Source organism: Streptomyces sp. GbtcB6 (assembly GCF_019091475.1).
In the GTDB taxonomy this organism is placed as follows: Bacteria; Actinomycetota; Actinomycetes; order Streptomycetales; family Streptomycetaceae; genus Streptomyces; species Streptomyces hyaluromycini.
This window is the reverse complement of sequence record NZ_JAGXJL010000024.1, coordinates 57,672-115,342: the sequence shown is the minus strand read 5'-3', so window position 1 is coordinate 115,342 and position 57,671 is coordinate 57,672. Positions and strand designations below refer to the sequence as shown.

Below are 57,671 nucleotides of genomic sequence, written 5' to 3'. Positions count from 1 at the left end.
TGCACATCGCCGAGTACGTGGGCCTCGCCGCCGTGCTGGTCACCGGGTTCCTGCTGGTCCGGTCCGGCTCCGCGTCGGTCGGTACGGCGACGGCCGCCGCGCTCTACTTCCACAGCCTCTTCGGGCCGGTCAACACCGCTCTGGTGCTCCTTGACGACGCCCAGTCGGCGACGGCGGGACTGGCCCGGCTGGTCGGGGTCGTCGACGAGCCGGCGCCCGCGGCCGACGAGCGCACGGACGGTCGTACGGCCGGTGTGGCGGGCGATCCGGCCGTGACGCTGACCGGGGTCTCGCACGCGTACCTGCCCGGCCGTCCGGTGCTGCACGGCGTCGACCTGGAGGTGCGGCCCAAGGAGCGGGTCGCGCTGGTCGGCACCACGGGCGCGGGCAAGACGACCCTGGCGCGGCTGGTGGCGGGACTGCACCGCCCGGAGGCCGGGCGGGTGGACGTCGGCGGCGCCGAACCGGACGGCTCCGGCCGCCTGGTGGGGCTCGTCACCCAGGAGGTGCACGTCTTCGCCGGGCCACTCGCCGACGACCTGCGCCTGGCCCGCCCGGACGCGGGCGACGAGGAGCTGCGGGACGCGCTGGCCACGGTGGGCGCCCTCGGCTGGGCCGAGGCGCTGCCGGAGGCGCTGGACACGGTCGTCGGCGACGGCGGGCACCGGCTCACCGCCGACCAGGCCCAGCAACTCGCCCTGGCCCGCCTGCTGCTGGCCGATCCGCCGGTCGTCGTGCTCGACGAGGCGACCGCCGAGGCGGGCAGCTCCGGTGCCCGGCTGCTCGACGAGGCCGCCGAGCAGGCGCTGCGGGGCCGTACCGCGCTGGTCGTGGCGCACCGCCTCAGCCAGGCCGCCGCGGCCGACCGGGTGGTGGTGCTGAGCGACGGCCGGGTGGTGGAGGAGGGCACCCACGGCGAACTCCTCGCCGCCCGGGGCCGGTACGCCGCCCTGTGGCAGGCCTGGTCGGACCATCGCTCCCCCGACGAACCCGCCACCGCCGACGCCCCCCGCTGAACCACCCCCCGATCCAAGCCGCCCCCCGCCGGCCCCAGCGCCGAGAACAGCCGAGAACGGCCAAGAACAGAAGGATCAGCCGATGCCCCGCGCCTCCAGAGTGTCCAGGCTCACCGGCCTGCTCGCCTCCGTACTCCTGCTCACGGCGACGGCGGTCGCCTGCGGCACCACCGACTCCGACGACGTCTCCGGCTCGTCCGCGGCCGCGAAGGAGGGCTCGTCCGCGTCCGCCGACGCGTTCCCCGTGACGATCGCCCACAAGTTCGGCAGTACGACCATCAAGTCCGAACCCAAGCGGATCGTGACCGTCGGCCTCACCGACCAGGACGCCGTCCTGGCCCTCGGCAAGGTCCCGGTCGGCACGACCGAGTGGCTGGGCGGCTACAAGGGCGCGATCGGCCCGTGGGCCCAGGACAAGCTGGGCAGCGCCGCCGCGCCGACCGTCCTCAAGGACACCGGCACCGGCCCGCAGGTGGAGAAGATCGCCGCGCTCAGGCCGGATCTGATCCTCGCCGTGTACGGGGGGCTGACCAAGGCGCAGTACGAGAGCCTGTCGAAGTTCGCGCCGGTGGTGGCCCAGCCGAAGGAGTACAACGACTACGGCGTGCCGTGGCAGCAGCAGACCGAGGAGATCGGGCAGGCGCTCGGCAAGGCGGACGAGGCCAAGACGCTGGTCTCGGGCGTCGAGGCCAAGTTCGCGGCGGCCAAGAAGGCCGACCCCGCGTTCGCCAAGGCAACGGCGGTCATGGCGACCCCGTACCAGGGCGTGTTCGTCTACGGCAGCCAGGACCCGCGCTCCCGGCTCCTGTCCGACCTCGGCTTCGCGCTGCCCAAGGACCTCGACAAGGTGATCGGGGACCAGTTCGGCGCCCAGATCAGCAAGGAGCGCTACGACCTGCTCGACCAGGACGTGGCCGTGTGGATCGCGCCGGACACCACCACGTCGGTCACCAAGCTGCACAGTGACCCGGTCTACGGCGATCTGAACGTGGTGAAGCAGGGCCGTGAGGTCTACATCAAGGAGACCAGCGACTACGGCAACGCGGTGTCCCTGTCGACTGTGCTGAGCATCCCCTACGTCCTGGACCGCCTGGTGCCGCAGCTGGCGGCGGCGGTGGACGGCAAGACGTCGACGAAGGTGGCACAGCCGGCGTCGTGAGTGTAAGAGGAAAAAAAGGGGGGTGGTCCGGTTCCAGACCGGACCACCCCCCTTTCGTGTGTCGTCAGGAGCCGTCGACCAGGCTCTTGGGCCGCATGTCCGTCCAGTGCGCCTCGATGTGGTCCAGGCACTCCTGCCGGGCCGCCGGGCCGTGCACGACCGTCCAGCCGGCCGGTACGTCCACGAAGTCGGGCCACAGGCTGTACTGGCCCTCGTCGTTGACGAGGACGGAGTAGACGCCGTCGGGGTTCTCGAACGGGTTGCTCATGTCAGCGGGTCCTTGCCTTTCGGTCTGTTCGGTGGGGCGGTCGGTCAGTTCAGTTCAGTTCGTCCGCGCGTGCTACCAGCGCCTCCAGCGCCCGGAACCAGGTCACGGCCAGCTCCCGGACCGCGTCCTCGGTGAGGAGCCCGGCCGCGTACGCCCAGTGGGCGCTGAGTTCCGGTCCCTCGGGGCGGTCCTCGGTGAGGGCGTTGAGGGTGAGCGCGTGGGACATCGGCATGCCGGCGTCGGCGTCGAGGTCGGCGGCGTCCTCCTCCGCGGCGTAGGACCAGTCGGCGGCCGCGGGGCGGTCGAAGCGGCCCATGTAGTTGAACTCGATCTGCGGTTCGGCGAGTTCGGCGAGGAGCGGGCCGGTCGCGGGGTTGAGCCGGCGCAGCAGGCCGTGGCCGATGCCGGCCGCCGGCAGAGCGGTGAGGTGGTCGCGGACCCGGGCCACGGCCGCATCCAGGGCGGGTCCGCAGGTCAGGGCGTCCGCGCCGGACGCACCGGGGTCGAGCCGTACCGGGACGACGCTGGTGAACCAGCCGACCGTGCGGGACAGGTCGGCGTCGCCCGCGAGTTCCTCCTCGCGGCCGTGGCCCTCCAGGTCGACCAGGACCGGGCCGCCGGCGTGCTCCGCGCCCAGGGTCCGGGCCCGCCAGTCGCCGACGGCCAGGGCGAACGCGGTGAGCAGGACGTCGTTGACGCTCGCCCCGAACGCGGCCGGGACCCGGCTCAGCAGGGGGCCGGTGACGGCGGCGGGCAGGGAGAGGGACAGGTAGCGGGTGGTGGCGACGGTGTCCCGGGCCGGGTCTAGCGGGCGGGCCAGGGGCAGGCCGGCACCGGCGGCGAGGGCGGAGGTCCACCAGGGCAGCTCGTCCTCGGCGGCCGGTTCGCAGGACCGGGCGCCGAGCAGCCGTGACCAGCGGGCGAACGACAGCTCCACCGGCGCCAGTTCGGGGGTACGGCCGCCGCGGACGGCCGCCCAGGCGGTGGCCAGGTCGGGCAGCAGCACGCGCCAGGAGACGCCGTCGACCACCAGGTGGTGGACGAGGAGCAGCAGCCGTCCGGGCCGGTCCGGTCCGGCGTCGAACCAGACCGCCCGCACCATCGCCCCGGCCTCCGGGTCGAGCCCCGCCAGGGCCGTCGGCGCGTGGCGGGCGGCGGCGTCCCGCAGCGCGGTCTCGTCCGGGGCGGCTTCGCGTACGTCGACCCTGGCGAGCCAGGTCCGTACGTCGATGTCGGCCGCCGCCGGCACCGACAGCGCGGCCTCCGGGGTGCGGACGAGCCGGGCCCGGAGCATGTCGTGCCGTGCGGCGAGCGCCCCGAGCACGGCCAGCAGGCCGGGTTCGGTGAGGTCCGCCGGGGTGCGCAGCAGGGCCGCCTGGTGGTAGGCGGCGACCGGGCCGCCGCGGTCGAGCAGGGCGCGCATGATCGGGGTGAGCGGGACGGTGCCGGTGCCGTCGTCGTGCGTGGCCTGCCGTTCGCCCGCGCCCAGCGGGACGGCGACGGCGGCGAGGGCGGCGACCGTGCGGTGCTGGAGGACCTGGCGGGGGGTGACCCGCAGGCCGCCGGAGCGGGCGCGGGCGACGAGCTGCATGGCGACGATGCTGTCCCCGCCGAAGGCGAAGAAGTCGTCGTCCGTGCCGATCGCCTCGGCGGGCAGGCCGAGGGCGTCCGCGAACAGGTCGCGCAGGGCGCGCTCGGTGTCGTTCTCCGGTGCCCGGCCACCGCCCGACGCGGTGAAGTCGGGGGCGGGCAGGGCGGCCCGGTCGAGCTTGCCGTTGGAGAGCAGCGGCAGCCGCTCCAGGACGAGCACGGCGGCCGGGACCATGTAGTCGGGCAGGCGCGCGGCGGCGTGGGCCCGCAACTCCGCGCCGTCGGCGTCCCCAGAGACCGCATAGGCGATCAACTGCCGTACTCCCGGCCGGTGTTCGCGGGTCACGACGACGCTCCGCGCGACCGCCGGATGGGTGTCCAACGCGGCCTCGATCTCGGCGAGTTCGACCCGGTAGCCGCGGATCTTCACCTGGTCGTCGGTGCGTCCGGCGAACTCCAGGAGCCCGTCCTCGGTCCAGCGGGCCAGGTCGCCGGTGCGGTACATGCGGGCCCCCGGCAGCCCGAAGGGGTCGGCGACGAAGCGTTCGGCGGTGAGGTCGGGCCGGCCGAGGTAGCCGCGGGCCAGGCCCGGTCCGGACAGGTACAGCTCGCCGGTGACGCCGGGCGGGACCGGGCGCAGCGCGGTGTCCAGGACGTAGGCGCGGGAGTGGTGGACGGGGCGGCCGACGACCGGGCGGGCGCTGTCGCCCACCCGGCCGACGAGGGCGTCGACGGTGGCCTCGGTGGGGCCGTACAGGTTGACCGCCTCGGTGTCCGGGAGCGCGGCGAGCCGGTTCCACAGGGACTCGGGTACCGCCTCGCCGCCGAAGCCGACCACCGCGAGCGGGCAGTCGCCGTCGGGCCCGATCAGGCCGCTGTCGGCCATCCGGGCGAGCAGGGACGGGGTGACCTCGATGAAGTCGATGCCCCGGTCGCGGATGAACGCGGCGAGGAGTTCGGGGTCGCGGCGGGTGTCGTCGTCGGCGATGTGCAGGGCGTGGCCGTCGAGGAGCCACAGCTGCGGCTGCCAGGAGGCGTCGAAGGAGAACGACCAGGCGTGCCCGACCCGCAGATGGCGCCGCCCGGTGCGCTCCTTGGCCAGGTCGTGCAGGTCGTGACGGTGGCTGTGGAAGAGGTTGGCGACTCCGCGCTGGGTGACGACGACCCCCTTGGGGCGGCCGGTGGAGCCGGAGGTGTAGATGACGTAGGCGGGGTGGTCGGGGCCGGGGGCGGTGGGTTCGGCCTGAGGAAGGCCGTCCGCGGGGGCGTCGAGCCGCAGGACGGGGACGTCCGTCGAGGGCAGCGTGGCGGCGGTCCCGGCGGTGGCGAGGACGAGCACCGGGCGGGCGTCGGCGAGCATGCCGGTGACGCGGGTCGCGGGCAGGTCGGGGTCGAGGGGCAGATAGGCGGCGCCCGCCTTCAGCACGGCGAGGATCGCGGCGATGTGGTCGGCGGTGCGGGGCAGGGCGAGGGCCACGATCCGCTCGGGTCCGGCGCCGTGCCCGGCCAGGACGCGCGCCAACTCAGAGCTGCGGGCGTCGAGTTCGGCGAAGGTCCAGGTGGTGCGGCCGTCGGTGACGGCGACCGCGTCCGGGGTGGCGGCGGCCTGGGCGGCGAACAGCGCCGGTACCGTGCCGAGGCGTTCGGCGGCCGGCAGGGCGGTGTCGTTCCAGCTCTCCAGGACGGTGTACCGGTCGGCGGAGCCGAGCAGGTCCAGTCGGCCGACAGGACGCTCCGGGTCGGCGGCCATGCCGGTCAGCAGGCCGGTCAGGGCGTCCGTGAGCCGCCGTACGGTGGCCGCCTCGAACAGGTCGGGGCGGAACTCCGCGGTCACCCGCAGCCGTTCGGCGGGCTCGACCGTCCAGGCCAGCGGGTAGTGGGTGGAGTCCGCGTGGTCCCGGACCGTGACGCGCGGTGCGTCTCCGGTCTCCTCCTCCGGCTCCGCCACGGGGTACGACTCGAACACCACGAGCGTGTCGAAGAGTTCGCCGAGCCCGGCGGTGCGCTGGATGTCGGCGAGGCCGAGGTGCTGGTGGGCGATGAGCCGGGACTGCTCGTCCTGGACCCGCTCCAGGAGGGCGGCCGTGCTCTCCTCGGGGCGGATCCGCACCCGGACCGGGACCGTGTTGATGAACAGGCCGATCATCGCCTCGGATCCGGCGAGTTCGGGAGAGCGGCCCGCGACGGTGGCGCCGAACACCACGTCGTCGCGTCCGGTGAGCCGGCCGAGCAGCACGCCCCAGGCCGCCTGCACCAGGGTGTTGACGGTGACGCCCGAACGCCGGGCGAACGCCCCCAGCTCCGCCGTGCGGACGGCGTCCAGCTCCACGGTGTGGGTGTGCGGGACGGCGGCGGCCCGGTCGGGGTCGGCGGGCGCGAGCCGGGTGGGTTCGGCGAGGCCGGTGAGCGCCTCGCTCCAGGCGTCGGCTGAGGCGGCCGGGTCCTGGGCGGCCAGCAGCCGCAGGTGCTCCCGGTAGGGGGCGGGCCGGGCCGGGGTGCGGCCCTCGTAGCGCGTCCAGAGTTCGGCGGTGAGCAGCGGCAGCGACCAGCCGTCGAGAAGCAGGTGCTGGTGCGAGAGCACGAGGCGGTGCCGGTCCGGGCCGGTGCGGGCCAGCAGCAGGCGCAGCAGCGGCGGGTGTTCGGGGTCGAAGCGGCGCCGCTCCTGCCCGAGCAGCCGCGTCCAGGCCTCCTCCCCACCCGCGCCGCCGGTGAGGTCGAGCTGCCGCCAGGGCAGCACGGCGGTGCGCGGTACGACGGCCACCGGACGTCCGGAGGACAGGTACCGGAAGCCGCTGCGCAGGTTCTCGTGGGCGTCGAGCAGGTCCTGCGCGGCGGCGCGCAGCCGGTCGGCGTCGACGGGGCCTTCGAGGACGTAGGAGATCTGGACGGTGTAGACGTCCGGTCCCTCGTCGCCGGAGTCCAGGGCCGCGTGGAAGAGCAGTCCGGCCTGGAGCGGGGAGAGGGGCAGCACCTCGGTGCCGGCGGGCAGGGCGGCGACCTCGGCGCGTTCGGCGTCGGTGAGGTCGAGCAGGGCGGCGGCGGTGTCGTCCCGCTCGTCCAGGGCCCTCGTCGCCACGGCGGCAAGCCCCGCCACCGACTTGTGCCGGAACACGTCGCGCGGGCTGAACGCCAGCCCGGCGGCGCGGGCCCGGGCGACCAGTTGCATGGCGACGATGCTGTCGCCGCCGAGGGCGAAGAAGTCGTCCTCGACACCGACCCGTTCGAGGCCGAGCACCTCGGCGACGAGGGCGCCCAGGGTCTCCTCCAGCGGGGTCCGCGGCCGGGTGTCGGTCACGTCGGCGGCGAAGTCCGGGGCGGGCAGGGCACGGCGGTCGAGCTTGCCGTTCGGGGTGAGCGGGAGGGCGTCGAGGGTGACCACGGCGGCCGGGACCATGTACTCGGGCAGCGCGACCGCGGCGTGGGCGCGCAGGGCGGCAGGGTCGGCCGCCGTGCGCCCTGGCACACCGGGGACCGGGGCGCCGGCGGCCAGGGCGTCGGGGGCCGGGACGGTGTACGCCACGAGCCGGTCGTCGCGGACGACGACGGTGGCGTGCGCGACGGCCGGGTGGGCGGCGAGCACGGCCTCGATCTCGCCGAGCTCGATGCGGAAGCCGCGCAGCTTGACCTGGTCGTCGGTGCGGCCGCGGTACTCCAGCTCGCCGTCGGCCGTCCAGCGGGCCAGGTCGCCGGTGCGGTACATACGGCCGCCCGCCGGGCCGTACGGGTCGGCGACGAAACGCTCGGCGGTCAGTCCGGGGCGGCCGAGATAGCCGCGGGCCAGCTGCACGCCCGCCAGATACAGCTCCCCCGCGACACCGGGCGGGACCGGACGCAGGCCGGCGTCGAGGACGTAGGTGCGGGTGTTCCACACCGGGCGGCCGATGGGAACGCCCGTCGCGCCCGGGACGATCTCGGTCGCGGTGACGTCGACGGACGCCTCGGTCGGGCCGTAGAGGTTGTGCAGGCGGGTGTCCGGCAGGACCTGGTGGAACCGGGCGGCCAGCGCCGCGGGCAGGGCCTCGCCGCTGCACATCACCTGGCGGAGGCCGGTGCGGCCGGCGGCCGCGGGCTCGTCGAGGAAGGCGCGCAGCATGGAGGGCACGAAGTGGACCGTGGTGATGCGCTCGCGACGGATCAGGGCGGCCAGGTAGGCCGGGTCCTGGTGCCCCTCGGGCCGGGCGACGACCAGCGTGGCGCCGGTGACCAGCGGCCAGAAGAACTCCCACACCGACACGTCGAAGCCCGCCGGGGTCTTCTGCAGGACGCGGTCGGCCGCGTCGAGGCGGTAGGTGTCCTGCATCCACAGCAGGCGGTTGGCGATGCCCCGGTGCGGGACGGTGACGCCCTTGGGACGGCCGGTGGAGCCGGAGGTGTAGATGACGTAGGCGGGGTGGCTGGGGTCGTAGGCGGTGGGCAGGGGGGCGTCGGCCGGGTGGTCGGGGGTGCCGTCGGCGGCCACCGTGAGGCGGGGGGTGCCGGTGTCCGGGAGCGCGACGCCCTCCGCCGTGACCAGGCAGGCCGGGCCGGCGTCGGTGAGCGTGTACGCCAGCCGCTCGGCCGGGTAGCCGGTGTCGAGGGGCAGGTAGGCGGCGCCCGCGCGGTGCACGGCGAGCAGGGTCACCACGAGGGCGACGGAGCGCGGCAGGGCGACGGCGACGGCCGTCTCGGCGCGGGCGCCGTGCGCGGCGAGGGTGTGGGCGAGCCGTTCGACGCGCTGGTCGAGTTCGGCGTAGGTGAGCGAGGTGTCCTCGAAGACCAGGGCGGTGGCGGCGGGTGTGCGGGCCGCCTGGGCGCGGAACAGCTCGGAGAGCGTGAGGTCGGGGACGGTCCTGGCGGTGTCGTTCCAGCCGGTGAGGACACGGGCCCGCTCGTCCTCGTGCAGGACGTCGAGGGTGCCGACGCGGCGGCCGGGGTCGGCGGCGACCTGGGCCAGCAGGGACTCCAGGCGGTGGGCGAGGAGTTCGGCGGTCCGCTCGTCGAAGAGGTCGGCGCTGTACTCGATCCAGCCGTCGATGCGCTCGCCCTGCTCGACGAAGTCGAAGCTGAGGTCGAACTTGGCGCTGTCCTGCCCGACGGTCTCGCGGCGGGCGGTGAGGCCGGGCAGCGCGGGTCCCTCACCCTGTCCGGCGAGGTGGACGACCATCACCTGGAACAACGGGTGCCGGGCCAGGGAGCGTTCGGGGTTGAGGGTCTCCACCAGCCGTTCGAAGGGCAGGTCCTGGTGCTCGTAGGCGGCCAGGTCGGTGTCCCGGACCCGGGCGAGCAGCTCGGCGAAGGTGGGGTCGCCGGACAGGTCGGTGCGCAGGACCAGGGAGTTGACGAAGAACCCGACCAGGTCTTCGAGGGCCTCGTCGGCCCGCCCGGACACGGGGGCGCCGAGCGGGATGTCGTCGCCCGCGCCGAGCCGGTGCAGCAGCGCGGCCACCGCGGCCTGGGCCACCATGAACATGCTGACGCCGTGTGTGCGGGCAAGGGAGCGCAGGGCGCCGGCCAGGGCGGGCGGGAGGGTGAAGCCGGTGGTGCCGCCGCGCCCGGTGGGCTCGGCGGGCCACGGCCGGTCGGCGGGCAGGTCCAGCTCGGCGGGCAGCCCCCGCAGGGTGTCGGTCCAGTGGGCGAGGAGCTCCGTCTCGGTCGCGGCCAGCAGGTCGCGCTGCCAGAGCGTGTAGTCGGCGTAACTCGCCTGCAGTGGCGCCCAGTCGGGGGCACGCCCGGCGGTCCGGGCCGCGTAGGCGATGGCCAGGTCGGCGAGCAGCGGGCGGTCGGACCACTCGTCGGTGGCGATGTGGTGCAGCAGGAGCAGCAGCACGTGCTCGCCGGGGCCGGTCTCGAACAGGGTGGCGCGGACCGGGAGTTCGCGTTCCAGGTCGAAGACGTGCGCGGCCCGGTCGGCCAGCTCCTCGAACGGCGCGGTCTCCAGGGGGACATGGACGTCCGCCAGGGTCTGCTGGTGCGGGACCCCGTCCACCGCCGGGAAGACGGTGCGCAGGGGGGTGTGGCGGGCGGCCAGGTCGTCGAGGGCGGCCTGGAGGGCGTCGCGGTCGAGGAGGCCGGTCAGCCGCCAGGCCGAGGGGAGGTTGTACGCCGTGCTCGCGCCGTCGACCTGCGCGAGCAGCCACAGGCGGCGCTGCGCGGAGGACAGCGGCAGCAGTTCGGGACGTGGGCGCGGGGTGGTGAGCGCGGGACGCGGCCCGGCGGCGGATGCGTCGGTGCGGGCGGCAAGCAGGGCCACCGTCGGTGCCTCGAAGACGGCACGGACCGTCAGTTCGGTGCCGAGTGCGGTACGGACGCGGCTGACCAGGCGCATGGCGAGCAACGAGTGGCCGCCCAGCGCGAAGAAGTCGTCGTCCACGCCGACCCGTTCGCGGCCCAGGACGTCGGCGAACAGCGCGGCGAGGATCTCCTCGCGTGGGGTGCGCGGCGGAGTCCCCTCGCCCGTGCCGGCGGTGAACTCGGGGGCGGGCAGGGCCTTGCGGTCGAGCTTGCCGTTCGGGGTGAGCGGCAGCGCGTCGAGAGTGACGTAGGCGGCCGGGACCATGTGGGCGGGGAGTACGGCGGCGGCGTGGGCGCGCAGGGCGGTCGCGTCCACCACCGGGCCCGCCGCGGGGACGACGTGGGCCACGAGCGTCTGGCCGTGCACGGTGACCGTGGCGTGCGCGACCGCCGGATGGGCGGCGAGCACGGCCTCGATCTCGCCGGGCTCGACGCGGAAGCCGCGCACCTTCACCTGGTCGTCGGTGCGGCCGAGGTACTCGACCGCACCGTCCGGCGTCCAGCGCGCCAGGTCGCCGGTGCGGTACATGCGCTCGCCCGGCGCCCCGTGGGGGTTCGCCACGAACCGCTCGGCGGTCAGGCCGGGCCGGTCGAGATAGCCGCGGGCCAGCTGCACGCCCGCCAGGTACAGCTCGCCCGGGACGCCGGGCGGTACCGGGCGCAGGCCGGCGTCGAGGACGTACAGGCGGGTGTTCCAGACCGGGCGGCCGATGGGGACGCTTGTGGCGCCGGGGTCGATCTCGATGGCCGTGACGTCGACGGACGCCTCGGTGGGGCCGTAGAGGTTGTGGAGTCCGGCGTCGAGCACCTCGTGGAAGCGGCGGGTGAGGGCGGCCGGGAGCGCCTCGCCACTGCACAGCACGCGGCGCAGACCGGTGGATTCGGCGGCCGTCGGCTCCTCCAGGAAGAGCTGGAGCATGGACGGCACGAAGTGGACGGTGGTGACGTCCTGTGCGCGGATCAGCGCGGCCAGGTAGGCGGGGTCGCGGTGGCCCTCGGGCCGGGCGACGACCAGCGTGGCGCCGGTGACCAGCGGCCAGAAGAACTCCCACACCGACACGTCGAAGCTGGACGGCGTCTTCTGCAGCACCCGGTCGTCGGCGCCGAGGCGGTAGGTCTCCTGCATCCACAACAGGCGGTTGACGATGCCCTCGTGCGGGACGACCACGCCCTTGGGGCGGCCGGTGGAGCCCGAGGTGTAGATGACGTACGCCGGGTGCCGGGGGTCGTACGACGCCGGGAGCGCCGCCTCCGGGCCGGTGGGCAGGGCGTCGCGGACCACGCACACCGGACGGGCGTCCTCGACCATGAGGGCGAGCCGGTCCGCCGGGTAGTCCGGGTCCAGCGGCAGATAGGCGGCACCGGCGCGGTGCGTGGCGAGGATGGCTATGACGAGGTCCGCCGAGCGCGGCAGGGCGACGGCGACGGTCCGCTCCGGGCCCGCGCCGAGACCGGCCAGGACCCGGGCGGTGTCCTCGACCCGGGCGTCCAGCTCGGCATAGGTGAGCCGCTGCTCCTCGAAGACTAGGGCGGTGGCGTCTGGGGTGCGGGCCGCCTGGGCGCGGAACAGCTCGGGGAGCGTGAGGTCCGGGACGGCCCTGGCGGTGTCGTTCCAGCCGGTGAGGACACGGGCCCGCTCGTCCTCGTGCAGGATGTCCAGGTCCCCGAGCAGGGCGTCCGGTTCGACGGCGGCGTGCGCGAGGAGCCGGACGGCGCGGTCGGCGAGGGCTTCGGCCGTGCTGTGGTCGAAGAGGTCGGTGGCGTACTCCAGGAGCAGGACCACGCGGTCGGACTCGTCGACGTAGGTGAAGTGCAGGTCGAACTTGGCCATGCCGGTGTCCATGTCGGACCACTCGGTGGCCAGGCCCAGCACGTCGGGGTCGCCGTCGGGCCGGTGGTGGTAGCCGAGCATGACCTGGAAGAGCGGGTTGCGGCCGGCCACCCGGGGCGGGTTGAGGGCCTCCACCACCCGGTCGAAGGGCAGGTCCTGGTACTCGAAGGCGGACAGCGACGACTCCCGGACCCTGCCGAGGAGTTCACGGAACGTCAGCCCGTCGCCGGACAGGTCGGTGCGCAGCACCAGGGTGTTGACGAAGAAGCCCACCAGGTCGCCGAGCGCCTCGTCGGTACGGCCCGCGATGGGCGCGCCGAGGGGGATGTCGTCGCCCGCGCCGAGCCGCTGCAGCAGCGCGGCGGTGGCGGCCTGGAACAGCATGAACATGCTGGTGCCGGTGGCTGCCGTGAGGTCACGCAGGGCGAGGCCGGTGGCGGCGGGCAGCTCCAGCCGGACCTTGCCACCGCGGCCGGTCGGCCCGGCGGGGCGCGGCCGGTCGGAGGGCAGGGCCAGCTCGTCGGGCAGCCCGCGCAAGGCGTCCCGCCAGTAGCCGAGTTGGGTCTCACCACTGGTCGCGAGCAGCTCCCGCTGCCAGAGGGTGTAGTCGGCGTACTGCACGGGCAACGGCGCCCACTCCGGGGCCCGGCCAGCGCGGCGGGCCGCGTAGGCGGTGTCCAGATCGGCGAGGAACGGCCGGTCGGACCACTCGTCGGTGGTGATGTGGTGCAGGACGACCGCCACCACGTGATCGTCGTCGGCCAGCCGGAACACCTCGCAGCGCAGCGGGAGTTCGGCCGTGAGGTCGAAGGGGCGGCGCTGGGCCGCTTCGATCAGCGCGGGCAACGCCTCCTCGGTGGCCTCGGCGACGGTGAGGGCCGGGTGCGCCTCCTCGGCGGGGACGATCCGCTGGTACGGCTCGCCGTCGAGGGCCGGGAACACGGTGCGCAGCGCCTCGTGGCGGGCGGCCACCTCCCGCAGGGCGGCGCGCAGGGCCCCGGTGTCGAGGTCGCCGCGCAGCCGGAAGACCAGCGGGAAGTTGTAGGCGACACCGCTGCCGGTGATCTGCTCCACGAGCAGCAGCCGGCGCTGGGCCGGGGACAGCGGGATCCGGGCGGGCCGGTCGGTCACCGGGGTGACGGGGGGCCGGGCGGGGTTCGCGGCGCCGACGCGGGCGGCGAGCCGGGCCGGGGTGGGGGCCTCGAAGAGGTCGCGGATGGCGAGTTCGGCGCCGAGTTCGGTGCGGGCGCGGCTGACCAGCCGGGTGGCGAGCAGCGAGTGGCCGCCCAGGTCGAAGAAGTTGTCCTCCGCACCGGCCTCGGGCAGCCCGAGGACCTCCGCGAACAGGCGGCAGAGCACCTCCTCCTGCGGGGTGCGGGGGCCGCGGCCGCCGCCGAGGGCGACGACGGGTTCGGCCTCGGGCAGGGCGCGCACGTCCAGCTTGCCGTTGGCGTTCATGGGCAGGCCGTCGACGGTGACGAAGGCGGCCGGGACCATGTACTCGGGCAGCTCCCGGCCGAGGTCCTCGCGCAGCCGCCGGACCAGGGCGCTGGTCTCGCGGGCGGCGGTGGGGTCGTTGGCGTAGGGGGCGGTACCGCCGCCGGGGCGGAACAGGCCGCTGGTGAGGGGGTGTTCGGTCGGCTCGGCCGGTTCGGCTGGTTCAGCTGGTTCGGCCGGTTCGATCGTGAGGAAGACGGCGTCGTAGGTGCCGGTCCGCGCCGACCAGGTCGTCAGTACGCGGTGTCCGGCGTCCGCGCCGAGCGCGTGCAGGGTCTCCGGGTCGACGCCGTCCTCGCGGGTGCGGCCGTCGGGGATGCCGGTCACGCGCAGGGCGGCGGGCCGCTCGGCGCCCGGGCGTTCACCGACCCTCGCGGTCAACTGCCGGATGCCGTCCAGGAGGCCGCCGACGGCCTCGGACGTCAAGCCGCCCCGCGCCAGTTCGCCCACGGTGTGAGCCGTGCTCCACTCGACGGTCGGCGCGTCGTCCAGGCGGACGTCGGGCTCACCCGCGTACAGGACGACGTCGTAGCGGTGCCGGGTCAGCTCGTTGTGGTGCCGGCCGCGCTTGGTGCGCAGGTCGATGCCGTAGCCGAGGGTGGTGAAGTAGTCGGGGTCGACCAGGAGTTCCTTCTCCAGGCGCAGCCCGCGCTCCACCGCCCGCTCCAGGTCGGCCTCCGCCGTTCCGCGGGCGCGCTGGATCTCGGTGTGGAAGGTGCGGGCGAGCCGCAGGTTGCGGACGTCGCCGACGAACAGGGCACCGCCGGGCGCGAGCAGCTCCATGGCGCCGTCGATGACCGCGGTGAGGTACTCGATGCTCGGGAAGTACTGGATGACGGAGTTGATGACGATGGTGTCGAAGTGGCCGGCGGGCAGCCCGCTGAGATCGTCGGCGGGCCGGCAGCGCAGTTCCACTCGGGAAGCCAGCTCGGGGTCCCGGGCCCGCAGCTCGGCGCCGATCTTGCGGATCACCGGGGCGGCGAAGTCGGTCGCCCAGTACTCCTCCGCCGCGGGGGCGAGCCGGGAGAGCAACAGGCCGGAGCCGACGCCGATTTCGAGGATGCGGCGTGGGTTCAGGGCGCGGATGCGGGCGACGGTCGCCTCGCGCCACTCGTGCATCTGCTCGAAGGGGATGGGCCGGCCGTCGTAGGAGCTGTCCCAGCCGTCGTACTGCTCGGTGAAGACGGCGGTGCCGATCTCCTCGTACTCGTCGGAGTAGATCTCCTGCCACTCCCCCACCTGCGCGGCCTCGGCGGCGGTGCGGTCGGCGGGGTCGGCACCGGAGGGCACGACGTAGCCGACGAGGCGTTCGTCGCGGACCACGACGGCGGCCTGGGAGACCAGCGGGTGGCGGCTGAGGGCGGTCTCGATCTCGCCCGGCTCGATGCGGTAGCCGCGGATCTTGACCTGGTCGTCGGTGCGGCCGAGGAAGTCGAGGTTGCCGTCGGGAGCACGGCGCACCAGGTCGCCGGTGCGGTACATGCGCTCGCCGGGTTCGCCGAACGGGTCGGCGACGAACCGCTCGGCGGTGAGGCCGGGCCGGTCGAGGTAGCCGCGGGCCAGGCCGATGCCGGCGATGTACAGCTCGCCGGGGACGCCGTCGGGGACCGGGCGCAGCCAGGCGTCCAGGAGGTGGGCGCGGGTGCCGCGGATGGGCCTGCCGACGGTGGGGGTGGCGCTGTCGAGGGTGCCGCCGCCGAGGGTGTTGATGGTGTACTCGGTCGGCCCGTACAGGTTGTAGCCGTAGGTGCCCTCGGTGTCGCGCAGGGCCGCCCACACCGTCTCCGGGACCGCCTCGCCGCCGAGCAGGACCAGCGGCGGGACATGGCCCTCCAGCAGGCCCTGCTCGATCAGCAGCCGGGCGTAGGTGGGCGTGACGTTGACGACGTCGATGCGGTGCTGCTCGCAGTAGGCGACCAGCGCCTCCGCGTCGCGCCGCAACTCCTCGTCGCAGACGTGCACTTCGTGGCCCTCGACCAGCCAGAGCAGCTCCTCCCACGACATGTCGAAGGCGAAGGACACGGTGTGCGCGATGCGCAGCCGTCGGCCGCCCGCCGCGGCGATCGCCGGCTCGAAGATCTCCTTCTGGTGGTTGAGCTGCATGTTCGTCAGGCCCCGGTAGGGGGTGACGACGCCCTTGGGGCGGCCGGTGGAGCCGGAGGTGTAGATGACGTAGGCGGGGTGTTCGAGGCTGAAGCGGCGGCGGACGGGGGTGTCAGGGAGACCGGCCAGTTCATCCTGAACCGCCGGGTCGTCGAGCAGGAGGCGCGGCAGGTCGTCGCCGTCGAGGGTCGCGGAGACGGCGGCGTTGGAGAGCAGAAGCAGCGGGCGGGCGTCGGCCAGCATCAGGGAGAGCCGGTCGGCCGGGTGGTCCAGTTCCAGGGGCAGGTAGGCGGCGCCGGTGCGCAGGACGGCGAAGAGCGCGACCACCATGTCCAGGGAGCGGCCCAGGCCGAGCGCGACCACCCGCTCGGGACCGGCGCCCCGCTCGACGAGCAGCCGGGCCATCCGGTTGACGGCCGCGTCGAATTCGGCGTAGGTCAGCGCGCGCTCGCCGAGGACGAGGGCGCGGGCGTCCGGGGTGCGCGCGGCCTGGGCGGCGAGCAGGTCGGCGACGGTCTCCTCGGGAACCTCGACCCGGCCGGCCGCCCGCTCCTCGCGCAGCGCCGCGTGTTCGGCGGGCAGCAGCGGGTCGAGGGAGCCCACGGGTGCCGTGAGGTCGGCGGTGAGGCGCTCGACGAGGAGGGTGAAGCGGTCGAGCAGGGCGCGGGCCCGGTCGGCCGGGACCAGGTCGGGCCGGTGGGTGAGGGTGACCGTGATCCGCTGCCCGGGGGTGATGACGAGGTTGGCCGGGTAGTGGGTGGCGTCGACGTTGGCGACGGCGGTGGCGCCGTGCCGGGTGCGCAGCTCCGCCAGCCGGTCCTCGGTGTCGTTGTTGCGCAGCACGAACAGCGTGTCGAACAGCTTGCGGTGCCCGGTCTCGGCCTGGAGCACGCCGAGACTGAGGTGCTCGTACGGCATCAGGTCGAGGCGCTCGCCCTGGATGCGGCGGAGCAGGTCGAGGACCGGTTCGGCGGGGTCGAAGGCGATCCGGGTGGGGACGGTGTTGAGGAACAGGCCGATGATGTTCTCGACGTCGTGCACCTCGCTGGGCCGGCCGGCGACGGTGGTGCCGAACACGATGTCGGTGCGGCCGGTCGCGGCGGCCAGGGTGAGGCCCCAGGCCGCGTTGAGCAGGGTGTTCAGGGTGAGGCCGTGGACGCGGCCGGTCTCCCGCAGCCGGTCGCCGAGTGCGGCGGTGAGGCGTACGTCGAGCTGGTCGGGGATGACCGGTTCGAGGCCGTCGGCGGCCGTCGGGGCCAGCAGGGTGGGCTCCTCCAGACCGGCCAGCGCGGTGCGCCAGGCGGCGGTGGCGGACGGGTCGTCCTGCTGGTCCAGCCAGGTCAGGTAGTCCCGGTAGCTGCCGGGGGCGGGCAGCGCGGAGGCGTCGCCGCCGGTCTCGTACAGGGCGAACAGCTCGTCGAGGAAGAGCCAGGCCGACCAGCCGTCCCAGAGGATCAGGTGGCGGCCGATGACGAGCCGGTCGCCGCGCCCGGCGCCGAGGCGCAGCAGGAGCAGCCGGAACAGCGGGGGTGCGGACAGGTCGAACCGCCGGTTGCGCTCGGCGTCGGTCAACTCCCGTACCCGTTCGTCCTGTTCGGCGGTCAGGAGGTGGGAGAGGTCGACCTCGTCGAGCGGGATCTCCGGGGTCTCGACGATGAACTGCACCGGCTGGTCGAGGCCTTCGCTGGTGAAGCCCGCGCGGAGACCCGGGTTGCGGTCCAGGAGCGTGTGCGCGGCGGCGCGCAGCCGGGCCGCGTCCAGGCGGGTGGCGAAGTCGAAGGTCTCGTGGACGGTGTAGACGTCCAACGCGCCCTGGTCGTAGGCCGAGTGGAAGAACAGGCCCTCCTGGAGGGGGGCCAGCGGCCAGACGTCGGCGACGGCGGCCGGGGCGGCGAGGGTGCGGATCCGGGCGTGTTCGGCGTCGGTGAGGGTGAAGGCGGCAGCGGCGGCGGGCGCGGTGGCTGTGGCGGTACCGGCGGTGGCCGCGAGGGCGGCGGGCGTGCGGTGGGTGAAGACGTCACGCGGGCTGAGGTCGAGGCCGGCAGCGCGGGCCCGGCTGGCGACGCCGATGGAGCTGATGCTGTCGCCGCCGAGCCGGAAGAAGTCGTCGTCCGGGCCGACGTCGGCGATGCCGAGCACGGCCGCGAAGATCTCGGTGAGCCGCACCTCCAGGGGTCCCGCGGGCTCGCGGCGGGCAGCGCGCTCGGCCTCGGGGGCGGGCAGCGCGGCCTGGTCGAGCTTGCCGCTGGGGGCGAGCGGCAGGTCGGCGAGGACGACGTACGCCTCCGGGACCAGCGGTGCGGGCAGCGCCTCGGCGAGGGCGGCGCGCAGCTCGGCGGGGTCGGCGACGACATCGGCCGCCGGGACCGCGTAGGCGACCAGGCGCTGGTCGCGGACGACCACGGCACCGCGCGCCACCGCCGGGTGACGGGTCAACGCGGCCTCGATCTCGCCGAGTTCGATGCGGTTGCCGCGCAGCTTGACCTGCCGGTCGGTGCGGCCCAGGTAGTCGAGAGTGCCGTCCGGGCGGCGGCGCACCAGGTCGCCGGTGCGGTACATGCGCGCGCCGGGCGCAGCCGCGTACGGGTCCGCCACGAAACGGTCGGCGGTGAGCGCGGGGCGCCGGTGGTAGCCGCGGGCCAGCTGGACGCCGGTCAGGTAGAGCTCGCCGGGCACCCCGTCGGGCACCGGGCGGAGGCAGGCGTCCAGTATCCGCAGGCCGGTGTTCCACACGGGCCGCCCGATGGGCACGGTGGTGCCGGGCGCCCCGTCGTAGGCGTGGTAGGTGACGTCGACGGCGGCCTCGGTGGGGCCGTACAGGTTGTGCAGGGGTACGCCGGTCAGGTCGCGCCAGCGCCGGGCCGCCGCGCCGGACAGGGCCTCGCCGCTGCTGAAGACGCGGCGCAGACCGGCCGCCCAGGTCGGGTCGGCGGTGACCTCCTCGGCGGCGAGGAACGCGTCCAGCATCGACGGCACGAAGTGCATCGTCGTCACGCCCTCGGCCCGGATCAGCCGGGCCAGGTAGGCGGGGTCGCGGTGCCCGTCGGCCGCGGCGAGCACGACCGCGGCGCCCTCGTGCAGCGCCCAGAAGAACTCCCAGACGCTGACGTCGAAACTGGACGGGGTCTTCTGCAACACCCGGTCGTCGGCCGTGAGTCCGTACGCGCCCTGCATCCAGGCGAGCCGGTTGCCGATCGCGCGGTGGGTGACGACGACGCCCTTGGGGCGGCCGGTGGAGCCGGAGGTGTAGATGAGGTATGCGGGGTGGTCGGGGGTGAGGGGCGTGGCCTGCGGTACGTCCTCGGGGCCGGGCTCCCGAGGGTCGTCCTCCTCCTCGACGTACACGGTCTCCAGGCCGTGCACCGCCGGCAGGCGTACGGCGTCCCGTGCCGTGGTGACGACGGTCCGGGCGCCGGAGTCGGTGAGCATGTACGCGATGCGGTCGGCCGGGTAGTCGAGGTCGACCGGCAGATAGCCGGCGCCCGACTTCAGCACCCCGAGCAGGGCGACCATCAGCTCGGCCGAGCGCGGCACGGCGACGGCGACGAACCGGTCGGGCCCGGCGCCGCGGGCGCGCAGGCGGCGGGCCAACCGCTCGGCACGGGCGTCGAGTTCGGCGTAGGTGAGGGCGGTGCCCTCGAAGACGACCGCGGTGGCGTCGGGGGTACGGGCGGTCTGCGCGGCGATGGCGGCGGGCAGGGTGGTCGGCGGTACGGGGCGGAGCTCGCCCTCGACGTGCACCACTGCCCGCTCGGCCTCGGTGAGCAGGTCCAGCGAGGCCACCGGGCGTGCGGTGTCCTCGGCGAGGGCGTCCAGGACCCGGGTGAGCCGGTCGGCGAGCAACTGCACGGCCTCGCCGGAGACCCGGTTCGCGTGGTGCTTGAGGCGCAGGTCGAGTCGGCGGCCGGGCTTGACGATGAGGGCCAGCGGATAGTGCACGGCGTCGTGGAAGGCGTGCCCGGCCAGCCGGACCGTGCCGGTGGGGTCGGCCAGGTCCGGTTCGGCGGGATAGTTCTCGAACACCACCAGGGTGTCGAAGAGTTCGCCGCCGCCCGCGTGCCCGGCGGCCCGCTGGATCTCGGCGAGGCCGAGGTGCTGGTGGTCCAGCAGGGCGCTCTGCTCCTGCTGGAGGCGTTCCAGGACGGCGCCGAGGGGGTCGGCGGGGGCCCAGCTCAGCCGGGTGGGCAGGGTGTTGATGAAGAGGCCGACCATGGACTCGATGCCGGGCACGGCGGCGTCGCGGCCGGAGACGGTGGTGCCGAAGACCACGTCCTGGCGGCCGGTCAGCCCGGCGAGGAGCAGGCCCCAGGCGGCCTGGACGACCGTGCCGAGGGTGACGCCGTGCTCGCGGGCGCGGGCGGTGAGCCGGGCGGTGGTGCGCTCGGGCAGCTCGACGCGGAGCTGGGCGGGCTCGATCGGCCCGGCGGCCGGGGTCTCGACCAGGCGGGTGGGCTCGTCGATCCCGGCGAGGGCGGTGCGCCAGGCGTCGCGGGCGGCCTGGCGGTCGGCGCGCGCGAGGCGGGCCAGGTAGCCGCGGTACGGGGCGACTTCGGGAAGCGGGGCGGGCTGCTCGCCGTAGAGGGCGAGGAGTTCGCGGTGCAGGACGGGCAGTGACCAGCCGTCGGCCACGATGTGATGGAAGGTCAGGACCAGGCGGCTGCGGTCGGCGCCGAGGCGGACCAGGGCGCAGCGAAGCAGCGGCGGCCTGGCGAGGTCGAAGCGGCGGGCGCGTTCGTCGGCGGCGACGGCCTCGGCGAGGCCCGCGCGGACGGCGGTGTCCTGGGCGGACAGGTCGACCTCGCGCCACGGCACGTCGAGGCCGGTGGCGACGAGCTGGGCCGGGCGGCCGTCCGGGAGCTGGCGGAAGCAGGCCCGCAGCGGGGCGTGCCGGTCGAGGAGCCGCTGGGCGGCCTGCCGCAGGAGGCCGCCGTCGACGGGTCCGGCGAGTTCGATCACCTGCTGGACGACGTAGGCGTCGTGCTCGGCGCCGTCCACGAGGGCGTGGAAGAAGAAGCCCTCCTGGAGCGGGCCGAGTGGCAGGACCTCGGCGACGGTGAGCGGGTCGTCGCCCTGGAGTGCGGCGAGTTCGTCGGCGGTCGGTGGGTCCCAGGGGGCGGCGGCCTGGTCCTCGCCGGCGTCGGCGGTGCGGGCGACGCCGGCGAGCTGGGCGACCGTGCGGTGCCGGAAGACGTCCCGCGGGGTCAGCTCCAGACCGGCCCGGCGGGCCAGGACGAGCAGCTGGATGGCGACGATGCTGTCCCCGCCCAGCGCGAAGAAGTCGTCGTCGACGGTGACCGAGGGCACTCGCAGGGCGCGTGCGTACAGGTCGCACAGCAGGCGCTCGCGTTCGGTGCGCGGGGCCCGGCCGGAGCTGAGCAGGCCGTAGTCCGGGACCGGCAGGGCGGCGGAGTCGAGCTTGCCGCTGGGGGTGACGGGGAGCCGGTCCAGCGGGACGAGGGCGGCCGGGACCATGTACTCGGGCAGGAACTCGGCGGCGTGCGCGCGCAGCCCGGCCATCAACGAGGTGACGTTGCGGAACGGCGCCGGGCGGTTGGCGTGCGGGTGGGCCTGGCCGGCGACGTACAGCGGGCCGAGCGGGGTGTCGTCGCCGCGTGCGAACACCGCGTCGAGGCTGCCGTCCTCGGCGTCCGCGGTCCAGGTGAGGGCGGCCCGGCAGCCGTGCCGGGCGGCGGTCTCGTACAGGGCCTCCGGGTCGACGCCGGCGCTGCCGGTGCGGCTGCTGTCGTCGAGGGCGCCGAGCGCTGCCAGGTCGGGGGCGAGGCGGGCGTTGGGGATGCCGGTGACGCGGAGGCGGGCGGGACGGTCGGCGGAGGCAAGGTAGGTGTCGAGGGCCTCGGGGGTACCGAGCGCGGACCACCGGAGGTTCTGTGCGGCGACGGCCGGCAGGTCGGTGCCGGGCCGCAGCACGACGTCGTACCGGTACCGGGTCAGCTCGTTGTGGTGGACGCCCCGCTTGATGCGTACGTCTGCCGTGAAGCCGTCCAGGGTCGCGAAGTAGTCGGGGTCGACGAGGAGTTCGCCCTCCCAGGCCACGGCCCGGTCGACGGCGGCGCGCAGGGCTTCCTTGTCGTCGGTGGACTCCGTGTGGGCACGGCCCGACTCGATGGCGGCGGCCAGCGTCCGCAGCAGCCGCAGATTGCGCACGTCGCCGATGAACAACGACCCGCCGGGCGCCAGCAGTCGGGCCGCCGACCGCAGGACGTCGGTGAGGTAGTCGGCGCCCGGGAAGTACTGGACGACGGAGTTGACGACGATCGTGTCGAAGTGGCCGGCGGGCAGTCCGGTCAGCTCGTGTGCGGGGCGGGCGTGCAGGGTGACCCTGCCTGCCAGTTCCGGAACGGCGTCGACCTGGGCGCGCAGCGCGCGTACCGCCTCCTCGGAGAGGTCGGTGCCGACGTACTCGGCGCAGTCGGGGGCGATCCGGGAGAGCAGCAGGCCGCTGCCGACGCCGATCTCCAGGACGCGGCGGGGCCGCAGTTCGCGGATCCGGGCGACGGTCGCGTCCCGCCACTCGCGCAGGTCGGCCAGCGGGAGGGGCAGGCCGTCGTACATGCTGTTCCAGCCCGCGAAGTTCTCCTCGAAGCCGTCGGATCCGGCGGCGGAGTAGAGGAGTTCGTGCAGGTCCTTCCAGTCGGCCACGGCCTCGTCGGCCGCCGCGGCGGCGTCCAGAGAGGGCACGACGTAGGCGGCGAGCCGGCGGTCGCCGGGGCGGTCCTCGCGGACCAGGACGGCGGCCTGGTCGACGGCCGGGTGGGCGCGCAGCACCGACTCGATCTCGCCGGGCTCGATACGGAAGCCGCGGATCTTGATCTGGCTGTCGGCGCGGCCGTGGAACTCCAGCCGTCCGTCGGACTTCCAGCGGACCAGGTCGCCGGCGCGGTAGAGCCGTTCGCCGGGCGCGCCGAACGGGTCGGCGACGAACCGCTCGGCGGTCAGCGCGGGCCGGCCGAGGTAGCCGCGGGCGAGTCCGGCGCCGCCGAGGTACAACTCGCCCACCACACCGGCGGGTACGGGCCGCAGCCGCTCGTCGAGGACGTAGGCGCGGGTGCCCGGGTCGGGGACGCCGATGGGCACGATGGTGCCGGCCGGGGTGTCCGGATCGCAGCGGCCGAGCGTGGAGTTGGTGGTGGCCTCGGTGGGTCCGTAGGCGTTGAACATCATCCGGCCGCGCGCGTAGCGGCCGACCAGTTCGGGCGAGACGCGCTCGGTGCCGGCCAGCAGGGTTGCGGTGGGCGGGAGTTGCACGTCGTCGGGCATGGCCGCGAGCAGGGCGGGCGGCAGGATCATGAAGGTGATGCCGTGCTCGTTGGCGTAGTCGGCGAGGGGCGCGCCGGGCACCCGGCGGTCGGCGGGTACGACGACCAGCCGGCCGCCGGAGAGCAGGCCGAGGCACAGGTCCCAGAAGGCCACGTCGAAGCTGGGCGAGGCGAACTGCAGGACCCGGCTGTGCGGGCCGATCCCGAACCGCTCGCGCTGGGTGGCGACCAGCTTGGCGACGCCCGCGTGGGAGAGCACCACGCCCTTGGGGCGGCCGGTGGAGCCGGAGGTGTAGATGACGTACGCCGCGTGCGCGACCGTCAGCCCGTCGGCGGTGGCGGGGTCGTGGGCCGGGTGGGCGGCCAGCTCGGCGACGGTCTCCGGGGCGTCCAGGACCAGCGGGTCCGTGCCCGGCGGCAGGTCGGGGACCATGTCGGCGGTGGTGACGAGGCAGACCGGGCGGGCGTCGTCGAGCATGTAGGCGATGCGGTCGGCCGGGTAGTCGGTGTCGACCGGGAGGTAGGCCGCGCCCGTCATCAGTACGGCGACCTCCGCGACGATCATGTCGGCGGAGCGGGGTACGGCGAGCGCCACGACCTGCTCGGGTCCGGCGCCCCGGGCGACCAGGGCGTGCGCCAACCGGGCTGCGCGGGCGTCGAGTTCGGCGTAGGTGAGGCGGACGTCCGCGTGGATGAGGGCCACTTCGTCGGGGCGGGCGGCGACCTGGTCGGCGAACATGCGCGGCCAGGTGAGCGCGGGCACGTCGTGCGCGGTGTCGTTCCAGTCGGCAAGGATCCGCTGCCGCTCGCCGGCGCCGAGGAGTCCGAGGTCGGCGACCGGGGTGCCGGGCCGGTCCAGGGCGTCGGCGAGGAGTGTGGCGTAGTGGCCGAGGATGCTGTCCACGGTGGCGGGCTCGAAGAGGTCGGCGGCGTAGTCCGCGTGCACCTGCCCGTCGGCCACGGAGAGCGCCAGGTCCAGCGGGCCGCCTTCGCCCCAGGGCGCGGTGCCGAAGCCGACGGCGCACAACAGGGCGCCGCCGCGGCCGGGTTCGGGGGCGAGCAGTCGTAGCAGCTCGGCGGTCGGCAGCCGGTGGGCGGCGGACTGGGCGCGGACGGTCGTGACGTGGTCGCGCAACTCGGCGAACGGCGTGGCGCCGTTCACCACCAGCCGCAGCGGGAGCCCTTCGTGAGCGACCGTCAGGTCCTGGGCCGCGCCGCCGCCGTACCGGTGCAGCAGGGCGGCGAAGGCGGCAAGCAAGGTGGGCTCGTCGGCCGTCCCCGCCGTCCCGGCCGTCCCCGCGAACGCGGCCGTGCGGACGGCACGCGGCCGCGGCTCCTGCGGGTGCGCCGGATGCGGGTGGTCGAACGGCAGTGAGGTCTCCGGTGCCGGTGCGGCGAACCGTTCCCGCCAGTAGTCCTCCGTGGGTGCCGTCCGCGCCGTCGAAGCAGAAGTCGAAGCCGCAGAAGAAGGTGCGGAAGAACGCGTGTTGCCCGACACAGCTGCCCGTGCCTCCCCATAGGTGTGGAACGGCTCAGCGGAGCCGCGACCGCTCGCATAGTAAGGTAAGGATTGCCTAACTCAACAGGGTCAATCCGACTTCAGCGGTCCAAGTCACAGCGACTGAGGTTATGCTCACCTAACCTGCTATCAGGACTGTTCACGGACCACCGGACGACGGCATGGAGACCGGCAAGTGGCTTCAGGCAGAAGGCTTCGCACCTCGGTGCTGGTGACACTGATCATCGCCCTCCTGGTCCTTTTGTCCCTTCTCTCCGTGGCCCTGGGCGCGTTGAGCATCCCGCTCGACCAGGTGGTGCGCTCGGTGCTCGGGCATCCGCCGAGCCGGCTGGTCGACAACGTGATCTGGTCGGTACGCGTCCCCCGCACCCTGCTCGGCCTGACCACGGGTGCCGCGCTCGGCATGTCCGGCGCCCTGATGCAGGCCCTGACCCGCAACCCCCTCGCGGACCCCGGCATCCTCGGGGTGAGCGCGGGCGCGTCCTTCGCGATCGTCGTGTCGGTCGCGGTGTTCGGGGTCGGATCGCTCTACGGCTACGTGTGGTTCGCGTTCGCCGGGGCGCTCGCCGCGAGCGTCCTGGTCTTCCTCCTCGGACGGCTGGGCCGCTCCGGGGCGACCCCGGTGAAGCTGGCGCTCGCCGGCGTGGCCGTCACCTCGCTGCTGTCGTCGCTGACCAGTGCCGTGGTGCTCACCGACCAGGACGCGCTGGACCGTTACCGCTACTGGTCCGCCGGCACCCTGGCCGACCAGGACTCCGGCGACCTGGTGCGCATCCTGCCGTTCCTCGCGGTCGGCGCCGTCCTCGCCCTGGCTTGCGCCCCCGCCCTCAACAGCCTCGCGCTCGGCGACGACGTGGCCGCCTCCCTGGGGCGGCGGCTGGGCCTGGTACGGCTCCAGGGCGTGACCGCGATCGTGCTGCTGACCGGCGCGTCGGTCGCCGTCATCGGTCCGGTGGTCTTCCTCGGCCTGGTCGTCCCGCACATCGCCCGGCTGCTCGCCCAGTTCGCCGGCATCGGCCCCGACCACCGCTGGCTGCTGCCGCTGTCCGCCGCGCTGGCGCCCGTGCTGCTGCTGTCCGCCGACATCACGGGCCGGATGGTGGCCCGGCCCACCGAGATCCAGGCCGGCGTCCTCGTCGCCTTCCTCGGCGGCCCGTTCTTCATCGCCCTGGTCCGCCGCCGGAAACTCGCGGAGGTGTGAGCGTGCCCGCACAACCCTCTCCCGCTCCTGCTCCCGCCGCTTCCGCCCGGCCCGCGCTGCGCGACCGGCCGTTCCGGCTGGCCGTGCCCCCGGTCTCCGGCATGCTGCGGCCGCGCCTGGTGCTGACCGGAGTGCTCGTCGGCGTGGGCGCGTTCGCGCTGTTCTGCTGGGGCCTGGCCCTCGGCGACTACCCGGTGAGCCTGCCCGACGTCGTCAAGGCCCTGTTCGGCGTGGGCGACCCCGGCACGCTCGTCGTCGTAAGGGACCTGCGGCTGCCCCGCGCCCTGACCGGCCTCCTGGTCGGCCTCGCCTTCGGGGTCTCCGGGGCGGTGTTCCAGACGATGACCCGCAATCCGCTGGCCAGCCCCGACATGATCGGGCTGACCGAGGGCGCCGGCACGGCGGTGGTCGCCGCGGTGGTGCTCGGCTGGGGCGGCGGGCTCGGGCTGTCCACCGTCGGACTGCTCGGCGCCCTGGCGACCGCGCTGCTCGTGTACGCGCTGGCCTGGAAGGGCGGGGCCACCGGCTACCGCATCATCCTCATAGGCATCGGCGTCTCCTGGATCTGCACCAGCGCCACCGACTTCCTGGTGGCGCGCGGCAACCGGTTCCAGGCCGAGGAGGCGCTCGGCTGGCTGGTCGGCAACCTCAACGGCCGCACCTGGGGCCAGGTGGACTCCCTGGCGATCGCCCTCGCCGTACTGCTGCCGGTCACCCTGGGCCTGGGCCGCTGGATGCGCACGCTCCAGCTCGGCGACGACGTGGCCGCCGGGCTCGGCACCCCCGTCCAGCCGGTCCGGCTGGCCCTGCTGCTGACCGGGGTGGGCCTGGTCGCCTTCGGCACGGCGGCGGCCGGACCGGTCGCCTTCGTGGCCCTGGCCTGCCCGCAGATCGCGCTGCGGCTGGCCGGCACCTCGGCACCGCCCCCGCTCGTCTCCGGTCTCACCGGCGCGTTCGTCGTCCTCGGCGCCGACCTCCTCGCCCGCGAGGCGGTCCCCGGGACGGAACTGCCGGTCGGGATCGTCACCGGCGCCCTCGGCGCGCCGGTCCTGCTGTGGCTGCTCGTCCGCGCCAACCGCGCGGGATCTGGAGGCTGATCCCATGTCGACCACCGACCCGCGCCCGCCGGGCTCCCCCGAACAGCCCGCCGAGGGACCCGAGTTGCGGGCCCGCGGCCTCCATCTCGCCTACGACGGGCGGCCGGTGGTGACGGACCTCGACCTCACCGTGCCCACCGGCCGGATCACGGCCATCGTCGGGGCGAACGCGTGCGGCAAGTCGACCCTGTTGCGCGCCCTCGCCCGGCTGCTGGCCCCGCGCCAGGGCGTCGTCGAACTGGACGGCACGGCGCTGCGCTCCATACCGACCCGCGAACTCGCCCGCGCACTCGGCATCCTGCCGCAGACGCCGGTGGCGCCGGAGGGGCTGACCGTCGCCGACCTGGTCAACCGCGGGCGCTCCCCGCACCAGACCTGGTGGCGGCAGTGGTCGGCGGCGGACGAGGAGGCCGTGCGGGCCGCGCTGGCGGCGACCGGCCTGACCGAGCTCGCGGACCGGCCGGTGGACGAGCTCTCCGGCGGCCAGCGGCAGCGCGCCTGGATCGCCATGGCCGTCGCGCAGGGCACCCCCGTGCTGCTCCTGGACGAGCCGACGACCTATCTCGACCTCGCCCACCAGATCGACGTCCTGGACCTGGTCACGGACCTCAACCGGCGCGAGGGCCGCACGGTGGTGATGGTGCTGCACGACCTCAACCAGGCCTGCCGGTACGCCGATCACGTCATCGCCATGAAGGCCGGCCGCATCGTCGCCCAGGGCCCACCGGCCGAGGTGGTCACGGAGTCGACCGTCGAGGACGTCTTCGACCTGCGCTGCCGGATCACCCCCGACCCGGTCAGCGGCACCCCGATGGTCATCCCGCTGGGCCGCCACCACCACGACGGCGACGCCCGCGACGCCGAGGGCGCGGTACCGGCCGCCGTCGACTGAGCCGGCGGCCGGGGTCGGGACCGCGCTCAGGGACGGGACGTCAGGTAGCCCCCCATGGTGCGGAAGTAGTCCGCCGCCGCGTGCTCCGTGCCGTCGGCCGTGCGCACCCGCCGGACCAGCAGCCCCGGGCAGCGCCCGGTGTGGGCGTCGGCCCCCGCCACGACGACCACGCCGTCGCCCTCGCGGATGAAGATCCGGCCCGGGGTGCCGCCGTAACGGCCCTCGGAGACGGCGGCGGAGACGATCCTGAGCCGCTCGCCGCGGTGGAAGGCGTAGGCGTTCGGGTACGGGTCCGACTGGGCCCGCACCAGGCGCTCCAGGCGCTCCGCGGGCCAGGTCCAGTCGATGCGGCTGTCCTCCAGGGACCGCTTGTGGAAGAAGCTGGCGCGGGTGCGGTCCTGCGGCACCCACTGGCCGGCGTCCCGGCCGGCGGCGATCAGGTCGAGCGACTCGCGCACGATGGGCGCGATCAGGTCGACGGTCCGGCGGAACAGATCGGTGGCCGTGTCGGCGGGCCCGACCGGCACCGAGCGCTGCACCAGGACGTCCCCGGCGTCGAGTTCGGCGTTCATGCGGTGCGCGGTCACCCCGACCCGCTCCTCGCCGTTGATCAGCGCCCAGATGATCGGGGAGAACCCGGCGTAGGCCGGCAGCAGGGAGTCGTGGATGTTGAGGGTGCCGTGCGGGGGCAGGTCGAACAGCTCCGGCGGCAGCCAGGTCCGCCAGTTGTTGGCGACGATGATGTCCGGCCTCGACTCCCGTACGGCGGCGAGGAGTTCGGCGTCGTCGGGGCGGTTGCGGAGCAGCACCGGGACGTCGTGCTTCTCGGCCAGCTCGGCGACGTTGTCGTCCCAGATCTTCTCGTAGGCGTGCTCGCTCCTCGGATGGGTGACGACGAGGACCACCTCGTGATCGGAGTCCAGCAGCGCCTGCAGCGTGCGGTGACCCCAGGTCTGGTAGCCGAGCATGACGACCCGCATGACGGTCCTTCCCTTCACTGACTCCATTGCTAGGTAAGCCTTACCTTATCTAGCATGGGTCTGCCTGAGGGAGGCGATGCCAAGGTGAAATCACCGGTCATGGGTTCCGACGTCGTCCACGACATCATCGGAATCGGTTTCGGCCCGTCAAATCTCGCTCTTTCCATAGCAGTCGAGGAGCACAACGCGGGTCTCGCGGCGGACAGCCGTCTCAACGCCCTGTTCCTGGAACGGCAGCCGCGGTTCGGCTGGCACCGGGGCATGCTGATCGACGACGCCACGATGCAGGTCTCCTTCCTCAAGGACCTCGTCACCCTGCGCAACCCGACCAGCGACTACAGCTTCCTCTGCTTCCTGCGCGAACAGGGCAGACTGATCGACTTCCTGAACCAGAAGACCCTCTTCCCGCTGCGGATGGAGTTCCACGAGTACTTCGAGTGGGCGGCCGCGCGGGTCGCGCACCAGGTGTTCTACGGCAGCGAGGTGATCGCGGTGGACCCGGTGCGCGACGACGCCGGGCGGGTCACGTTCTTCGACGTCACCTGCCGTGACACGGCCCGCCCGGGGACGGGCGTGACGCACCGCACGCGCAACATCAGCGTGGCGATGGGGCTTGAGCCGCATGTGCCGCCGGGGCTCGAACTCGCCGAACGGGTGTGGCACAACAGCGAGTTGATTCCGCGGGCCGAGCAACTGGCCGGGACGGGTGCGCCGGTGCGGCGGGCGGTCGTGCTCGGCGCCGGGCAGAGCGCCGCCGAGACGGTGGACTACCTGCACCGCACGTTCCCGGACGCCGAGGTCTGCTCGGTCTTCGCCAAGTACGGCTACACGCCCGCGGACGACAGCCCGTTCGCCAACCGGATCTTCGATCCGGAGGCGGTCGACGTCTACTTCTCCGCGCCGTCGGCGGTCAAGCAGTCCCTGCTGGACTACCACCGCTCCACCAACTACTCGGTCGTCGACATGGATCTGATCGAGTCGCTGTACGCCACCACGTACCGGGAGAAGGTCGCCGGGCGGGAGCGGCTGCGCTTCCTCAACGTCTCCCGCGTCCGCGGCGTCGTGCCCGGAGCGCCCGGAGCAGACGGCGCCGACGGCGGTCTCGACATCACCGTCGAGTTCCTGCCCACCGGCGAACAGCAGACGCTGCCCGCCGACATCCTGGTGCTCGCCACCGGCTACCGGCCCCGGGACCTGACCGCGCTCATGGGCGACGCGGCCAAGCTGTGCCTCAAGGACGACGGCGACGCGATCCGGGTCGGCCGGGACCATCGCGTCGAGACGGTGCCGGAGGTCGCGGCCGGCATCTACCTCCAGGGCGGGACCGAGCACACCCACGGGCTCACCAGCACCCTGCTGTCGACCGTGGCGGTCCGGGCCCAGGAGATCCACCGGTCCGTGCTCGGCGACCGGGCGACGGCTGCCTGACCCGCCGCAGCCCCCGCACTCCCGTGGCCCGGACGGTACGGTCCCGTCCGGGCCACGGGGTTTCCCGATTCTGACGGGCGGCAGCATGGCAACTTCCGGTATGACGTGCAGGACCACCGTGTCGTGGGACGGCATGTGCGGCTGCCTCTCGGAGGTGGGCGGGGTCAGTACGGTCCGTGGGTCCAGCGGCCGGCCGTCATCGTGGCGTGCACCGGCATCGCGCGCAGGGTGTCCGGGTCCGCCGTCAGCGGATCCACGTCCACGACCACCAGGTCCGCGGGGTCCCCGACCCTGATGAGCCGGCGCCCGCGAGCCGCCGCGGCCAGTGCGTCCCCTACCGGCAGGCGCTGTTCCGGGTGCCAGGCGGGGCGGCCGTCGTCGGTGCGGGCGACGGCCGACGCGATCGCGAGCCAGGGGTCGAGCGGTGAGACGGGGGCGTCCGAGCCGAACTCCAGCCGCGCCCCGGCGGCCAGCAGGTCGGCGTACGCGAAGGCGCGTCCGGTGCGTCCGGCCCAGTACCGGTCCGCGACGTCACGGTCGTCCGTCGCGTGCCGCGGCTGCACCCCTGCCGTGACGCCCAACTCCGCGAAACGCGGCAGGTCTTCGGGGCTCAGCAGTTGCGCGTGCTCGATCCGGCCGCGGCAGCGCACGGCCTCGAAGGCATCCAGGGCGACGGTGTTGGCCCGGTCGCCGATGGCGTGCACCGCGGGCTCGATGCCGTGGGCGGCGGCCCGGCGCATGAGCCGCACCAGCTCCTGCGGGGCCGTCTGCTCGATGCCGTGCGAGCCGTCCGTGCCCTCAAGACCCGGGTAGGGGTCACGGCACAGCGCGGTACGGGTGTTGAGCGAGCCGTCGGTGAAGAGCTTGAGCGGGCCGACCCGCACCAGGCTCCCCGGTGCCCCGATCCCGGATCCGGTGCGCAGCCCGCGGGCCACGGCCGCGTCCAGGTGGCTCGGGTAGACGGCTGCGGACACCCGTACCGCCGGCGGGAACCGTGCCGAGCGCCGCTCCCAGGCGCCCACGGTGTCGCCGTACTGGAAGTCGACGACTCCGCTGACCCCGCGTGCGGCGGCGGCCCGGCAGGCGTCGGCGACCCAGCCGTCCAGCGTGTCGGCCGGCACCTCGGGCAGGGCCGAGAGGACCTCGTGCCCCTCGTGCTCCCGGACCAGTCCGGTCGGGTGGTCGCCCCGGCCGACGAGTGCCAGGCAGGCGGAGTTCAACCACACGGCGTGCAGATCGGCGCTGACCAGGACGACCGGCCGGTCCGGCAGGGCCGCGTCGAGGAGTCGCCTGTCCGGGGCGTCGGGCCAGAGCCCGTCCCGGAAGCCGTATCCGAACAGCACCGTCCCCGCGCCGGGCGCCGTACGGCCGTGGGCGCGTACCCGGTCGGCCACCTCCCGTGCGGAGGCGGTTCCGGAGAGGTCGAGCCGGCGGCGTGCGCTCGCCCACTCGGCGAGGTGGACATGGGCGTCCCAGAGTCCCGGCAGGAGGACACGGCCGTCCAGATCGAGGACCTGCTCCCCCGCGACCGGTCCGGCGGGCTCCACGCCCCCCTGCTCCGGAAGGACATGAGTGACCGTGCCGTCCGCCACCCGCACGGCGACCGGCGGTCCGCCCGCTCCCAGCCGCACCCGGGCGAGTGTCACCGCCGCCGGCCGGCGCGGGGTGGTGGCGAAGTCCGTCATCGAGCCTCCCTCTGTGGCGGCACACCCGCCCGGAGCCGTGCCGCCGCGGACATGGCCGCCGGCCGGGGCCGCCCGGGCCACGAAGCCGCGATCGCCCGGCAGGGCACACGGCGCCGCCCTCAACAGCGACAAGAAAATAAACTTAGGCTTACCTTACCTAATCCCGGCCGTCACGTTCGCCGGTCCGCCCGCGGAGCCGGGGCGCGGTCCGCTGATCGGAACGGCACATGACGGACCACGTCCGCCCTTTCACTCTGGTCATCCAGGCATGAACGAAAGGCCTGGGCGCCGCCGGCCGCGCGACCGGCGGCCGCAACACGGGGAACGGGGAACGCCCCATGGCCTGGAGCGGCCGGCGGGCGCGCACGAGCCGCTCCGCGAGAGCGCGCACCGCGCCTTGATCGCCGTGCACTTGACCGACACCACGAAAGGAGGCGGCGCCAGGTGTCCACATGCCGCGGAATCGACCTCTCCGTCTACCAGGGAGCCCAGGACTGGAAAGCCCGCGAGGCGGAGGGCGTGGTCTTCGCCTTCGCCAAGGCCAGCGAGGGCGAACACACCCACGACCAGCGCTTCGCCCTGCACATCACGGGCATCATCGAGGCCGGGCTCGTCCCCGGCGCCTACCACTTCGGCTGGCCCAACCAGGACGTCGCCACCGAGGCCGCCAACTACGTCGCCGCCGTACGGCCGTACGCCCGCCGGGGCTTCGTGCACTGGCTCGACCTGGAACGCAGGTCCGACGGCGCGAACTACGCGGGGACGACGGCGGCCGGGATCCGGGCCTACGCCACCGCCTGGACCGCCAAGGTGCAGGCCGCGTTCCCCGACCAGCGGGTCGGTGTCTACACCTCGGCGAGCGACCTGGCCGCCGGCCACGCGCCCGCCACCGTCCCCCTCTGGTACCCCGCCTATCCCTGGCCCGGAGCCGCGACGTACGCGCAGGCCGAGGCACACCCGAAGCCCGGCCCGTCCGGCAGATCACCGCTGTTCTGGCAGTTCACCTCGACTCCCCTCGACCGATCCATCTGCTACCTGAGCGAGTCCGCGCTGCGCGCGTGGGCCGCCGGAACGGAGACAGACATGGCGCTCACCACGGACGACATCGACAAGGTCGCGGCCGCGGTCGTCGCGAAGCTGGTCGCGGGCGGCGGTGTGCTGGAGACGCAGGACATCAGCAACGTCGCGTCGGCCACCGCGAAGGCGGTCCTGACCATGGACGGGGTGATCGCGGCCCCCGCCGACGCCCCGGACGCGAAGACCAACCAGTACTGGGCCCTCCAGTCCTACGTCAAGGACACCAACGCCCGCCTGCGGCTGATCCAGGCGACGGAGGCGGCACAGAGCGCGGCCGTCGCCCAACTCACCACCGCCGTCGCGGCGTTCGACAAGTCGATCGACGTCGCCGCGCTGGTCGCCTCGGTCACCGCGGCGATCGAGGACGCCGTGCGCAAGGTCGTCATCCACCTCGACCCCGCTTCCTGACGTCCCGGACAGGCCTCCTCATGAACCTCTTCACCAGCTTCATGCGCACCGTCGTCCCGATCGTGGCCGGACTGGTGCTGACCCTTCTGGTCCACATCGGCGTCCAGTTCGGTTCGGCGTCCGTGGCGAGCGTGGTCACCACCGTCCTCACCGGCGCCTACTACACGGTCTTCCGGCTCCTCGAAAACCTCGCCCTGAAGATCCGCTCCCGGCCGCTCGCGACCGTCGCCGGCATCCTCCTCGGCTGGGCGACCCCGCCCGACTACCCGACGACGGGGCACCGGACGGCACCCGCGCCCGCGACGGCCACGGCCACGGACGGCAGGGCGTGACCGTACACCGGCAGTGAGCCGCCGAGCCGGCCGCCGAGCGCGATCCCCGCACAGAAGGCGGAGCTGCCCCCGGGCCCCGGGCTCCGCCCGCGCCCTCTCCCAGCGGAAGAGGTGGTACGGCGGCTGCGGTGTCTCCACCGGCAGGGTGCGGGAGAACTCGGCCCCGGTTCGGTCGGTTCGGCTGTGTTCGTTGGTGGAGGTCAGGTGATCCGGGCGCCGATCACATGCCCGATCCCGAAGACGGCCGCGGCGGCGAGGGCGCCCACGAAGAGCTGGCGGGCCCCCGAGACCAGCGGGGCCCGGCCGTTGAGGACGCCGATCACCCCGCCGACGGCGAACAGGGCGCTGCCGGCCAGGGCGACGGCAAGCAGCAGGGCGGCCGTTCCGGAGAGGAAGAGGTAGGGCAGGACGGCCATCAGCGCGCCGACCGCGAACGAGGCGAGGCTGGACAGCGCCGCCGACCACGGTGCACCCAACTGGTCCGGGTCCAGGCCGAGTTCCTCGCGGACCATGGTGTTCAGGGCGGTGTCGTGGTCCCGCATGATGGTCGTCGCGACATGCCGGGCGTCATCCGCGTCCAGCCCCTTGTCCCGGTAGACCCGGGCGAGTTCCGCCTCCTCCGCGTCCGGGTCCGCGCGCAGCTGGTCGGCCGCGACCGCTATCTCCCGCTCGTAGGCCTCGCGTTGGCTGCGCATGGAGATGTACTCGCCGGCGGCCATGGAGAACGCTCCGGCCAGCAGTCCCGCGACCCCGGCGAACAGGACCGCCGTGCCCGGGACGCCGGACCCGGCGAAGCCCATCACCAGGGCTGTGTTGGAGACCAGGCCGTCGTTGACGCCGAACACGGCGGCGCGCAGTGCGCCGGAGCGGTCGCCGCGCCGCGTCCGCTCGCCACGGCCGGCCGCGCGCCCGCCGGCGTCCTCGCCGGAGATCCCGGTCTCTACGCTCACCACGCCCAGGTGAGCGGGATACGTCTGTCCGGATGAGGTCAGCGACATCGCAGTACTCCGATCCTCGATGGCCGTTATCACTGATGGTGAACACCGATCCTCCGGTCATTCACCGTCGTACTTACCAACGCACGGAGAGCTCTGCCCTATCCCGTTTGGGATAGATGGTCGAAGATGGGCGTTATCTCCCGGAGAGATGGGTCGCCGCCGCTCCGGCGGTGCCCGGCGTGACTCCCGTCCGCGGCCGTGATGGCATACCGGCATGGAGTTGCGGGAGTTGCGGGCGTTCGTGGCGGTGGTGGAGGAGGGCGGCCTGTCGGCCGCCGCCCGGCGGCTGCATGTGAGTCAGCCCGCGCTGTCCCAGACGGTCAGCGGACTGGAGCGGCAGCTGGGGGTGAAGCTGCTGGTGCGCGGGGGCAGCGGGGTGACGGCCACCGAGGCCGGGACCGCGCTGGTGGGCGAGGCACGGGCGGTGCTCGCCCGGCACGACCAGGCGGTGCGGCTGATGGCCGGGTACGCCGGTCCGGGCGGCGGGGCGCTGCGCATCGGGATCCCCCTGGAGCTGCCGTCCGGCCTGCTCGACCCGGCGCTCGCCGAACTCGCCGAGGCCCATCCGGAGACCCGGGTGCAGGCCCGGCATCTGTCCACGGCCGAGCAGTTGGCCGCACTGCGCGCCGGTGAGCTGGACGTCGGCTTTCTGCGGGAGCGGCCGTCCGGGCCGGAGTTCGACGCGCTGCTCGTCGTACGGGAGAAGCTCGGCGTGCTGGTCGCCGCCGAGCAGGCCGCCGAACTCGCCGGGCCCGACGGCATCCCGCTCGACGCGCTCGGGGCCCTGCAGTGGGTCGGGTTCCCGCGCGCCGGCAGCCCCGCCTGGTACGACGAACTGACCGCGGTCCTGCGCGGCCATGGCCTCGATCTCGGCCCCGAGGCCCCCGAGGGGCAGACGCTGATCGCCGACGTGAAGCTGGCCGCGGTCGCCTCCGGGCAGGCCTTCGCGCTGGCCCCGCCGGGCTGGCGGCAGCCGCTGCCCGACCGGGTGACCTGGTCGCCGCTGGTCGGGCAGCCGCTGGTGCGGCGTACCTGGGTGGTGTGGCCGGGCGACTCGCGCCGCCGGGACCTGGGCCGGTTCATCGCCGCGCTGGACCGGTCGGTGCGGGAGTAGCAGGGGGCGGGGGACCGAGGCACAGGCGGCGCGGGCGCCGACGAGGACCGTCGGCGCCCGCGCTCCCCTTGTGCGTCAGACGGCCGTACGGCCGCCGTCGACCGGCAGGATCGCGCCCTGCACGAAGCCGGCCGCGTCGCTCACCAGGTAGGCGATCGCCTCGGCGATCTCGCGCGCCTCCCCGGGCCGGCCGGCGGGCGCCTGGGCGGCCAGGGCGTCCAGGTCGTCGCCCATGGCGGCCGTGCCCTCGGTGCGGGTCGGACCGGGCTCCACGGCGTTGACCCGCACCCCCTGCGGGCCGAACTCGGCGGCCCACGCCTTGGTCAGCAGGTTGACCGCCGCCTTGCTCGACCCGTACAGCGCCATCCCCGCGACGCCGTACTCGGCGACCATGGTGCTGACGTTGACGATGGCGCCCTGCCCACGCTCGGCCATGGCCGGGGCGAGCTCGCCCACCAGGTAGAACGGCGCCTTCACGTTCAGGTCGTAGACGGCGTCCACCTGGTCGGCGGGCGTCTGTGCCGTCGGTCCGAAGGGGAAGATACCGGCGTTGTTGACAAGGATGTCGACGCGGCCGCCGCCGAGTGCGGTGGCCTCGCGGGCCAGGCGCCGTACCGAGTCGGCGTCCCGAAGGTCGGCCGCCAGGAAGTCCGCCTTGCCGCCGCTCTTCCGGACGGCGGCGACCACCTGCCCGCCACGGTCCGCGTCCCGTCCCGCGACCAGTACATGCGCCCCCCGCTCGGCGAGCAGCGTCGCGGTCGCGGCCCCGATACCGCTGGTCGCGCCGGTCAGCAGGGCCACGCGTCCGGTCAGATCAGCAGAACTCATGAGGTGTCCTTAAAGTGTGGAAAGTGGGGCGAATCCATCGTCCCGCCGCCTCGTCCATGAGGCGACGGGAGTCCACAGCTGTCGGAGCACCTCCGCGATTCCGTTCTTCCCATCGGCGGATCCGATGGCCGCCATAAGCGCGTGGCCAGAGGCGGCGCGCTTATGGCGGCCATCCGCCGGGCGCATGGCCGTACCGCGATCAACCGCACACGTCCCGCGGTTACATGTCCCGTACGGCTCGGGGCCCCGCGGCCCGGAACGGTTCGGACCGGCACCGATCGCCATGTGAGGCAGCAATGAGCGAACCGAACGCAGAACGGAACGCAGAACGGAACTCAGCACCACACACAGCACCGGGCGCAGCACCGGGCGCAGCACCGGGCGCGACCGAGGAAAGCAGCACGTACGACGTGATCGTCCTGGGTGCGGGCCCGGTCGGGCAGAACGTCGCCGACCGGGCCCGGGCGGCCGGGCTCTCCGTGGCCGTCGTGGAGCGGGAACTCGTCGGCGGCGAGTGTTCCTACTGGGCCTGTGTCCCCAGCAAGGCGCTGCTGCGACCGGTCCTCGTGGTCGCCGACGCCCGCCGCGTGGACGGTGCCCGGCAGGCCGTCACCGGACGGCTCGACGACGCCGCCGTCTTCGCCCGCCGCAACCGCTATGTCACCGACTGGGACGACAGCGGTCAGGCGCTGTGGGTCAAGTCCATCGGCGCCGACCTCTTCCGCGGCCACGGCCGGCTCGACGGGCCGCGCCGGGTCACCGTCACCCGGGACGACGGCGCCCGGCAGACCCTCCTCGCCCGGCACGCGGTGGCCGTCGCCACCGGCAGCCGGCCGGCGCTGCCGGCCGTGCCGGGGATCGAGGAGGCCCGGCCCTGGACCAACCGGCACGCCACCGACTCCAGCACCGTGCCCGGCCGGCTCGTCGTGGTCGGCGGCGGCGGGGTCGGCGTGGAGATGGCGACGCTGTGGCAGGGGCTCGGGTCACGGGTCACCCTGCTCGCCCGGCGGCGGCTGCTCCCCCGCATGGAGGCCTTCGCCGGGGAACTGGTCACCCAGGGGCTGACCGAGGCCGGCGCGGACGTGCGGATCGGCGTGCAGGTGACCGCGGTGCGCCGCCCGGACCCGGACGGGCCGGTGACGCTCACCCTCGACGACGGCGGCGAACTGGAGGCCGACGAGGTCCTGTTCGCCACCGGGCGTACCCCCGGCACCGACGACATCGGCCTGGAGACCGTGGGCCTGGCCCCCGGGTCCTGGCTGGACGTGGACACGACCTGCCTGGTCGACGGGGTCGAGGGGGCGTGGCTGTACGGCCTCGGCGACGTCAACCACCGCGCGCTCCTCACCCACCAGGGCAAGTACCAGGCGCGCACCGCCGGTGACGCCATCGGCGCCCGTGCCGCCGGGCGGCCGCTGGACGACGGGGACTGGGGCGACCACGCCACGACTGCCGACCGGCACGCCGTCCCCCAGGTCTTCTTCACCGACCCGGAGGCGGGGGCGGTGGGCCTGACCGCCGAGCAGGCAGCCGCCGCCGGGCACCGCGTCGAGACGGTCGACCTCGACCTCGACGCCGCCCAGGGCGCCAACCTCTACGCCGACGGCTACACCGGCCACGCCCGACTGGTCGTCGACGTCGACCGGGACGTGCTGCTCGGGGTGACCATGGTCGGGTCCGGGGTCAGCGAACTGCTGCACGCGGCCACCGTCGCGGTCGCCGGCGAGGTCCCGCTGAAACGCCTCCGGCACGCCGTCGCGCCGTTCCCGACGATCAGCGAGATCTGGGTGTTCCTCGTCGCCGCGTACCGACGGCAGCGGGAGCAGGCGGACGCGGGCTGACCACCCCGCCGACCGCGCGGGCCGGCGCCGGGCAGGATCCCGCAGGCCCGGGGCACCGGCTCCGGACGGCCGCCGGGAGACACGGGGGCAGGCCCCGCCCGAGGCCCGCCGACGGCACGGGCGGCCGCATGCCGCGGCTATCCGAAGCCGACCGCCGCCCGGACGGCCGTGCCGACCTGCTCGGCGACCTTCTCCGGGCTGGACGCGTCGAGCTTGCCGTCGAGGTGCAGGAACGCCAGCCCGTGCACCAGCGCCCACACCGCGGTCGGCAGTCCCTCCCGGTCCCCGCCGGGAAAGGCCTTGCGGACGAGGGTGTCGACGTATGCGGAGAGTACGGCGGTCGCCTCGACGCGTTCGGCGCTGCCGGGGTCGCAGGGCTCCGCGAACATCGCCCGGAACAGGGCCGGGTGGTCGAGGGCGAACCGGACGTAGGCCACGGCGACGTCGACCAGGTCGCCTCGGGTCGAGGGCGCGGGATGGGCGGCCGCGAGACTCGCGGCGAGTTCGCGGTAGCCCTCCGCGGCGACGGCGGAGACCAGTGCGTCGCGGTCCGCGTAGTGGCGGTAGGGGGCCGTGGGCGAGACTCCGGCCCGCCGTGCCACCGCCCGCAGCGACAGCGCCCCGCTGCCGTCCTCCTCCAGCAACTCCCGGGCGGCGCGCAGGCAGGCGGCCCGGAGATCGCCGTGATGGTACGAGTCACTCGGTGGTGGCATGGGGCACCCTCAGAGATATTTACGCCGCTGACATTACCGGCCCGATGTGAACGCCGTACACATCATGGGCGCCGCCCATATTTTACGGCCGCGGCGAGAAGCCCCCGGATGCCGAGCCCCCGCTCCCCGCCCCCGTCCCCCGCCTCCACTCCCGTTGACGAGGGGCCGGCCTCACACCGCCAGCGCACACACCACCGACGGGACGACCGCCGTGGCGACCGGTTCGCCGAGGGCGCCCGAGTCCAGGACCGGCAGTGCGGCCAGGGTGCCGCTGTGCTGGTTGGCGACGAGGAGACGGCCCGGGACCGCGGTCAGACCGCGCGGCCAGGTGCCGCCGCACCGTGTCTCGCCGATCGGCACCAGGGTGGTGCCGTCGATACGGAAGGCGGCCACGGTGTCGGCACCCCGGTTGGTGACCCAGACGGAGCGGCCGGAGACGACGATCCCGCCGGGCTGGTTGGGCACCCCGGCGGCCGTGGCGGGCACCCGGGACAGCTCGGTGAGGGTCCCGGTCTCCGGGTCGTAGCGGTGGCAGGTCACCGTCGAGGAGAGTTCGTCGGCGCTGAACACCAGGTCGCCGGCGGGCGTGAACGCGCGGTGCCGGGGCCCGGAGCCGGGCCGCAGCCGGTTCACCGCCGTGCGGTGCAGGGTGCCCCGCGCCGGGTCCAGGCGGTAGGTGAACACCGCGTCGGCGCCGAGGTCGGTGGCGAGGACGAACCGGCCCGCCGGGTCGACGAGGACCTGGTGGGCGTGGCTGCCCTCCTGCCGCCCGGCGACCGGCCCGGAGCCCTGGTGCTCGGCCACGTCGGTGCGGCCGGTGATCCGGCCGGCCGCGTCGAGCCGGTGCACGGCGACCGTGCCGGGCAGGGTGTCGGTGCCGTAGTTCGCCGTCAGCAGCCAGTCGCCGCCGGGGTGGACGGCGAGGTGGCAGGGGTTGGCGCCGCCGCTGCCGACGGGCGCGCCGAGGGCGGTGACCCCGGCGGCGCCGACGGTGAAGGCGGAGACGGCACCCTCGGTGGACTCATGGGTGGTGTAGACCACGGGGAGGTTCGGGTGGGCGGCCAGGAAGGAGGCACCGCTCGCGGGGACCGGCGGCGCCTCGGTGGTCAGCACCGGGCCGGCCAGGCGCAGCGGGGTGAGGCCGACGCCTTCACCACCGGTGTCGGGGGTGTAGGAGCCGGCGAGAACTGTGGGCATGAGGGTTCCTCGGGTCGGTCAGCGCAGTACGTCGTCGTGGTGGTCGAGAAGGGCGAGTTCGGTGCGCCGGGGCAGGCCCTCCCAGTCCCCGGTGGTGGTGACGGCGAACGCGCCGAGCCGGGCGGCGGTGCGCAGCCGGCGCTCCGGCGGTTCACCGGCCAGCAGTTCGGCGAGGTAGCCGGCGACGAAGGCGTCCCCGGCCCCCACGGAGTCGTGCACGCGTACCGGCAGCGCGGGCTGCCGGTAGGGCACCCCGTCCAGCAGCGCGTACGCCCCCTCGGCACCGAGTTTCACCACGGCACCGCGCGGCCCCAGCTCGCAGAGCCCCTTGGCGAGTTCCGCCGGCTCGTGCAGGTCGGGCACCGCGAGCCGGGCCTCGTGCGGCCCCGCGAACACCAGGTCGCTGTCGCGCAGCAGCGGCAGTACGGCCCGTCGGGCGTCCTCCTCGCTCCACAGCAGGGAGCGGAAGTTGATGTCGAAGGAGACGAGGACTCCGGCGTCCCGGGCGATCCGCACCGCCCGCCGGACCGCGTTCGCGGGCGCGTCGCCGAGGGCCGGGGTGATCCCGGTGAGGTGCAGGACCGCGGCGCCGGCGACGACCTGCTCCGGGATGTCCTGGGGCGCGAGCCGGACCCCGGCGGTGGCGGTGCGGTAGTAGCGCATGCGGTGGTGGGTGCCGGTGCGCCGCTCCTTGAGGAGCAGCGAGGTCGGCGCGGGGTCTCGGACGGCCAGCGCGGTGACGCCCTCGGCGCGCAGCTCGCGCAGCACGAGTTCGCCGAGCTGGTCCTCGCTGACCCGGCCGATCCAGGTGGCCCGCCCGCCGAGCCGGCTCACCCCGACGGCGACGTTGGACTCGGCCCCGGCGACCCCGAGGCGCAGCGCGGCGCCCACGGCGAGGGGTCCGGGCTCGGCGGCGGAGAGGACGGCGAGGGTCTCGCCCACGGTGACGAGGTAGGGCTGGTCCGGGGAACCGGCCGATCCGGCCGCAGAGTTGTCCGAGGCACCGTTCACAGGTCGCCCTTCCCGGCCCGCGGCGCGGGCCTGACCGTCTCCAGCAAGGCGCGTGCTCTCCCGGTGAGCGCGTCGAGGGCGGCCGGGTCGCCGGGGGTGCGGTCCGCACCGCGCAGCAGCGGGTTGCCGACGCCCACGGCGCAGGCTCCGGCGGCCAGGTAGCCGGCGGCCTCGTCGAGGCCCACGCCGCCGACCGCGACGAGCGGGATCTCCGGGAGCGGCGCGCGGAGTTGCCGCAGGTGCGCGGGCCCGCCGGTGCAGGCGGGGAAGAGCTTGACGGCGGCGGCGCCGGCTCGCCAGGCGGTGACCACCTCGGTGGGCGTCCAGGCGCCGGGATAGAAGGGGACTCCGAGATCGGCGGAGGCGCGGATGACCTCGGGTTCGACGTTCGGGGCGACCAGGAACTGTGCGCCCGCGGCCACCGCGTCCCGCAGGTCGGCCCGGGTCAGGACGGTACCGGCGCCGACCGCGACCGCCGAGCCCAGCTCGGCCCGGATCCGGGCGAGCGCGTCCAGGGCGCCCGCGGTGGTGAGGGTGACCTCCAGGCAGGTGACCCCGCCGGCGGCGAGCGCGCGGGCCACGGCGGGCAGCCCGGTGGCGTCGGCGGAGCGGAGGATGGCCATCGCGCGGGTGTCGGCCAGCTGGGGGGTGAGGGCGGGGCGCAGGGTCACTTGACCGCTCCCGCGGACATGCCGGCCACGACCTGGCGCTGGAAGAACACGAAGATGACCAGCAGCGGCAGCACCCCGAGCAGGGCGGCCGGGAACAGGGTGGTCGGCTGCACGGTGTGCGGGTCGATGAAGGAGTAGGCGTTCACCATGACGGTGCGCTTGCCCGGGTCCTGGAGGAACACCAGCGGCACCAGCAGGTCGTTCCAGACCTGGAGGGCGACGAAGGTCAGCAGGGTGCTGGTGACCGGCCGCAGCAGCGGCAGCACCACGACGAAGAAGGTGCGGAAGGCGCCGCAGCCGTCGAGTGCGGCGGCCTCCTCCAGGTCGACCGGGATCGCGCGGATGAAGCTGGTGTAGAAGAACACGGCCAGCGGCAGGTTGATCGCGGTGTAGATGAAGACGACGCCCGCGTAGGTGTCGAGCAGGTTCATGTCCCGCATCAGCAGGTACAGCGGCGCCACCACCACGAAGACGGGGATGGACGTGCCGAGGATGAACAGCCGGTACACCGCCGTCGACCAGCCCGCGGTGATCCGGGCCAGCGGATAGCCGGCCAGCGAGCCCAGCACGGTGATGCACACGCACGAGAGGCCGGTGATGAGAAGGGTGTTGAGGGTGCTCGGCCCGTAGTGGATCTGGTGGAAGGCGTCGCTGAAGTTCTTCAGGGTGAAGGAGTGCGGGATGCCCAGCGGCGCGCGGGCGACATCGGCCGCGGTACGCAGCGAGGTGACGACCGTGAAGAGGAACGGCAGCACGAACAGCACGGTGCCCAGCCACAGCAGGGCGGTGCCGAGGCCGCTTCCCAGGCGGCCCGTGCGGCGCGGCTTGCCGGGACTGCTGATATGCGCGGTTGCTGGAAGTCGGGAGGTCTCAGAGGTCATGGTGGCGATCCGTCCGGTTCGATCAGGTGCGGTACGACGTCACACGGGCCGACGTCAGGGGCGTACGGCGTGACGGGCGCCGTCAGATGCGCCGTTCGCGCAGCCTGAGCAGGGAGTTGGTGGCGCTGGACAGGACGACCACGGTCACCAGGAGCAGTACCGACAGCGCGACGCCGAGGGCGAACTTCCCGCCGCCGAAGATGTTCCGGTACACCAGCAGGGTCAGGGTGTCGGTGGCGCCGGCCGGGCCGCCGTTGGTCAGGACGAGCGGGAACTCGAAGACCTTCAGCGAGCCGATCAGGCTGAGGGTGACGTTGACGGTGAGGGCGGGGGCGAGCAGCGGCCACTCGATGCTGCGGAACCGCCGCCAGCCGCGGGCGCCGTCCAGCGCGGCCGCCTCCAGCAACTCGGTGGGCATGCTCATGTAGCTGGCGAGGAAGATCGCGCACGAGTAGCCGGTGAACATCCAGATGTTGACGGCGGCCACCGCGTACAGCGCGGTGTGCGGGTCCCCCAGCCAGACATGCTGGAGGCTGCCGAGGCCGACCGCGTCGAGCAGGCCGTTCAGGCCGCCGCCGGGTGCGAGCAGGTACGACCAGATGAACGCGGCCATCACCGGGGAGATCAGGGTCGGCGTCAGCAGGACGACGTTGAGCGCCTGGCGGACCCGGGGCCGGCGGAACAGCATCGACGCGAAGAGCAGCCCGAGGCCGTTCTGCACGACGACGACCACCACGGCGTAGAGCACGGTGTGCCACAGGGCCGCCGAGACGGCCGGGTCGTCCGCCATGGCCCGGTACTGCTGGAGCCCGACGAAGTGCGAGACCGGGCCGCCGAGGCTGTCGGTGAAGCTCAGGTACAGGCCCCGGACCAGCGGGTACAGCATGAAGACGCTGTACACGGCGATCGCCGGGAGCAGGAAGGCGGCCATGGTGGCACGCCGGCGGTGGAACACAGGGATCGATCCTCCTGGGCCAGGGGCCGCGGTGAGGGCGGGCGGAAAGAGGCGGGGAAGCGGGCCGCACCCGCACCGCGGCGGTCCCGGGACGGGACTGGGCGGCCGGTCTACTTGGCGGAGGCCGCCGTCTGGATGTCCTTCAGGGTCTGCGCCTCGGAGGCCTGGCCCAGCAGATAGGCCTGGATCTTGGAGCCGACGGTGGTCTCGGCGGTCGCGCCGTACCAGGAGTTGGACGGCAGGACCCGGTAACGGCCCTCGCTGAAGGCGGCGTTGAAGGTCTTGGTCTCCGTGGCGTCCGGGGTCGTACCGCCGGCGAACGGGGACTCGGCGTGTTCGGCGTCCAGGTACTTGGCGAGGTTCTCGCTCTGCGACCAGAAGTCCACGTACTCCTTGGCCGCGTCGGCGTGCTGCGACTGGGAGTTGACGCCCCACATGGTGCCGGAGAAGAGCATCGCGTTGGGCTTGGTGCCGGCCGCGCCGCCCGGCCAGGGGGTGAACTGGACCGGGAAGCCGGCCTTCGCGACGTTGGAGACCTGCCAGGCGCCCTGGTACCAGAAGGCGCTCTTGCCGGCGCTGAAGTCCTGCGGGCCCTGCGACCACTCGTCGACGCCGAGCTCGTTCTTCCAGCTGACGTACCCCTTCGCCTCAAGGGTCTTGAGCTGCTCCAGCGAGGACTTCCAGTCGGTGCCGAAGGAGGTCTTGCCGGCCAGGAAGTCGGCGTCCCACTGCTTGTTCTTCTGGTAGACGAGCGTGGAGCCGATCGCCTGGAAGGTGGAGCTGCCGGTCCAGCCGGACTTGTCGGGCAGCGCGATCGGGGTGACGCCGGCCTTCTTGACCTTGGCGAGGTCGGCGAGGAACGTCGGCCAGTCGGCGGGGACCTCGGTGATGCCGGCCTTCTTCAGCAGGTCCATGTTGGCGTACAGGCCGATGCCGATCAGCTCCATCGGCATCGCCAGGACCTTGCCGTCGCTGGTCGCGAACGGCTTGGCGGAGTCGGAGATCTTGCTCGCCCAGGACTCCTTGGACAGGTCGGCGAGGTAGCCGGAGGCGCCCCACTTGTTCATCTTGTCCGTGTCGACCATGATCACGTCGCCGGCCTTGCCGCCCAGCAGCTCGGGCTGGAGCTTCTGGGTGTAGGTGTCGTTCGCGGTGATGTACTCGAAGTCGACCTTGATGTCCGGGTGGGCCTTCTCGAAGGCCTTGTTGATCTCCGCGACGTTCGCGGGCTCCGCGCCGCCGCCCTTCCACGCCTCGACCTTGATGTGCACCTTGCCGTCCGCGGAGGACGAGCCGGAGCCACCGCCACAGGCGGCGAGCGTCGTCGCCAGGGCGGCGACCGTGGTGGCGACTGCGAGCAGTCTCCCGGAGCGCTTCATTGCACACCTCACCCATTCGTCGGCACAGGCCGACATCTCATTGTTTGCGGAGTGACAGAACTCAGAACTTGGTCGATATTTCGAACCAGGTCTGGGATTACGAACACAGTGGGGGGAAGCGGGGGAGCAGGAGATGGGGACGTCGGGCGGTCGGACCTGTCGGGTTTCGCACGGTCCGGGGGGTCGGGCCGGTCGGGGTTTCGAACCGGTCACCGATGGCGAGTTTCAGCCCTGCCGTTTCGGTCGGGTCTGCATGGATATATCACTTATATCCACTTGAGGAAACCGGTTGACCAAGACTTCGGCGAACGCTAGGTTGCGGCGCCAGAAGGTGTCAAGAGGCCAAACACAACAGACCGCTTGGAGGAATCTCAGTGCCCGATCAGCCAGTACGGGCCAGGCTGGTGGATGTCGCCAGAGAAGCCGGCGTCTCCAAGGCGACCGTGTCCAAGGTGCTCAACGGACGCCAGGACCTGTCCGTCCGCCCCGAGACCAGAGCGCGCATCCACGAGGTGGCCGAGGCCCTCGGCTACCGCCCGCACTCCGGCGCCCGCGCCCTGGCCGGCGCGAGCACCCACGCCCTGGCCCTGCTGGTGCCCTCCCTCGGCAACCCGACCTATGTCACCATCTCCCGCGGCGCCTACCAACGCGCCCGTGAGCTGGGCTATCTCTCCCTGCTCGCCGAGGACTTCGACGGGCAGGAGGCCGACGAGACCTTCAACGACCTGGTCAAGGAAGGCCGCGTGGACGGGCTGCTGATCGCCTCCGCCCGCCCCGGCCATCCGCTTCTGGAGACGCTGCGCCGCAGCCCCGTCCCGCATGTGTTCCTCAACCGCGCGGTCGAGGGCTCGGGACGCAACGTCACCATGGACGTGGCCCGTTCCAGCGTCACCGCGCTCGACCACCTGCACGAGCTCGGCCATCGCGTGGTGGGCCACATCGCAGGGCCGACCGGCATCACCCCCAGTGAGGACCGCAAACGGGCGTTCCTGGACCGCGCCGGTGAGCTGGGACTGCTCGCCGTGCCGGTCGCCTCCGGTGACTTCACCGAGGAGGGCGGCGCCGTGGCCGCCCGCGCCCTGCTCGCCCCCACCGACACCCGCCCCCGGGTCACCGCGCTGTACACCAGCTCGCTGGCCCAGGCGATCGGCGCCCTGCACGCGATCGGCGAACTCGGCCTGCGGGTACCGCAGGACGTCTCGCTGGTCGGCAACGACGACCTGCCGGTCGCCGGCTATCTCACCCCGCCGCTCACCACGGTCGCGATGCCCCTGTACGACCTGGGCACCGCAGCCGTCGACGCCCTGGTCGCCGAGATCGAGGGCAAGTCCCCCGGGGACGTGATCGTCCCCACCGAGCCGCGGCTGGTCCGCCGCGGCTCCACCGCTCCCCCGGCCGAGCCGGGCGGAAGACCCGACTGACGAACCTAACGGGATGACCGAGCCGCCGGTCGCACCGAGAGGAACCCCATGAGCCGCACCATCGCCACCCGCTTCGCCGGGCGCACCGCCCTGCTCACCGCCGCAGCCTCCGGCATCGGCGCCGCCACCGCCCACCGGCTGGCCGGCGAGGGCGCGTCCGTCCTGGTCACCGACGTGGACGAGGAGGGCGCCGCCCGGGTCGCCGAGGAGGTCCGCGCCAAGGGCGGCGACGCCCGTCACCGCGCCCTCGACGTGACCGACCCCGAAGCCTGGCCGCACGCGGTCCGGGCCGCCGAGCAGTGGACCGGCCGCCTGGACCTCCTCCACCTCAACGCCGGCCGCAACCTGCCCGGCGCGATCCACGAACTCGACGACGCCTCCTGGCACAGCCATCTCCGCCTCGCCCTCGACTCGGTCTTCTACGGCTGCCGCGCGGCCGTACCCCTGCTCTCCGCCGCCCGCGGCGCGATCGTCGTCACCTCGTCGGTGCACGCGGTCCTCGGCTTCAGCGGCTTCCCCGCCTACGCGGCCGCCAAGGGCGGAGTCACCGCGCTGGTACGGCAGTTGGCGGTGGAGTACGGCGGCCGGATCCGCGTCAACGCGGTCGTCCCCGGGGCCGTCGACACCGGCCTGTGGGTGAACGCCCCGGCCGACTACCGCGCCCGGACCGCCGCCCGCACCCCGGTCGGCCGCATCGGCGAACCCGAGGACATCGCCGCCGCCGTGGCCTTCCTCGGCTCCGAGGACGCGGCCTTCATCACCGGCCAGAACCTGGTGGTGGACGGCGGCCGCAGCATCAGCGCCCACGAGTAACGCGCAACTCCCCTTCTTCGTACGTCACCGCCCCGGGCCGCCGTGCCCGCGGACCCGGAGGTCCCGCACCATGAAAATCACCGGATACGAGCTGTTCTTCGTCGAGCCGCGCTGGCTGTTCCTGCGCGTCGACACCGACGAGGGCATCTCCGGCTGGGGAGAACCCGTCGTCGAGGGCAAGGCGCACACCACCGCCAAGGCCGTCGAGGAGATGTTCGACTACCTCCTCGGGCAGGACCCGGCCCGTATCGAGGAGCACTGGCAGATGCTCGCCAAGGGCGGCTTTTACCGGGGCGGCCCGGTGCTCAGCAGCGCCCTCGCCGGCATCGACCAGGCCCTGTGGGACATCGCCGGCAAGACCCACGGCGTCCCCGTGCACCAGCTCCTCGGCGGCCATGTCCGCGACCGCGTCCGCATCTACGGCTGGCTGTACGGCGAGACGCCCGAGGAACTCGCCGAGTCGGCTGCGGACCAGGTGGCCAAGGGCCTGACGGCCGTGAAGATGAACCCCTGCGCACAGCTGGAGCCGCTGGCGACGCCGGCCGCGATCGCCGCGATCGTGGACCGGGTGACGGCGGTCCGCGAGGCGATCGGCCCCGACCGGGACCTGGCGCTGGACTTCCACGGCCGGTTCAGCGGGGCGATGTCGCGGCGGGTCCTTCCGTACCTGGAGCCGCTGCTCCCGATGTTCGTGGAGGAGCCGGTGCTGCCGGAGTTCACGCGCGACCTCGGCGAGGTCGTCCGCGCCACGTCCATCCCCATCGCCACGGGCGAACGCCTCTTCTCCCGCTGGGACTTCCGTGACGTCCTCGGCGACGGGATCGCGGTGGCCCAGCCCGACATCAGCCACGCGGGCGGCATCTCGGAGACCCGCCGGATCGCTGCGCTGGCGGAGACCTACGACGTCCTGGTCGCCCCGCACTGTCCCCTCGGCCCCATCGCCCTCGCCGCGAGCCTCCAACTCGACTTCGCCATCCCGAACTTCCTGATCCAGGAACAGTCCCTGGGCATCGGGTACGGCGACAGCAGCGGGTTGCTGGGGTACCTGGCCGACGCCTCCCCGTTCGAGGTGAAGGACGGCTACATCGACCGGCTGACGGGTCCGGGGCTGGGCATCGAGATCGACGAAGCCGTCATCCGGGAGGCCGCGGAGAAGGGGCACCGCTGGCGGAACCCGGTATGGCGGAACAGGGACGGTTCGCTGGCGTCCTGGTAGCGACGGTAGCGGGTCGGCTGCGGGCCGGTGGGGGTTGTTCGGGCAGTTCCCCGCGCCCCCAAGAAAGGTGGGCCCACTGGTCCCACCTAAAGGGGCGCGGGGCTGTATCGATTTGCGGCTCCGCCGCGTGGGCGCGACCAGCCACAACGCACCGGCACTCGCGAACGGTCCCGCACCCCCTGTTTTTCTGCCCCCACAGATTCCGGACGGGTCCGCGGCAACGGACCCGCCCGGCTTTCGGAGGACACTCACTCTCACCAAGGAGCGTCGCAATGAAGCGTCGCAGATCAACCTCAAGTACGGCCAGTCGAACAGCCCGCGTGCTGACTCTTCTGGCCACCCTCGCCGGCGCCCTGCTCGTGCCGGCCACCGCCGCGCACGCCGCCGGCACGGCCTACTACGTCGACTGCTCTGCCTCCAGCAACGGCACCGGGACCCAGGCCAGCCCCTGGAACGCGGTCGGCAGCGTCAACGGCACCACCTTCACCGCAGGCGACAGCATCCTGTTCAAGGCCGGCACCACCTGCACCGGCCAGCTCTCCCCGGGCGGCTCGGGAGCCTCCGGCAGCAACATCTCGATCAGCTCCTACGGCTCCGGCGCCAAGCCCATCATCGACGCGGCCGGTGCCACCGGCGCGGTCGTCAAACTGCTCAACCAGCAGTACTGGGACATCGGCGGCCTGGAGCTGGTCGACAACGCCTCCTCGCCCGCCTACCGCTCGGGCGTCCTCGCCGAGAACAGCTCCGGCGGCGTCCTGCACCACATCCGCGTGCACGACATGTACATCCACAACATCGCGGGCTACGGCGGCGGCTGGTACTCCACCAACGCCGGCGTCGGCGTCCAGACCGACCACACCACCCCGGTCTCCACCTGGGACGACGTCGTCGTCGAGAACAACACCTTCGACCACGTCGACCGGATCGCCGTCGCCGTCACCCCGGACGGCGACGGCCAGGGCACCGGCCTGACCACGAACACCGTCATCCGGGGCAACACGATGACCTACGACGGCGCCGACGACATCCTCGTCGTGAAGAACGACGGCGCCCTGATCGACGGCAACAAGGCGGGCTACGGCGGCGCCAAGTCCACCTGCCCGCCGTCCGGCCAGTACTGCAACGGCGCCTCCGCCGGTATCTGGATGTCCGGCAGCAGCAACACCGTCGTCCAGAACAACGAGGTCTACTGCCACGTCAACGGCGCCGACGGCACCGGCTTCGACGTGGACTGGGGCAACCACAACACCACGTTCCAGTACAACTACAGCCACCAGAACCTCGGCGGCTTCCTGCTGGTGATGCCGCCCTTCACCATCGCCAACGAGCCCACCTCGACAGTGCCCAGCGACGGCACGGTGGTCCGCTACAACATCAGCGAGAACGACGGCAGCAACTCCGGCTGCCCCACCTCCGGCACCCAGACCCACGGCGCCGGAGTCCTGCACTTCGTGGGCGGCGTACCCAACCAGAGCGGCAGTTCCTCCGCCGTCCCGCTCTTCTACAACAACACGTTCTCCGTCCGGGACGGCCTGAGCACCCCGATCCTGTACTCCCGCTCCGGCACGTCCATCAGCGGCGCCCTGTCCTTCCAGAACAACGCCGTCTTCAACTACGGCTCCGGCAACTACTTCACCACCACCGGCACGTCGACCTACTCCAACAACCTCTTCTACGGCAACCACCCGTCCCGCGAGCCCGCCGACGCCGCGAAGGTGACCGCCGACCCCGAGTTCCGCAACCCGGGCAACGCCAACACCTCGTCCTCGTACACCGGCAAGAACGCCTACCAGGTGCACGCGTCCTCCCCGGTGATCCGGGCCGGCACGGTCATCAGCTCCAACGGCGGCTACGACGCCTTCGGCAACGCCGTCTCCGCGACGGCCGCCCCCAACATCGGCGCCTACAACGGCACCGGCGGCAACCTGCTCTCCAACGCCGGCTTCGAGACCGGCTCGCTGAGCCCCTGGACCCAGGCCAGCGGCAACTCCTCCGCCGTGACCGCGGCCAACGCCCGCACCGGAAGCTACGCGCTCACCACGACCGCGAGCGGCAGCGGCGCCAACCAGGCCCTGACCGGCCTCAGCCCGAGCACCACCTATCTGCTGACCGGCTGGGCCAAGGTCGCCACCGCGGGCGAGACCCTCGCGATCGGCGTGAAGAACTTCGGCGGCACGGAGACCTACACCAACATCGCCACCACGTCCTACAGCCAGGCGGCGGTGCTGTTCACCACCGGCTCGTCGAGCACCACGGCCACCGTCTACTGCTGGAAGAACGCCGGCGGCAGCGGCCCGGGCTACTGCGACGACCTCGCGGTGGAGCCCCTGTCCTCCGCCGCCAACGCCGTCACCAACCCCGGCTACGAGACCGGCGCCCTGACCCCCTGGGCCCAGTCGACCGGTACGGCGTCCAGTGTGGTCGCCTCCAACGCCCGCTCCGGCACCTACGCGCTCCAGACCGGGGTCAGTGCCAGCGGTGCGATCCAGACGGTGAGCGGCCTCGCCTCCAGCGGCACCTATCTGCTGGTGGGCTGGGCCAAGGTGGCCACCGCCGGTGAGGAGGTCGCGGTGGGTGTGAAGAGCTTCGGCGGTACGGAGACGTACCTGCGGTCCTCGACCACGTCCTACGCCCAGCAGCCCGTCTTCTTCACCACGGGCGTCTCCACCACCTCCGCCGGTGTCTACTGCTACAAGAACTCCGGTTCGGCGGCCGGTTACTGCGACGACTACTCGCTGATCAAGCTGTCGTAACAGCATCGCGCGGGGGGGGCGGGCCGGAGCCATCCGGCCCGCCCTTCGCGTCATCTGCGGAAGAGCTCGTTCAGGTCCGTCTGCGAGATCTGGTTCTCGGCGTACGAGAAGGTGCCCCGGTCCGCCAGCTCCCTCGCCGCGCCCAGCAGCTGCGCGTACATCGCCCGCGCGATGCTGCCGCCCACCGTGACCCGGCGCACGCCGAGTTCGCGGAGGTCGGCCAGGGACAGGGCATTGCCGGTCAGGCCCATCACCACGTTCAGCGGGCCGTCGATCTCCCTGACCAACCTGCCGATCGTCTCAGCGTCGGCCGCGCCGGGTACGAACGCGCAGTCCGCGCCCGCCGCGAGATAGGCGTTGGCCCGGCGCACGGCCTCCTCCAGCGGGCCGCCGGTGAGCAGCACGTCGGTCCGGCCGACCAGGACGAACGGCTCGCCGGCCGCGTCGATCGCCTCGCGCGCGGCACGGATCCGGTCGGCCGCGAGCTTCGGGTCGTACAGCGGCCGGGAGCGGTCGCCCGTGAAGTCCTCGATGTTGCCGCCCGCGGCTCCGGCGCCGAGCGTCATCGCGATCGTCTCGGCCACGGTCTCGGGGGACTCCCCGTACCCGTCCTCCAGGTCCGCGCTCACCGGGATCCGTACCTCGGCGGCGATCTCACGGATCCGGTCCACCATCGTCGCGCGGTCGACCCGGCCGCCGCCGTAGTCGTGGTCCGCGCGGCCCAGGGAGAAGGCGATGCCCGCGCTGGTGGTGGCCACGGCCGGGAAACCGGCCGTCTCCAGGACGCGGGCGCTTCCCGCGTCCCACGCGTTGGGGAGCAGGAAGCAGCCTTCCCGGTGCGACTCGACGAAGCGTGCTGCCAGTTCTCGGCGTTGGGTGTTCACGCCGCCGAGTCTGTCAGCCGGCACTGACAACCGGGCGTCATCAGCTCCCGGCGAGATCCAGGGCGATGTCGGTGATCATGTCCTCCTGCCCGCCGACCAGCTTGCGGCGGCCCACCTCGACCAGGATCGCGCGGGTGTCGAGGCCATGGCGCCGGGCGGCGGCCTCGGCGTGCCGCAGGAAGCTGGAGTAGACGCCGGCGTAGCCGAGGGTGAGGGTCTCGCGGTCCACCCGCACCTCGCGGTCCTGCAGCGGTCGTACGACGTCGTCGGCGGCGTCCATCAGCGGGAACAGCTCGCAGCCGTGTTCCCAGCCCATCAGGTCGGCGACCGCGATGAAGGCTTCCAGGGGGCAGTTGCCGGCCCCGGCGCCCTGTCCGGCGAGGGAGGCGTCGACGCGGGTGACGCCGTTCTCGACGGCGACGACCGAGTTGGCCACGCCCAGGCCGAGGTTGTGGTGGGCGTGGATGCCGAGTCCGGTGGCCGGGTCGAGGACGTCCCGGTAGGCGCGGACCCGGTCGCGGACGCCGTCCATGGTCAGGCGGCCGCCGGAGTCGGTGACGTACACGCAGTGCGCGCCGTAGGACTCCATCAGCTTGGCCTGGCGGGCGAGTTCGGCGGGTTCGGCGAGGTGGGACATCATCAGGAACCCGGCCACGTCCATGCCCAGTTCCCGCGCGGCGGCGATGTGCTGGGCGGAGATGTCGGCCTCGGTGCAGTGGGTGGCGATACGGACCGAGCGGATGCCCAGGGAGTGGGCCTGCTTCAGGTCGTGGACCGTGCCGATGCCCGGGAGGAGGAGGGTGGTGGGGATCGCCTGGTGCACGGCGCCCACGACCGCCTCGATCCACTCCCAGTCGGTGTGCGCGCCGACGCCGTAGGTGACGCTGGAGCCGGACAGGCCGTCGCCGTGGGCGACCTCGATGGCGCGGACCCCGGCGGCGTCGAGGGCGCCCGCGATGGTGCGGGCCTGGTCGACGGTGTAGCGGTGGCGGACGGCGTGCATGCCGTCCCGCAGGGTGACGTCCTGGACGTACAGAGCGGTCATCGGGACGCCACCTCCGGGGCACGGTAGGCCGCCATGCGCTCCGCGGTGCGCAGCGCGGCCGAGGTCATGATGTCGAGGTTGCCGGCGTAGGCGGGCAGGTAGTGGGCGGCGCCCTCCACTTCGAGGAAGACGGAGACCTTCACGGCGTCGCCGGGGGCGAGGGTGCGCAGCGGGTCGTCGGCGGCCACCCGCTCGAACTGCACCTTCTGCTTGAGGCGGTAGCCGGGGACGTACGTCTGGACGCGCGCGACCATCTCCTCGACCGATTCCGTCACCGCCGCGTCGTCGCAGTCGCCGACCAGGCAGTGCACGGTGTCCCGCATGATCAGGGGCGGTTCGGCGGGGTTGAGCACGATGATCGCCTTGCCGCGGGCCGCGCCGCCGACCTTCTCGATGGCGGCGGAGGTGGTCTCGGTGAACTCGTCGATGTTGGCGCGGGTGCCGGGACCGGCGGAGCGGGAGGAGATCGAGGCGACGATCTCGCCGTAGTGGACCGGGGTGACCGCGTTGACCGCGGCGACGACCGGGATGGTGGCCTGGCCACCGCAGGTGACCATGTTGACGTTCGGGGCGTCCAGGTGGGCGTCGCCGTTGACGGGCGGGACGACGTACGGGCCGAGCGCGGCCGGGGTGAGGTCGACGACCGTACGGCCGAGGGCGCGCAGCACCTCGTCGTGGCGGCGGTGGGCGCCGGCGGAGGTGGCGTCGAAGACGAGCGACACGTCCTCGAAGGCGTCCAGGCCGACCAGGCCGTCGACGCCCTCGTGAGTGGTGGCCACCTTGAGGCGGCGGGCGCGCGCCAGGCCGTCCGAGTCCGGGTCGATGCCCGCCATGGCGGCGATCTCCAGCGACTCGGAGAGCCGCAGGATCTTGATCATCAGGTCGGTGCCGATGTTCCCGGACCCGATGACGGCGACCTTCGTGGTCATGCTGCTCCCTCGGTGGCGAAGGTGACCCCGACCGTGCCGAGGCCCTCGATGTGCGCGGTGAACTCGTCGCCCTCGGCGGCGACCGCCATCGGGCCGAGCGCGCCGGTGAGGACGATGTCGCCGGCCCGCAGCGGGTCGCCGAGCCCGGCCAGGGTGGCGGCGAGCCAGCGGGCGGCGGTGAGCGGGCTGCCCAGGCAGTCGGCGCCGGTGCCCTGCGAGACGGTCGCGCCGTTCTTGTCCAGGGTCATCCGGACGCCCCGCAGGTCGACCCGGTCCAGCGGGACAGGTGTGCCGCCGAGGACGAACAGGCCGCTGGAGGCGTTGTCGGCGACGGTGTCGACGATCGTGATGTCCCAGCCGGCGATCCGGCTGTCCACGATCTCCAGCGCGGGCAGCGCGAAGGCGGTGGCCCGCAGCAGGTCGGCGACGGTCGGGTCGCGGTGCGGCAGGTCGGCGGCCAGGACCAGGGCGACCTCGGCCTCGACCTTGGGCTGGAGCAGCCGCCCGGCCGCGACCGGCTCGCCCTCGGCGACCGCCATGTCCGCGAAGAGAGCCCCGAAGTCGGGCTGATCGACTCCGAGCTGCCGCTGTACGGCGGGCGAGGTCAGCCCGATCTTGCGGCCCACCAGCCGGCGGCCCGCGGCCAGGCCCCGCTCGACGTGCAGCCGCTGCACCGCGTAGGCGGTCTCGATGTCGTCCTCGGGGAGGAGGGCGCGCACGGGGGCGCAGGGGATGCCGGTGCGGGTGGCTTCGTCGAGGACGTCGGCCACCTTGGTGACGAGGTCAGGGCTCATGCCGACAGGTATAGGCGGGCGCCGGGAAACGAGGCAAAATACGTTCCGTGGCACGGAACAGCAGTCAGGGAAACATGCTCGACAAGGCAGTGGCGGTCCTGGACTGCTACCGCCCGAACGGCGGCGCGTTCCGTCTGACGGAACTGGCCGAGCGGTCCAAGCTGCCCAAGACCACCGTGTTCCGGCTCTGCGCCGAGCTGGTCCGGCTCGGCCTGCTGGAACGGGACGCGGAGACCTACCGGCTGGGCGGCGCCCTCTTCGAGCTGGGGTCGCTGGTGCCGCGCCGGCAGGATCTGCGGGAGGCCGCGCTGCCGTTCCTCCAGGACCTCTTCGAGGCCACCCACGAGACCGTGCACCTCGGGGTGCGCGAGGGCCACGAGGTGGTCTACGTCGAGCGCATCCACGGCCACGACGTGCTGCGGCTGCCGTCCCGGATCGGCGGCCGGCTCCCGCTGACCTGTACCGGGGTCGGCAAGGCCCTGCTGGCGTTCTCGGGCGCCGAGCTGGTCGAGGAGGTGCTGGCCGCACCGCTCCCCCGGCTCACCCCGCACTCGGTCACGGACCCCGCCCGGCTGCGCACGGCCGTCGAGCAGGCGCAGGTCGCGGGGCTCGCCTACGAGGAGGAAGAGGCCGCAGTGGGGGTCAGCTGCATCGCGGCACCCGTCTTCGACGGTCCCACGGCGGTCGCGGCGCTCTCGGTGGCCGTACCGTGCGGCCGGTTCCGGCCCGCGCAGCTGGCCCCGGCGGTACGGACGGCGGCACTGGGGCTGTCCCGGGCACTGCGCGGGGTCAGGCGTCCAGCGGGATCGGCGTGAACATGGCCGGCTCCTGGTCCGGGGTCAGGGCGGTCGGGCCGTACACCCAGTCGGTGAGACCGTAGTCGTACGTGTCCCGAGCCCGCATGACCGCGTTGCGCCGGAGGCGTTCCTCGCCTTCGAGGTGCCACAGCTCGCCCCAGGTGCGGGCGGTGGTCTGCACCCGGCGGCAGTGCTCGACCCGGACCGCCTGGTAGGCGGCGAGGGCCGCATCCCAGTCCGGGGCGGTACGGGTGAGATGGTGGGCGAGCACCCAGCCGTCCTCGATCGCCATGATCGCGCCCTGGGCCATGTACTGCAGCGGCGGATGCGCGGCGTCGCCGAGCAGGGCGACCCGGCCGTGCACCCAGGTGTCCACCGGGTCCCGGTCGAGCATCTGCCACCAGCGGTCCCGCCACATGAACGGGATGCCCTGGCGGACGGTGTCACAGGTGGCCTCGAAGGCCGCGTCGAGCTCCTCGGGCCCGCCCCACCGCGCGTCGCCCGCGGCACCCGCGGTCCCTGCGGCACCCGCATCGGCCGACGGCGACGCGAAGACGGCGACCTGGTTGAGCATCTCGCCGCCGCGCAGCGGGTACTGCACGAAGTGGCAGCGCGGCCCGACGTACACGACGACGTCCTTCTCCGCGACCCCGTTGCCCCGCACCCGCTCGATGGGCACGGCCGCCCGGTAGGCCACGTAACGCGAGCTGACCACGTCGTCGCCCACGAACTGCCGCCGTGCCACGGAGTGCAGTCCGTCGGCGGCGACGACCAGCGCGGCCTCCTCGGTACGGCCGTCCGCCAGCCGGATCCGGGCGCCGGCACCGGTGTTCTCGTACCCGACGACCTTCCGGCCGGTGCACAGCTCGACGCCGGCCGCCCGGCAGGCGCGCAGGAGGAGGGCGTGCAGGTCGCTGCGGTGGATGACCAGGTACGGGTAGCCGTACCGGCGTGCCAGGTCGGGCAGGTCGAGCCGGGTGAGTTCACGGGCGTCGAGGGCGTCGCGCATCACTATGGCCTCGGGGAGCACACCGAGGCTCCTGGCCTCGTCGAGCAGGCCGTAGTCGTCGAGGATGCGGGTGCAGTTGGGCGCGAGCTGGATGCCGGCGCCGACCTCGCCGAACTCCTCGGCGCGTTCGAGGACGCGCACCCGCAGTCCCGCCCGGGTGAGGGCGAAGGCGGTACTGAGGCCGCCGATGCCGCCCCCGACGACGAGGACGTCGGGGCGGTGCGGGCCGGTGGGGGGTGTGGGTGCGGTCATGGTCTCTTCCTTGCGTACCGGGGCAGGCTGCTCAGAGCCAGGGGGTCAGGACGGGCGCGCCGTCGAAGGGGGCCGGGCGGCCGGTGAGGTAGGCGGCGATCTCGGGGAGTCCGCCGGTGAGTTCGGCCGGCCCGCCCGGGCCCGGCAGCTCCCAGCGGTGGCCGTCGGACCGCAGGACGAGGGCCGGGCCGGTGGCCGCGGCGGCCCGTTTGGCGACCGCGTCGTCGCAGAGCGCGGCGAGGAAGCCGGCCGGGAGGCCGGCGAAGGACACCCCGGTGGCGAGGTCGACGGCGTGCACGCACACCTCGCGGGCGCGCAGCCAGGGCAGTTCGGTGGCCGGGACGGTACGGCCCTGGCCGGTCACGACCGGCGACCGCCACTGGACCCCGTCGAGCGCGTCCATGGCGTCGGCGAGGGTGTCGGCCGACCGCCGCAGCCATGCGGTCAGTTCGGCCGCGGGCCGCCGGGCACCGTGCTCGATGCCGGCGGCGCGCTCCTCGGGCGAGGCGTACATCGGGGTCGGCTCGCCGGTGGCGGCCC

Annotated in this window: 34 protein-coding genes (2 of these 34 cut by a window edge); 15 read left to right on the top strand and 19 right to left on the bottom strand. The window is 73.6% G+C overall.

The features are described 5' to 3' along the window. Together KVT45_RS33670 and KVT45_RS33665 are read left to right on the top strand one after the other, a co-directional pair. Positions 1–1,016, top strand: the 3' portion of a protein-coding gene (locus KVT45_RS33670; protein WP_217552943.1) for an ABC transporter ATP-binding protein. It extends 817 nt beyond the left edge of the window; only the last 1,016 of its 1,833 coding nucleotides appear in the window; the start codon falls outside the window, past its left edge; its stop codon occupies positions 1,014–1,016. Positions 1,017–1,098: 82 nt separating this feature from the next. Continuing rightward, the gene (locus KVT45_RS33665) at positions 1,099–2,175 is read left to right on the top strand and encodes an iron-siderophore ABC transporter substrate-binding protein (protein WP_217552942.1); all 1,077 of its coding nucleotides are present in this window, start codon (positions 1,099–1,101) and stop codon (positions 2,173–2,175) included. Between the two features lie 64 nt (positions 2,176–2,239). Here the strand turns inward: KVT45_RS33665 and KVT45_RS33660 are convergent, their stop codons facing one another. Beyond that, positions 2,240–2,443, bottom strand: coding sequence for an MbtH family protein (locus KVT45_RS33660; protein ID WP_217552941.1), 204 nt, complete (start codon positions 2,441–2,443; stop codon positions 2,240–2,242). 49 nt (positions 2,444–2,492) lie between these two features. Then, complete coding sequence (locus tag KVT45_RS33655) at positions 2,493–24,509, bottom strand: non-ribosomal peptide synthase/polyketide synthase (protein WP_217552940.1); 22,017 nt, start codon at positions 24,507–24,509, stop codon at positions 2,493–2,495. Between the two features lie 196 nt (positions 24,510–24,705). Here KVT45_RS33655 and KVT45_RS33650 point away from each other — a divergent pair, with 196 nt between their 5' ends. The 3 genes from KVT45_RS33650 to KVT45_RS33640 are packed head-to-tail and all read left to right on the top strand — an operon-like array spanning position 24,706 to position 27,720. Further along, entirely contained in the window at positions 24,706–25,731 is a 1,026-nt protein-coding gene (locus KVT45_RS33650) for an iron ABC transporter permease (protein WP_217552939.1), read from the top strand. Further along, entirely contained in the window at positions 25,728–26,828 is a 1,101-nt protein-coding gene (locus tag KVT45_RS33645) for an iron chelate uptake ABC transporter family permease subunit (protein ID WP_217552938.1), read from the top strand. The genes KVT45_RS33650 and KVT45_RS33645 overlap by 4 nt, the downstream gene beginning before the upstream one ends. A 4-nt stretch (positions 26,829–26,832) precedes the next feature. Next, entirely contained in the window at positions 26,833–27,720 is an 888-nt protein-coding gene (locus tag KVT45_RS33640; RefSeq protein WP_217552937.1) for an ABC transporter ATP-binding protein, read from the top strand. A gap of 26 nt (positions 27,721–27,746) precedes the next feature. Here the strand turns inward: KVT45_RS33640 and KVT45_RS33635 are convergent, their stop codons facing one another. Further along, on the bottom strand, positions 27,747–28,700 hold the full coding sequence (locus tag KVT45_RS33635; protein ID WP_217552936.1) for a methionyl-tRNA formyltransferase: 954 nt from the start codon (positions 28,698–28,700) through the stop codon (positions 27,747–27,749). Positions 28,701–28,784: 84 nt separating this feature from the next. On the opposite strand from KVT45_RS33635, the gene KVT45_RS33630 reads away from it, so the two are divergent. After that, the gene (locus tag KVT45_RS33630; protein WP_217552996.1) at positions 28,785–30,128 is read left to right on the top strand and encodes a lysine N(6)-hydroxylase/L-ornithine N(5)-oxygenase family protein; all 1,344 of its coding nucleotides are present in this window, start codon (positions 28,785–28,787) and stop codon (positions 30,126–30,128) included. A 164-nt stretch (positions 30,129–30,292) separates the two neighbouring features. Here the strand turns inward: KVT45_RS33630 and KVT45_RS33625 are convergent, their stop codons facing one another. Beyond that, positions 30,293–31,813 (bottom strand): amidohydrolase, encoded by a 1,521-nt coding sequence (locus tag KVT45_RS33625; protein WP_217552935.1) that lies wholly within the window; start codon positions 31,811–31,813, stop codon positions 30,293–30,295. A gap of 444 nt (positions 31,814–32,257) precedes the next feature. Here KVT45_RS33625 and KVT45_RS56665 point away from each other — a divergent pair, with 444 nt between their 5' ends. Continuing rightward, entirely contained in the window at positions 32,258–33,298 is a 1,041-nt protein-coding gene (locus KVT45_RS56665) for a glycoside hydrolase family 25 protein (protein ID WP_308310937.1), read from the top strand. A gap of 20 nt (positions 33,299–33,318) precedes the next feature. After that, on the top strand, positions 33,319–33,630 hold the full coding sequence (locus KVT45_RS33615) for a hypothetical protein (protein ID WP_217552934.1): 312 nt from the start codon (positions 33,319–33,321) through the stop codon (positions 33,628–33,630). Positions 33,631–33,830: 200 nt separating this feature from the next. Here KVT45_RS33615 and KVT45_RS56660 read toward each other — a convergent pair whose 3' ends face one another. After that, entirely contained in the window at positions 33,831–34,580 is a 750-nt protein-coding gene (locus tag KVT45_RS56660) for a VIT1/CCC1 transporter family protein (protein WP_308310936.1), read from the bottom strand. 262 nt (positions 34,581–34,842) lie between these two features. Between KVT45_RS56660 and KVT45_RS33605 the strand changes: the two genes are divergently transcribed. Next, the gene (locus KVT45_RS33605; protein ID WP_217552933.1) at positions 34,843–35,742 is read left to right on the top strand and encodes a LysR family transcriptional regulator; all 900 of its coding nucleotides are present in this window, start codon (positions 34,843–34,845) and stop codon (positions 35,740–35,742) included. A gap of 75 nt (positions 35,743–35,817) precedes the next feature. Here KVT45_RS33605 and KVT45_RS33600 read toward each other — a convergent pair whose 3' ends face one another. Further along, entirely contained in the window at positions 35,818–36,570 is a 753-nt protein-coding gene (locus tag KVT45_RS33600) for an SDR family NAD(P)-dependent oxidoreductase (RefSeq protein WP_217552932.1), read from the bottom strand. A gap of 410 nt (positions 36,571–36,980) precedes the next feature. On the opposite strand from KVT45_RS33600, the gene KVT45_RS33595 reads away from it, so the two are divergent. Continuing rightward, positions 36,981–38,411 carry an NAD(P)/FAD-dependent oxidoreductase gene (locus KVT45_RS33595; protein WP_308310935.1) on the top strand — a complete coding sequence of 477 codons (1,431 nt, stop codon included), beginning with the start codon at positions 36,981–36,983 and terminating at the stop codon, positions 38,409–38,411. Between the two features lie 137 nt (positions 38,412–38,548). Here KVT45_RS33595 and KVT45_RS33590 read toward each other — a convergent pair whose 3' ends face one another. From KVT45_RS33590 to KVT45_RS33560, 7 genes are all read right to left on the bottom strand, one after another. Continuing rightward, positions 38,549–39,124: a TetR/AcrR family transcriptional regulator gene (locus tag KVT45_RS33590; RefSeq protein ID WP_217552930.1), complete on the bottom strand. Its 576-nt coding sequence runs from the start codon at positions 39,122–39,124 to the stop codon at positions 38,549–38,551. Between the two features lie 171 nt (positions 39,125–39,295). Next, entirely contained in the window at positions 39,296–40,321 is a 1,026-nt protein-coding gene (locus KVT45_RS33585; protein ID WP_217552929.1) for a lactonase family protein, read from the bottom strand. 18 nt (positions 40,322–40,339) lie between these two features. Further along, positions 40,340–41,332, bottom strand: a complete 993-nt coding sequence (locus KVT45_RS33580; RefSeq protein ID WP_217552928.1) for a sugar kinase — start codon at positions 41,330–41,332, stop codon at positions 40,340–40,342. Then, the gene (locus tag KVT45_RS33575; protein WP_217552927.1) at positions 41,329–42,003 is read right to left on the bottom strand and encodes a bifunctional 4-hydroxy-2-oxoglutarate aldolase/2-dehydro-3-deoxy-phosphogluconate aldolase; all 675 of its coding nucleotides are present in this window, start codon (positions 42,001–42,003) and stop codon (positions 41,329–41,331) included. The genes KVT45_RS33580 and KVT45_RS33575 overlap by 4 nt, the downstream gene beginning before the upstream one ends. Then, positions 42,000–42,884, bottom strand: coding sequence for a carbohydrate ABC transporter permease (locus KVT45_RS33570; RefSeq protein ID WP_217552926.1), 885 nt, complete (start codon positions 42,882–42,884; stop codon positions 42,000–42,002). The genes KVT45_RS33575 and KVT45_RS33570 overlap by 4 nt, the downstream gene beginning before the upstream one ends. An 82-nt stretch (positions 42,885–42,966) precedes the next feature. Beyond that, positions 42,967–43,839 (bottom strand): carbohydrate ABC transporter permease, encoded by an 873-nt coding sequence (locus tag KVT45_RS33565; RefSeq protein WP_217552925.1) that lies wholly within the window; start codon positions 43,837–43,839, stop codon positions 42,967–42,969. Positions 43,840–43,949: 110 nt separating this feature from the next. Further along, positions 43,950–45,218: an ABC transporter substrate-binding protein gene (locus tag KVT45_RS33560; RefSeq protein ID WP_217552924.1), complete on the bottom strand. Its 1,269-nt coding sequence runs from the start codon at positions 45,216–45,218 to the stop codon at positions 43,950–43,952. Between the two features lie 374 nt (positions 45,219–45,592). Here KVT45_RS33560 and KVT45_RS33555 point away from each other — a divergent pair, with 374 nt between their 5' ends. The 4 genes from KVT45_RS33555 (at position 45,593) to KVT45_RS33540 (ending at position 51,421) form a co-directional block, all read left to right on the top strand. Then, entirely contained in the window at positions 45,593–46,639 is a 1,047-nt protein-coding gene (locus tag KVT45_RS33555) for a LacI family DNA-binding transcriptional regulator (protein ID WP_308310934.1), read from the top strand. 48 nt (positions 46,640–46,687) lie between these two features. Next, the gene (locus tag KVT45_RS33550; protein ID WP_217552923.1) at positions 46,688–47,452 is read left to right on the top strand and encodes an SDR family NAD(P)-dependent oxidoreductase; all 765 of its coding nucleotides are present in this window, start codon (positions 46,688–46,690) and stop codon (positions 47,450–47,452) included. A 70-nt stretch (positions 47,453–47,522) separates the two neighbouring features. Beyond that, the gene (gene dgoD, locus KVT45_RS33545; RefSeq protein WP_217552922.1) at positions 47,523–48,668 is read left to right on the top strand and encodes a galactonate dehydratase; all 1,146 of its coding nucleotides are present in this window, start codon (positions 47,523–47,525) and stop codon (positions 48,666–48,668) included. 320 nt (positions 48,669–48,988) lie between these two features. Beyond that, positions 48,989–51,421 carry a carbohydrate binding domain-containing protein gene (locus KVT45_RS33540; RefSeq protein WP_308310933.1) on the top strand — a complete coding sequence of 811 codons (2,433 nt, stop codon included), beginning with the start codon at positions 48,989–48,991 and terminating at the stop codon, positions 51,419–51,421. Positions 51,422–51,471: 50 nt separating this feature from the next. Here the strand turns inward: KVT45_RS33540 and KVT45_RS33535 are convergent, their stop codons facing one another. Genes KVT45_RS33535 through KVT45_RS33520 form a run of 4 tightly spaced genes read right to left on the bottom strand, consistent with a single transcriptional unit; the run spans position 51,472 to position 55,073 of the window. After that, complete coding sequence (locus KVT45_RS33535) at positions 51,472–52,305, bottom strand: isocitrate lyase/phosphoenolpyruvate mutase family protein (RefSeq protein ID WP_217552920.1); 834 nt, start codon at positions 52,303–52,305, stop codon at positions 51,472–51,474. 40 nt (positions 52,306–52,345) lie between these two features. Continuing rightward, positions 52,346–53,350 (bottom strand): 4-hydroxy-2-oxovalerate aldolase, encoded by a 1,005-nt coding sequence (gene dmpG, locus KVT45_RS33530; RefSeq protein WP_217552919.1) that lies wholly within the window; start codon positions 53,348–53,350, stop codon positions 52,346–52,348. Further along, a complete protein-coding gene (locus tag KVT45_RS33525) occupies positions 53,347–54,279 on the bottom strand; it encodes an acetaldehyde dehydrogenase (acetylating) (protein WP_217552918.1) in 933 nt (310 codons plus the stop codon). The genes dmpG and KVT45_RS33525 overlap by 4 nt, the downstream gene beginning before the upstream one ends. Then, entirely contained in the window at positions 54,276–55,073 is a 798-nt protein-coding gene (locus KVT45_RS33520) for a 2-keto-4-pentenoate hydratase (protein WP_217552917.1), read from the bottom strand. The genes KVT45_RS33525 and KVT45_RS33520 overlap by 4 nt, the downstream gene beginning before the upstream one ends. Before the next feature lie 74 nt (positions 55,074–55,147). On the opposite strand from KVT45_RS33520, the gene KVT45_RS33515 reads away from it, so the two are divergent. Beyond that, positions 55,148–55,888, top strand: coding sequence for an IclR family transcriptional regulator (locus KVT45_RS33515; RefSeq protein WP_217552916.1), 741 nt, complete (start codon positions 55,148–55,150; stop codon positions 55,886–55,888). On the opposite strand, the gene KVT45_RS33510 is transcribed toward KVT45_RS33515, so the two are convergent. Further along, positions 55,863–57,131 carry an FAD-dependent oxidoreductase gene (locus tag KVT45_RS33510; protein WP_217552915.1) on the bottom strand — a complete coding sequence of 423 codons (1,269 nt, stop codon included), beginning with the start codon at positions 57,129–57,131 and terminating at the stop codon, positions 55,863–55,865. The two genes, KVT45_RS33515 and KVT45_RS33510, sit on opposite strands and share 26 nt — an antisense overlap. A gap of 31 nt (positions 57,132–57,162) precedes the next feature. After that, positions 57,163–57,671: the 3' portion of a maleylpyruvate isomerase family mycothiol-dependent enzyme gene (locus tag KVT45_RS33505; RefSeq protein ID WP_217552914.1), read on the bottom strand. It continues 172 nt past the right edge of the window; 509 of the gene's 681 nt are visible here — the last part of the coding sequence; its start codon lies beyond the right edge, outside the window — the gene reads right to left on this strand; its stop codon occupies positions 57,163–57,165.

Bases quoted from the DNA above. Each gene is read 5' to 3' on its own strand.
- dmpG (WP_217552919.1), bottom strand. From the start codon at position 53,350: ATGACCGCTCTGTACGTCCAGGACGTCACCCTGCGGGACGGCATGCAC.
- KVT45_RS33520 (WP_217552917.1), bottom strand. From the start codon at position 55,073: ATGAGCCCTGACCTCGTCACCAAGGTGGCCGACGTCCTCGACGAAGCC.
- KVT45_RS33550 (WP_217552923.1), top strand. From the start codon at position 46,688: ATGAGCCGCACCATCGCCACCCGCTTCGCCGGGCGCACCGCCCTGCTC.
- KVT45_RS33605 (WP_217552933.1), top strand. From the start codon at position 34,843: ATGGAGTTGCGGGAGTTGCGGGCGTTCGTGGCGGTGGTGGAGGAGGGC.
- KVT45_RS33600 (WP_217552932.1), bottom strand. From the start codon at position 36,570: ATGAGTTCTGCTGATCTGACCGGACGCGTGGCCCTGCTGACCGGCGCG.
- KVT45_RS33590 (WP_217552930.1), bottom strand. From the start codon at position 39,124: ATGCCACCACCGAGTGACTCGTACCATCACGGCGATCTCCGGGCCGCC.
- KVT45_RS33635 (WP_217552936.1), bottom strand. From the start codon at position 28,700: ATGCGGGTCGTCATGCTCGGCTACCAGACCTGGGGTCACCGCACGCTG.
- dgoD (WP_217552922.1), top strand. From the start codon at position 47,523: ATGAAAATCACCGGATACGAGCTGTTCTTCGTCGAGCCGCGCTGGCTG.
- KVT45_RS33525 (WP_217552918.1), bottom strand. From the start codon at position 54,279: ATGACCACGAAGGTCGCCGTCATCGGGTCCGGGAACATCGGCACCGAC.
- KVT45_RS33615 (WP_217552934.1), top strand. From the start codon at position 33,319: ATGAACCTCTTCACCAGCTTCATGCGCACCGTCGTCCCGATCGTGGCC.
- KVT45_RS33585 (WP_217552929.1), bottom strand. From the start codon at position 40,321: ATGCCCACAGTTCTCGCCGGCTCCTACACCCCCGACACCGGTGGTGAA.
- KVT45_RS33510 (WP_217552915.1), bottom strand. From the start codon at position 57,131: ATGACCGCACCCACACCCCCCACCGGCCCGCACCGCCCCGACGTCCTC.
- KVT45_RS33660 (WP_217552941.1), bottom strand. From the start codon at position 2,443: ATGAGCAACCCGTTCGAGAACCCCGACGGCGTCTACTCCGTCCTCGTC.
- KVT45_RS33515 (WP_217552916.1), top strand. From the start codon at position 55,148: ATGCTCGACAAGGCAGTGGCGGTCCTGGACTGCTACCGCCCGAACGGC.
- KVT45_RS33625 (WP_217552935.1), bottom strand. From the start codon at position 31,813: ATGACGGACTTCGCCACCACCCCGCGCCGGCCGGCGGCGGTGACACTC.
- KVT45_RS33570 (WP_217552926.1), bottom strand. From the start codon at position 42,884: ATGACCTCTGAGACCTCCCGACTTCCAGCAACCGCGCATATCAGCAGT.
- KVT45_RS33560 (WP_217552924.1), bottom strand. From the start codon at position 45,218: ATGAAGCGCTCCGGGAGACTGCTCGCAGTCGCCACCACGGTCGCCGCC.
- KVT45_RS33640 (WP_217552937.1), top strand. From the start codon at position 26,833: ATGTCGACCACCGACCCGCGCCCGCCGGGCTCCCCCGAACAGCCCGCC.
- KVT45_RS33665 (WP_217552942.1), top strand. From the start codon at position 1,099: ATGCCCCGCGCCTCCAGAGTGTCCAGGCTCACCGGCCTGCTCGCCTCC.